The organism is Flavobacterium sp., from assembly GCF_040383245.1.
In the GTDB taxonomy this organism is placed as follows: domain Bacteria; phylum Bacteroidota; class Bacteroidia; order Flavobacteriales; family Flavobacteriaceae; genus Flavobacterium.
This window is the reverse complement of the sequence record NZ_JBEIDX010000020.1, coordinates 1-48641: the sequence shown is the minus strand read 5'-3', so window position 1 is coordinate 48641 and position 48641 is coordinate 1. Positions and strand designations below refer to the sequence as shown.

Genomic DNA, 48641 nt, shown 5'->3' with positions numbered 1-48641 from the left:
CGAAAACAAAGAAAATAGCAAATAAAACAAAGATACCTGTAATCTCTTTTCGCACTACTTTTTTCCAACTTAAGGACAAATCAGCCTTTATGAAATTTTTAAAATCAGGGACAAATGCTGGTACTTTATTAGACCAATCGGTATAAATACTTCCGAATTTATTTCTTAAAAATTGCTCCTCTGCGTACATTATTCTCTCATAATATACCCAATAGGAAAGGGTAAATGCAACAACAAACCAAAAATTTCCAGATAAAATTGCAGGTCCAAGCCACATGAAATAATTTCCCACATACAAAGGATGTCTTACTAAAGAATACATTCCTTTTGTATTCAAAGTATCCGCCACTTGATTTTTTACAGTTCTACCCGATGTGTTTTTAGGTGTAAACCCAATAACGCAAATCCTAATGAATAAGCCAAAAAGTCCAATTGCAAGACAAAACATCTCAAAATAAATCTCGTATGGTGAATTTTTCAGAAAAAAAGAATCAGGATTTAATTCTGTTTGAATAAAAAGTACAAAACCTATTACCAAAATAATGATAGGTAAAACACCTCTATATCTAAAGAGCCAAAGTCCTTGTTTTTCAAATTCTTCTTGTAATGCCATAGTTGAATTTATTTTATTAGTAAACTAGATATTACACATTAAATCTAAAGTGCATTACATCACCATCTTTTACAATGTATTCTTTTCCTTCTACTCTTAACTTTCCAGCTTCTTTTACTTTAGCTTCAGAACCAAAGTTAGAGAAATCTTCAAATGCAATCACTTCAGCACGGATGAATCCTTTTTCGAAATCGGTATGGATAACTCCTGCTGCTTTTGGTGCTGTATCTCCGATGTTAATAGTCCAAGCGCGAACTTCTTTAACACCAGCCGTAAAATACGTTTGCAATTTTAATAATTTATACGCTGCACGAATTAATACAGCCGAACCTGGCTCTGTTAATCCCATGTCTTCTAAAAACACTTGACGCTCTTCGTAGCTTTCTAATTCGGTAATATCTGCTTCTGCTCCTACTGAAAGAATAATCACTTCTGCATTTTCATCTTTTACTAACTCACGAACTTGGTCAACATATTTGTTTCCGTTTACAGCTGAAGCCTCGTCTACGTTACAAACATACAAAACAGGTTTTGTGGTGATTAATTGGAATTCTTCCATCATATCCACCTCATCTTGATTTTGAGGAACCACCGTACGAGCCGATTTTGCTTCCATCAAAGTCTCACGAATTCTATCTAACAATGCTTTTTCAGCTTGGGCTTCTTTATTTCCAGTTTTGGCAGCACGATTGGTTTTTTCCAAACGTTTTTCAACTGTTTCCAAATCTTTTAATTGCAATTCAATATCGATGGTTTCTTTATCGCGTATTGGATTTACATTACCATCAACGTGCACAATATTATCGTTATCAAAACAACGTAAAACGTGAATAATAGCATTACATTCTCTAATGTTTCCTAGGAATTGATTTCCTAAACCTTCTCCTTTACTTGCTCCTTTTACCAAACCTGCAATATCTACGATATCTACAGTTGCCATTTGAACACGCTCTGGCTTAACTAATTCTTCTAAACGAACAATTCTTGGATCGGGTACATTTACCACACCAATATTTGGTTCGATAGTACAAAAAGGAAAGTTTGCACTTTGCGCTTTTGCATTTGATAAACAATTAAATAAAGTTGATTTTCCTACATTAGGTAAGCCTACAATTCCTGCTTTCATTATGAATTTGTTTTAAAAGTGTGCAAATATACTTCTATTAATTGAAAGTTTAAAAGTTTTTGAAACACATTCTATTATAATAATTAGTGCAAAAAAAATCCCGAAGACAGCTTCAGGATTCGTTTCTATTTTATAAAAACTATTCGTTGTGTAAAAACGATTGTCTGTTTAATAAGGTTTCTTCGCTTTCCACATGATTATCATCAGGAACACAACAATCTACTGGACAAACCGCAGCACATTGTGGCTCTTCGTGAAACCCTTTACATTCGGTACATTTCCCTGGAACAATATAATAAATATCATCAGAAATTGGAGTTTGCGCTGCATCAGCATCAATTTCAGTTCCGTCTGGTAAAATAACTTTTCCTTTCAACTTGGTTCCATCTTTATAACGCCAATCATCAGCTCCTTCGTAAATAGCTGTATTTGGACATTCCGGCTCGCAAGCTCCGCAATTAATACATTCGTCTGTAATTATAATAGCCATAACATTATATTTAGGAATTGAGATACTACCATTTGGGATTTAAAAAAATATTCGTAAATCCATAATCGTAAATCCTCAATACTTTTGTTTAATTTTGTGCAAAATTACAATCAAAACCATTCATATACAAGTCACAAATGTTACAAATCGATAAAAAAAAGTGTTTTATTGCTTTAGGAGAGTTTTTAAGTCAATTTTCATTGGATAAATCTACCAAAAACGCTGCCGTAAAAAACAATGATTTGTTTTATGATGAATTTCTAAAATTGATTGAATTATCACAATCTCACAATGGCTGGTTTACTCATGAACAAGTATATTTTGCAATACAATCCTGGGCAGAAGCGTTAACAGAAGCTAATTTAAACGAGTGGTTATCCAACTATGATTTTAGCAATATAAAACCTAAAACGGTTGGATTAATATTGGCTGGAAATATTCCGTTGGTTGGATTTCATGATTTTTTATCGGTGGTGATTTCCGGACATAAAGTACAGGTTAAAACTTCGTCAAACGATCAAAAATTATTACCTTTTTTAGCCAATTATTTGATTTCTATCAATCCAGAAATTAAAAACTACATTACATTTACCGATGACAAATTGGAGCATTTTGATGCCGTTATTGCTACAGGAAGCAATAATACGTCGCGCTATTTTGAATATTATTTTAAAGACAAACCAAGTATTATTCGAAAAAATAGAAACTCCGTTGCCGTGTTAACAGGAAATGAAACTGCGGAAGATTTAGAGAATTTAGGCGAAGATATTTTCAGGTATTTTGGATTGGGATGCCGCAATGTTTCTAAATTATTTGTACCAAAGGGTTACAATTTTGATGCCTTTTTTCAAGCCATTTACAAGCAAAAAGAGGTGATTTATTATGAAAAATACGCTAATAATTACGATTACAATAAAGCGGTCTTCTTAATGAGTAATTTCAAATTATTGGATAACGAGTTTCTAACCATAAAAGAAGACACCAGTTACTCCTCTCCCATTTCGTCTTTGTTTTATGAATATTATGAGGATATTGAATTACTAAAAAATCGACTTGAAGCTGATGCCGATCAAATTCAGTGTATTGTTTGCAAGGATTATTTTGAAAACAGCATCCCATTTGGGGAAACCCAAAAACCAAAACTATGGGACTATGCAGACAATGTCAACACCATAGATTTCTTATTGCAACTTTCTTAAATTTACCCAATACATTATTGATATAATATGTTATGAACTATTACGATTTCGTTAATAACATACCCTGATTTTTGATAAAATATAACTACAATTCCGATTGGTATTTCCGAAATTTGCACTTTAAAAATTTGGAACTACTACCATGAAAAAACACAACTACAGCGCAGGACCTTGCATTTTACCACAAGAAGTATTTGAAAAATCGGCGCAAGCTATTTTAAATTTCAATAATTCAGATTTATCTTTATTAGAAATATCGCACAGAAGCAAAGATTTTGTTGCCGTTATGGACGAAGCAAGAGCCTTAGTTTTAGAACTATTAGGACTTGAAGGTAAAGGATACCAAGCACTATTTTTAGCAGGAGGCGCTAGTTTAGAGTTTTTAATGGTTCCTTATAATTTAATGCAAACCGATGGAAAAGCGGCTTATTTAGACTCAGGGACATGGGCAAACAACGCCATTAAAGAAGCAAAACATTTTGGTGAAACGGTAATTGTAGCTTCGTCTAAAGAGGAAAATTACAACCACATTCCAAAAGGATATAATATTCCTGCGGATGCTTCTTATTTTCACTGCACTAGCAACAACACAATTTTTGGAACCCAAATGAAATCGTTTCCAGAAACAAATGTTCCTGTGGTTTGCGATATGAGTTCGGATATTTTTTCTAGAACTTTAGATTTCTCTAAATTTGATTTGATTTATGCGGGAGCGCAAAAAAATATGGGACCTGCAGGTACAACTTTGGTGGTTGTGAAAGAAGAAATATTAGGAAAATCAGGTAGATACATTCCGAGTATGTTGGATTACGAAAAACACATCAAAGCAGAAAGCATGTACAATACACCGCCTGTTTTCCCGGTATATGCTTCGTTATTAACGCTTCAATGGTTGAAAAACTTGGGAGGAATTGCTGCAATTGAAAAAATTAATGAGGCTAAAGCAGCTTTGCTTTATGCTGAAATCGACAGAAATCCATTATTCAAAGGTGCGGCTGCCGTTGAAGACAGAAGTATCATGAATACTACTTTCTTATTGAACGACGAAAGCCACGCTCCTATATTTGACAAAATGTGGAAAGAAGCTGGAATTTCTGGATTACCAGGACACCGCTCTGTTGGTGGATACCGCGCATCAATGTACAATGCAATGCCTCTAGAAAGTGTACAAGCATTGGTTGATGTAATGCAAGCCCTAGAAAAACAAATTTAAATTATTAATATAATAGAGGCTCGAATATCTCGTCCCTCACAATTACAATAAAAATGAAAGTATTAGCAAACGACGGAATTTCAAAAAGCGGAATTGAAGCTTTAGAAAAAGGAGGTTTTGAAGTAATCACTACTAAAGTTGCACAAGAACAAGTCGCCAATTTTATAAATAATAATGATGTAACCGTTTTATTAGTAAGAAGTGCAACCAAAGTTCGTAAAGACATTATTGATGCTTGCCCTGGCTTAAAAGTTATTGGCCGTGGCGGTGTTGGAATGGATAACATCGATGTAGAATATGCGCGTGCCAACGGAAAGCAAGTAATTAATACACCAGCATCTTCTTCAGAAAGCGTTGCCGAATTGGTTTTCGCACATTTATTTTCGGGGGTTCGTTTCTTACACGATGCCAATAGAAACATGCCTCTTGAAGGAGATTCCAATTTTGATGGATTGAAAAAAGCATACGCAAACGGAATAGAATTGCGTGGTAAAACTATTGGAATTATTGGTTTTGGAAGAATCGGTCAAGCGGTTGCTAAAATGGCACTAGGACTTGGAATGAAAGTTATTGCTGCCGATAAATTTGTAAGTAAAGCCGAAATTAAAGTTGATTTTTATAATGGCCAATTTATTAATGTAGACATTATCACCGAACCATTGGAGGATGTATTCAAGCATTCTGATTTCATTACATTACACGTGCCTGCACAAGACGGTTATGTTATAGATGCAGCTGAATTGGCTCAAATGAAAGACAATGTAGGAATTGTAAACTGTGCGCGTGGCGGAGTTATTAATGAAGTAGCTTTAATTGAAGCTTTAGATAACAATAAAGTCTTATTTGCAGGATTGGATGTTTTTGAAAACGAACCAACTCCAGAGATTAAAATTTTAATGCATCCAAAAATTTCATTAACTCCACATATTGGGGCAGCAACTTTGGAAGCACAAGATCGAATCGGAACCGAATTAGCAGAACAAATAATAGGACTTTTGAAATAATATTTCCTAAACCCATTACATTAAAATCCAAATTTCACAATTTGGATTTTTTTATTTAAAATAGTTCAATTAATACAAATAGAATAATAATTAAGTAATTTTGTACTCTATCTAGTTAAGAATGGCAAATTTAAAACAGCGTTGGAATCTAAAAAATAATTGGCAAGTAGTTGTCATTATTTTGGTATTTGCCCTAACTGGATCTACCGCAGCAATGTTGTCTAAACCTATTCTAAACTGGTTGGGTATTTCAAAAGACACCCATCACCTTGCACTTTATATTCCGCTATATATTGTAATCATTTTTCCAATCTATCAAATTTTATTGGTTTCGATTGGATTTATTTTTGGGCAATTTGACTTCTTCTGGAGAATTGAAAAGAAGATGCTTCAAATGCTTAAACTTGGATTTATAGTCGATTTCTTAGAAAAGAAAAAAGGAACTAAATAGTTCCTTTAATTTTTATTTTTCTTTATTTATCAAACTAAAAAAGTCATTTCGATTTTCTTTCTCGTTAAACACTCCCCCATATTGAATCGTTGAAGTATAACTCGATTCGTCTTTGATACCACGGCTTGAAACACAAAGATGTGTTGCTTCCATAACTACAATTACATTATCAGTTTCTAAAACGGTTTTCAATTCGTTAAAAATCTGCATAATCAAACGCTCTTGCACTTGAGGACGACGCGAATAATAATCTACAATTCGATTTAATTTAGATAAACCAATTACTTTTCCGCTGGAAACATAACCAATATGTGCCTTACCTATTATAGGTAAAAAATGATGTTCGCAAGTAGAATTAAAACTAATATTGGCTTCAACCAACATTTTATCATAATGATAACTGTTATCAAAAACAGAAATTTTAGGCTTATTTGCAGGATTCAACCCCGAAAATATTTCTTGAATAAACATTTTGGCAACTCTGTGAGGTGTACCCTGAAGGCTATCATCAGTCATATCCAATCCCATTTCTTCCATAATGCTATGGAAATGATTTTCAATTGCAGCCATTTTATCAGCATCCGATTTAGCAAATGCATCGGCGCGTAATGGTGTTTCGGCAGAAGTCATTTGGTGATTGTCTCCAATTAAATCGTAAATCTCTTTATCTAATATTGTTTTCAAAAAAATGTAGTTTAAATTTTGTTTAACAAATGTACATAATAATTAAACAAAAAACAACATTAAATAAAAAATTAAATAATTATTGGGGTATAAATAATATCTATATGTGTTATAATTATCAAAATACTTTGTTACTTTGTGAAAAATTGAAGCATGATTAAAGCCCATAACATTCAAAAATACTACGATAGTTTACAAGTACTAAAAGGTGTGGATTTACATATTAAGAAAGGAGAAATCGTTTCAATTGTTGGTGCCTCGGGAGCAGGAAAAACTACACTTTTACAAATTTTAGGCACATTAGATAAACCATCAATTGAAAATGAAACTTCCTTATTTATAAATGGAGAAGATATTCTGAATAAAAATGATAAAATGTTATCAAAATTTAGGAATAATCATTTGGGATTTATATTTCAATTTCACCAATTATTGCCTGAATTTACTGCTCTAGAAAATGTTTGTATTCCAGCTTACATAGCCGGAAAAGATAAATCGGAAACTGAAAAAGAGGCCAAAAAACTGCTAGATTACTTAGGACTTTCGCATAGGATGGAACACAAACCCAATGCCCTTTCTGGCGGAGAACAACAACGTGTTGCCGTGGCTAGAGCTTTAATCAACAAGCCTTTGGTGATATTTGCCGATGAGCCTTCCGGGAATTTAGATACGGCTTCTGCCGAAAATTTACATCAATTGTTCTTCAAACTTAGAGAAGAATTTGGACAGACCTTTGTAATTGTTACCCACAACGAAGAACTTGCCAATATGGCCGACAGAAAACTGGTTATGGTTGATGGATTGATAAGCAGCTAGAAATTTTCGTATCAATGAATAAATTAGAATTAAAATCATTTCTTGACGAAAAAGTAGCACTTTACAATCGTCCTAATTTTATTGAAAGCGATCCTATTCAAATTCCGCATCGGTATACCTTAAAAGAAGATATTGAAATTGCTGGATTTCTTTCGGCTACAATTGCTTGGGGAAACCGTAAAATGATCATTCAGAATTCTAATAAAATGATGGATTTATTAGGGAACTCACCTTTTGATTTTATTCAAAACCACGAAAAACACCACCTTGAAAAACTAGAGAAATTTGTTCACCGAACCTTTAACGGCCACGATTTTATTTATTTCATAAAAAGTCTTCAAAACATTTATTCCAACCATGGCGGAATGGAAGCAATTTTCAACAAGTACCAAGAACCGGATTCTTTGCAAAATGCAATAAGTGAATTTAAAAAAATATTTTTCGAATTAGATCATTCTGTTCGTACAGAAAAGCATGTTTCTGATCCAAGCAAAAATTCCTCTAGTAAACGCATTAACATGTGGCTTCGTTGGAATTGCCGTCAAGATACAAATGGAGTTGATTTAGGAATTTGGAAAAACATATCTCCTTCTAAATTAAGTTGCCCGCTGGATGTACATTCGGGAAATGTAGCCCGAAAATTGGGTTTGTTAACAAGAACTCAAAATGACGGAAAAGCCCTTGCCGAACTGGATGCAAACCTTAGAATATTAGATCCTGAAGATCCCGTTAAGTATGATTTTGCTCTATTTGGATTGGGGGTATTCGAAAAATTTTAATAAATAGAAATCATTAGTTTAAATTCATAATTTCCAATTATTATTCTATTTTTGTACAAACCTAAACACTTCAAATATGCTAATAATAGGAATTGCTGGCGGAACAGGATCTGGAAAAACTACAGTAGTTCAACAGATCATGAACGAACTTCCTGAAACTGAAGTTGGAATCATTTCTCAAGATTCCTATTACAAGGAAACCAACGGCATGTCTTATGAGGAAAGATGCAACATCAATTTTGACCATCCTAGAGCGATTGATTTTGAGCTTTTAGTTCAGCATTTGAAGGAGTTAAAAAAAGGAAAAACAATTAACCAACCGGTATATTCATTTGTTACCCACAATAGAACCGATGATACCGTTACGACTCATCCAAGAAAAGTAATGATCGTAGAGGGTATTTTAATACTTACCAATCAAGAACTTAGAGAGATGTTTGACATTAAAGTTTTTGTACATGCCGATTCGGATGAACGATTGATTCGAAGATTAAAAAGAGATATTGCAGAGCGTGGAAGAGATATGGAAGAAGTGTTGAATCGCTACCAAACTACATTGAAACCTATGCACCAACAATTTATTGAACCTACTAAAGCCTTTGCCGATATTATCATTCCGAATGATAAATACAATACCGTTGCCATTGATGTAGTTCGTGCAGTAATAAACCAACGACTAACTTAATTCAAATGAAAAATTGGTATGAAAATTTATTGCTTCAGTATCCTTTCCTAAAGTTTTTAGGGAGTAGGTATACTTTGGTGTTTTTATTTTTTACCGTTTGGATGGTTTTTTTAGATAACCAATCGTATTTAGATCAAAGAATCTTAAACAAGCAAATTGACGAATTAGAGGACAATAAAACCTATTACAAAGAGGAAATTGCTAAAGACGAACAAAGCATAAAAAAACTTAAAAACCCTGGGCAAACCGAACGGTATGCAAGAGAAAAATACTACATGAAACGCGACAGCGAAGACATCTATATTATTGAATTTGAAAAGGACAAAATTAAAGATAGTATAGAAAAAGCGAAGCGTTAACTACTTTATTCTGCAAAGATTCGCAATTATCTCATTCAGGAATTACATTTTATTAAGTGTATATCTAATTAACAAAAAATCAAAATAATTTCATTTTTGATAGCTATTTTATCCTAAATTTGAAGTAATAATAAGCAAAATAATTTTGAGAACAAAAAACACACTTTTTTCAGAATTTGAAAGCGTTGGTTCCAAGCAATGGAAACAACAAATTCAATACGAATTAAAAGGAGCTGATTATAACGAAACCCTAGTTTGGGAAAGCCCTGAGGGAATTAAAGTTAAACCTTTTTACCATAATGACGAGGACGGTAAAACTATTGAAAATAACACTCTATTTAAACCTTTTGCAATTGTGCAAAACATCTTTGTTCATGATGTTAAACTCTCTAATCAAAGAGCATTAGACACTTTGAGTAGAGGTGCTGAAATTATTCGGTTTACTCTAGAAAATGAATCGATTGCAATTGAAGAATTAATGCATAATCTACCCGAAGAAAATGTAACGTATTACTTGAATATACCTTTTCTATCTAAAGAATATTGTGCATCAATTCAAGAGTATGCTCTCAAAAATAAATTCAATTTTGTTATTCTAATAGATCCTATTGGGCAATTGGCTAAAGATGGAAATTGGTTTGATTCTTTTGAAAAAGATTTTGAAAACCTACAAACTATAACATCCAATACCAGTTTTCCTGTTATTAAAATAGATGGTGGATTATACCAAAATGCTGGCGCTACGATTGTGCAACAATTGGCATACACTTTAGCGCATGTAAATGAATATTTTAATAGAATTCCAAACATAAACCAACCCATTTCAATTGAAGTATCCGTTGGAACAAACTATTTCTTTGAAATAGCAAAACTTCGTGCCTTGCGTATTCTATTCAATACATTGGCTAAAGAATACCAACACGATTTTGAGTGTAACCTTATTGCAACGCCTAGTAAACGTAACAAAACCATTTACGATTACAATGTAAATATGTTGCGCACCACTACCGAGTGCATGAGCGCTATTCTAGGTGGAGCTAATGCAGTGGCTAATTTACCTTATGATGCGTTGTACCATAAAGACAATGAATTTGGAGATCGAATTGCACGAAATCAGTTGTTGATTTTAAAACACGAAAGCTTTTTTGATAAAGTAAAAAACGCGGCAGATGGAGCTTATTATATAGAATCGCTAACCGAACAATTGGCCGAAAAAGCACTTTTATTGTTTAAAGAAATTGAAGAAAAAGGTGGGTTTTTAGCGTTATTAAAAGAAGGAGTTATCCAAAGAAAAATTAGCGAAAGCGCGCAAAAAGAACAAGATTTAATTGATAGCGGCAAAGAAGTTTTATTAGGAACCAATAAATATCCTAACAAAAACGACCGAATGAAAAACGACTTGGAATTGTATCCTTTCTTAAAACAAAATCCAAGAAAAACGTTGATCACCCCAATTATTGAAAAAAGATTGGCTGAAAAATTAGAACAAGAACGTTTATCTCAAGAAGCATAACATGAGAAAAAACATACAACATATTACAATTAGCGGAAACCAAAAATCTTCCGAAACTCAATTTCCAATCGCTAATAATTTTACAACTGCGGAGGGAATTGAAGTGAAGTCAACTTATACTAAAGAAGACATTTCTAATTTAGAACACCTTGGTTTTGGTGCTGGCTTTGCGCCAAATTTAAGAGGCCCTTATGCAACCATGTATGTGCGTCGCCCTTGGACGATTCGGCAGTATGCAGGATTTTCAACTGCTGAAGAAAGCAATGCTTTTTACAGAAGAAACCTTGCCGCAGGACAAAAAGGATTATCGGTTGCTTTCGATTTAGCAACGCATAGGGGTTATGATTCGGATCACGAACGCGTTTTTGGAGATGTAGGAAAAGCGGGCGTTGCCATCGATTCGGTTGAGGATATGAAAATATTATTCGACCAAATTCCACTTGGCGAAATGTCGGTTTCTATGACGATGAACGGTGCGGTTTTACCAATTATGGCCTTTTATATTGTAGCTGCCGAAGAGCAAGGTGTAGCACCCGAATTACTTTCGGGAACCATTCAAAACGACATTCTTAAAGAGTTTATGGTGCGAAATACCTATATCTATCCGCCTACTCCTTCTATGAAAATCATTGCGGATATATTTGAATATACCAGCAAAAACATGCCTAAATTTAATTCGATTTCTATTTCGGGTTACCACATGCAAGAAGCTGGAGCTACCGCAGATATTGAGTTGGCTTACACCCTAGCCGACGGATTAGAATACATCCGAACTGGTTTGGCCACCGGAATGAAAATTGACGAATTTGCTCCGCGACTGTCCTTTTTCTGGGCAATTGGAATGAATCATTTTATGGAAATTGCCAAAATGCGTGCCGGTAGAATGTTATGGGCAAAATTGCTAAAACAATTCAACCCAAAAGATGAAAAATCACTGGCATTACGAACACATTGCCAAACATCGGGATGGAGTTTAACCGAACAAGATCCCTTTAATAATGTAGCTCGAACTTGCATTGAAGCAGCCGCTGCCGCATTTGGGGGAACCCAATCCCTTCATACAAATGCATTGGATGAAGCAATTGCATTGCCAACCGATTTCTCTGCAAGAATTGCTAGAAATACCCAAATATTTTTACAAGAAGAAACCAAAATTTGTAAAACTGTAGATCCTTGGGCAGGAAGTTACTATGTTGAAACTTTGACCAAAGAAATTGCAGACAAAGCATGGACTTTAATTGAAGAAGTTGAAGAATTAGGCGGCATGACTAAAGCCATCGAATCGGGGATTCCTAAATTGCGTATAGAAGAAGCCGCTGCTAGAAAACAAGCGCGAATTGATAGTAGTCAAGATATTATTGTTGGAATCAATAAATTCCGTTTGGAAAAAGAGGATCCGCTACAAATTTTGGATGTAGATAATGACATGGTTCGCAACCAACAAATAGAGCGTTTACAACAAATAAAAGCCACTCGAAATTCAGAAAAAGTAAAAGAATGTTTGGCCAAATTAACGGAAGCTGCAAAAAATTCTAACGATAATTTATTATCTTTAGCCGTGGAAGCTGCAAGATATAGAGCAACTTTAGGAGAAATAAGTGATGCTCTTGAGGAAGTTTTTGGCAGATATAAAGCACAAATTAGATCTTTTAGTGGCGTGTATAGTAAAGAAATAAAAAACGACGAAAGCTTTGAAAAAGCAAAACAATTAGCCGATGCCTTCGCTAAAAAAGAAGGACGTCGCCCAAGAATTATGATTGCCAAAATGGGGCAAGACGGTCACGATCGTGGAGCCAAAGTTGTGGCAACCGGTTATGCTGATGTAGGATTTGATGTGGATATTGGTCCGTTGTTTCAAACTCCTGCAGAAGCTGCGAAACAAGCCGTTGAAAACGATGTACACATTCTTGGTGTATCTTCCTTAGCTGCTGGACATAAAACTCTTGTTCCTCAAGTGATTGAAGAACTAAAAAAATACGGTCGCGAAGATATTATGGTCATTGTAGGTGGTGTAATTCCGGCGCAAGATTATCAGTTTCTATTTGATGCAGGTGCCGTTGCCGTTTTTGGTCCTGGTACAAAAATTAGCGAAGCTGCAATAAGTATTTTAGAAGTTTTATTGAAGGATTAATTCCAATATTCGAATAAAATAACCTTAATAAATTATAAAAGCACTAACAATAAGTTGGTGCTTTTTTCATTATATTTGAAAAACAAATAATACGAAATATGGATTTTTCAGCAAAAATGCTTCGCGATGATGCCCTTAAAGGCAAAGTAATTGTAGTAACTGGTGGTGGAAGTGGATTGGGTAAAGCCATGACAAAATACTTTCTAGAATTGGGAGCCAATGTAGCCATTACTTCTCGAGATCTTGACAAATTAAAATCAACTGCATCAGAATTAGAAACTGCAAAAAGCGGAAAATGTTTGCCGTTGCAATGTGATGTTCGCCATTACGACCAAGTAGAAAATATGCTCGCGGAAGTATTAAAAGCTTTCGGAAAAGTAGATATTTTATTAAATAATGCAGCTGGAAATTTTATTTCCCCGACTGAACGCCTTTCGGCAAATGCTTTTGATACCATTATAGATATTGTATTAAAAGGTTCTAAAAATTGCACTTTAGCTTTTGGAAAACATTGGATTGCTCAAAAACAAACCAATTGCAATGTTTTAAATATAGTAACTACTTATGCTTGGACCGGTTCTGGATATGTGGTTCCGAGTGCTACTGCCAAGGCAGGAGTATTAGCAATGACAAGGAGTTTGGCTGTAGAATGGGCAAAATATGGTATTCGCATGAATGCCATTGCACCAGGACCGTTTCCTACTAAAGGTGCATGGGAGCGCTTACTACCTGGAGACATAGCGGATAAATTTGACATGTCAAAAAAAGTCCCTTTGCGACGTGTTGGAAACCATCAGGAGTTAGCCAATCTTGCGGCTTATTTAGTTTCTGATTTTTCTGCTTACATTAATGGAGAAGTTATTACTATTGATGGTGGCGAATGGTTGCAAGGTGCCGGACAATTTAATATTTTGGAGAAAATCCCGGCAGAAATGTGGGATATGCTTGAGGCAATGATTAAAAGCAAAGGCAGTAAATAATTATTTTTTGACCTGAAGGTTTCAGGTTCAAAACTTTACACTAATGTTAACAAATAACACTTTTATAAACCATAATTAATTGTATTTTTACGATTCAAAATTTGAATAAATAAATGGGTAAAATCATTGCAATTGCCAACCAAAAAGGTGGTGTCGGAAAAACTACAACTTCGGTTAATTTAGCCGCATCCCTTGGTGTGTTAGAAAAAAAAGTGTTACTAATTGATGCTGATCCACAAGCAAATGCGAGTTCGGGATTGGGTATTGAAGTTGAAAATGTTGAAATTGGAACCTATCAAATTTTAGAACATAGTAATACACCACAAGAGGCCATTGTAAAATCGACTTCTCCTAATGTAGATGTTATTCCTGCTCATATTGATCTTGTTGCCATCGAAATTGAATTGGTAGACAAGGAAAATAGAGAATACATGTTGAAACAAGCGTTGGCAAGTATTAAAGACGAATATGATTATATTTTAATTGACTGTGCTCCTTCTTTAGGATTACTAACTCTTAATGCATTAACTGCTGCTGATAGTGTAATTATTCCTATTCAATGCGAGTATTTCGCACTTGAAGGATTAGGGAAATTATTAAATACTATTAAAAGTGTTCAAAAAATTCACAATGCTGAATTAGATATTGAAGGATTATTACTAACTATGTATGATACCAGATTACGTTTATCTAACCAAGTTGTAGAAGAAGTTCAAAAGCATTTTAATGATATGGTTTTCAAAACCATTATCCAACGAAATGTAAAATTAAGTGAAGCACCAAGTTACGGAGAAAGCATCATTGCATTTGATGCAACCAGTAGAGGCGCTAGTAATTACCTTAGCCTTGCAGAAGAGGTAATTCAAAAAAACAGCATATAATTTATGGCAAAAGCAATAAAAAAACAAGCATTAGGACGCGGCTTATCCGCTTTATTAAAAGATCCAGACAACGATATTAAATCGGTTGAGGATAAAAATGCAGATAAAGTTGTAGGAAATATTTTGGAAGTGGAGATTGATTCAATTGAAATTAATCCATTTCAACCTAGAACAAATTTTAATGAAGAATCTATAAAAGAATTAGCGACCTCTATTAAGGAACTAGGCTTAATTCAGCCAATTACCGTTAGAAAATTAGCTTTTAATAAATACCAATTAATATCAGGAGAGCGTCGTTTAAGAGCTTCTAAATTAGTTGGATTGCAAACGGTTCCCGCTTATATTAGAATTGCAAATGATAACGAATCTTTGGTTATGGCATTGGTTGAAAACATTCAACGTCATGATTTAGATCCAATTGAAATTGCACTTTCCTATCAACGATTAATTGATGAAATTCAATTAACTCAAGAACAAATGAGCGAACGAGTTGGTAAAAAACGTTCTACAATTGCTAATTATTTGCGTTTATTAAAATTAGATCCGATTATTCAAACTGGTATTCGTGATGGATTCATCAGTATGGGTCATGGTCGTGCCATGATTACAATTGAAGATCAAAATGTTCAAACAGACATTTACCAAAAAATTGTGAGTCAAAACCTATCGGTACGTGACACCGAAGCATTGGTAAAAAAATACCAAGACGGACAAAAACCGGTAGCCAAAGCGAAACCGAATACTTCATTTGTAATTTCAGACACTCAAAAGAAAGCAATTACTAGCTTTTTTGGAGCTAAAATTGATGTGAAAGTTGCAGGAAATGGGAAAGGTAAAATTGCCATTCCGTTTCATTCTGAAGAGGATTTTAATAGAATTCTTAAACTAATCAACGGTTAGTGATTCGCTATTTCTACATACTACTTTTCTTTTTAGGAAACTTTACCCTATCGGCACAAACCGAAATGGAACCCGAAATCCGTGTAAAAGATACCATAAAAAAAAGTGGAATAAATATGCTAGCGCCTTCAAAAGCAGCATTTTATTCGGCTGTTTTACCAGGTCTTGGGCAAATTTACAATAAGAAATATTGGAAAGTTCCTTTGGTTTATGGAGCGCTTGGAACGACCATCTATTTTTACATAAGCAACAACAATAAATACCATGCTTATAGAGATGCTTACAAGCGAAGATTAGAAGGTTTCAATGATGATGAATTTACTTATCTTGATAATTCTCGATTAATTGCAGCTCAAAAATTTTACCAAAACAACAGAGATCTATCTGCCTTACTTACTGGTTTGTTTTATATATTAAATATTGTTGACGCCAATGTTGACGCTCATTTAATGCAATTTAATGTGAATGACAACCTTACAATTAAGCCCGATTTTTATAGAAATGAATTTTCTGCAAATCAAAATTTAGGAATTAGCTTGACTTTAAAATTATAAAGTTTTCTTAATTTGTAACAAATAAATTCAAAACCCTACTAATCTCAAATGAAAATAGCGCTTTTAGGATACGGCAAAATGGGAAAAGTAATTGAAGGAATTGCTTTAGAACGCGGACATGAAATTGTGCTAAGAAAATCTAGTAGCTCCAGTTATGCCGGACTTGAAAATGCGGATGTTGCTATTGATTTTAGTGTGCCTTCTTCTGCTGTTGCAAATATTTCAGAGTGTTTAAATAATGGAATTCCAGTAGTTTCTGGAACAACAGGTTGGTTAGAGGAATATTCTAATATGGTGGCACTTTGTGAGCAAAAAAATGGAAGTTTTATTTATGGATCCAATTTTAGTTTGGGTGTAAATTTATTTTTTGAACTGAATGTTTATTTGGCAAAAATGATGTCGAAATTCAAAAATTATTCAGCTTCTATGGAAGAAATTCACCACACACAAAAACTAGACGCCCCAAGTGGAACCGCAATTAGTTTGGCAAAAGGAATAATAGAAAACACCAATTATACCAATTGGACATTGGATGCAAATCCAAAAGAAAATGAAATTTCAATTGAAGCACTTCGAATAGAAAATGTTCCTGGAACTCATAGTATTTTTTACAATTCCGAAGTAGATACAATTGAAATTAAACATACAGCTCATAGCCGCGACGGATTTGCTTTAGGATCTATTATTGCTGCCGAATGGCTGGTTGGAAAAAAAGGAGTATTCTCAATGAAAGACGTATTAGAATTAAATTAATTATATAATTTTATTTAAAGTTTACGAAAACTATCTAAACTTTAAACCTTAAACTAAATTACTATGAACCTATATCAATGGATTATCTTTTTCCTAGCAGTTCAAGCAGTTCACTATTTTGGAACTTGGAAATTATACGTAAAAGCAGGTAGAAAATCTTGGGAGGCAGCTATCCCGGTTTACAATTCAATTGTATTAATGAAAATTATTAATCGACCTACTTGGTGGACTTTTTTACTTTTCATTCCTGTTATTAATTTAATCATGTTTCCGGTTATTTGGGTAGAGACTTTAAGAAGTTTTGGAAGAAAATCTTCATTAGACACCTTTTTAGTTATTGCAACTTTCGGACTTTATATCTATTATATCAATTTTACTCAAGATGTAAATTATATTTCTAATAGAGATACCAATGCTGCAACTAAAACTGGAGATACTGTAAGTTCACTATTGTTTGCAATCATTGTGGCGACTTTTGTACATACCTATTTCATTCAGCCTTTTACAATTCCTACTGCATCGTTAGAAAAATCATTACTTATAGGTGATTTTCTATTTGTAAGTAAAATGAATTACGGAGCAAGAACTCCAATGACTTCAGTTGCTGCACCTATGGTTCATGATACGTTGCCGCTAGTGCATATAAAATCGTATTGCAAATGGCCTCAATTACCTTATTTCAGATTTCCAGGTGTTGAAAAAATTAAAAACAATGATATTGTAGTTTTCAATTGGCCGGTGGATACCGTTGAAAAGTTCTTCGATACGTCTGGTAGAAAAGCAGATAAACCGGTAGATAAAAAATCAAATTATGTAAAAAGATGTGTTGGAATTCCAGGTGATTCATTAGCAATTAAAGACGGAATTATTTTCATTAACGGAAAAGAATTAATACTTCCAGAAAGAGCAAAACCTCAATATTCCTATAAAATGGCTATTGATCCAACAGCTACAATCGAATTTGAATCGTTGTTCAAAGAATTGGATATTACCGACAGATATGGTATCAATAATACAAAAGACACCATTTATTTTAGTGCATTACCGGCTTCTAGTGTTGAACGATTTAAAGGTGTTGCTGGAATAAAATCGGTAACGCGAATCATTCACAAAGAGGCAGATCGCTCAACTTTCCCTCATACTAAAGATTGGAACGTTGATAATTTTGGACCAATTTATATTCCGCAAGAAGGAAAATCAGTAGCTATAAACATGGAAACTTTACCGTTTTATAGTCGAATTATTACGGAGTATGAAAAAAATAAATTGGAGATCAAAGGATCCGATATTTACATTAATGGTAAAAAAACAAAATCATATACCTTCCAACAAGATTATTATTGGATGATGGGTGATAACCGTCACAACTCGGAAGACAGCCGTTTTTGGGGTTATGTTCCAGGTGATCATATTGTTGGTAAACCAATATTTATTTGGATGAGTTGGGATTCAAACGGTGAAGGAATTATGAATAAAATCCGTTGGAATAGATTGTTTACAACCGTTAGTGGTGAAGGCCAACCAGAATCATATTTCAAATATTTCTTAGGTTTATTGGCCTTATATTTTGTTGGCGAGTACTTCTGGAAAAAACGCAAAGCTGATAAAAAAATCTAGTTGCAATTTTAATTGAATGAAATCTATTTTAATTCATCCAAGTTACTTTCCTTCTATAAGTCACTATATCGCTATGATAAATGCTGAAGCTGTGACTTTAGAAATGGAAGATAATTTTCAGAAACAAACCAACCGAAATCGGATGTATATTTATAGTCCGAATGGAATCCAACTATTAAATATTCCTATTAAACACTCTAAAAATACACATCAAAAAATTCAAGATGTAAAATTGGAAACTGCATTTGATTGGCAAAAACAACATTTCAAATCATTGGAAGCTGCCTATAGAACTTCCCCATTTTTTGAATATTTTGAAGATGACTTAATGCCGATTTTCACTAAGAAACATACCTTTTTAATGGATTTAAATTTGCAAACCATGGAATTGGTTTCAAAATGTTTGGGCATGGATTTCAATCCACAAAAAACAACAGAATATTTTCATGAAGTTCCCGATCATGAAGATTTTAGGTACTTAATCAACGGAAAAAAAGACACTACTCAATTAGAATCGTATACTCAAGTTTTTGAAGAAAAACATGGATTCCTAAATAATCTTAGCATTTTGGATTTGTTGTTTAACGAAGGGCGTTACGCAAAGGATTATTTAAAGAGACAAACGCTTTAATTATTCCATCATCAATCTTGTTGTAATTGGATAATGATCGGAATTTTTAAATGAAGGGAAGTTATCAAAGCTTTTTACTATCATTTTTTTATCGGCAAAAATATAATCAATTCGTGCAGGATAGTATTTAAAATTATAGGTTTCCCCAAAACCATTTCCAGCTTCTTCAAAACAATCACTTAAATTTCCTTTTATACTTCGATACACATACGAAAAAGCACTGTTATTCATATCTCCACAGATTATCATTGGATAATGACAGTTCTTTTTGTGGTTTCTTAAAATTTCGGCTTGAAGTTGTTGTTTTTTAAAAGCGAGACTTATACGCTTCAACATCATTTGTGATTTATGCTGACTAATAGAATCTACATTGTCTTGTATTTCATTTACATCGGGAGAAATTTTTATTGACTGTAAGTGCATATTATAAACCCGAATCGTGTCTTTACCTTTTCTAAGATCTGCAAAAACAATCAAATTATTTGACTCCGGAAATTCAATATTTCCTTCATTTACAATTGGATATTTTGAGAAAATTGCCTGACCCGTTTTTATGTTATCGCCTTTCATAAAAATAAACTTGTGCTTATAAACCCGCAAATCTACTTTGGCTGTTTTTGAATATTCCTGAATACAAAGAATATCAGGATTTTGATCATTAATAAATTGACGTATGGTATCACCAATATGTTCTTGAGGTATCCAATTGAATAGATTAAACAAACGTACATTGTAACTCATTACAATAAAATCTTTATCCTCTTCGGGAGTTGGATTGGATGAAAATTTGTAAAACTTATTTATAAAAGTGATTCCGATAATTAATACGATACCCGAAATAATCATTTGGCGTTTTAATTGAAATAACCAATAAAGAAAAAACAATCCGTTTATAATTAAAAATAAAGGAAGTATTAATGTCAATACCGATAAAATTGGAAAAAAATTGGGAGCTAAAAAGGGTAAAACATAAGCAAGGAAAGTCAATACAGTAAGCACTATATTGAAGGAAAACATTACTTTATTTACCCACGATAGTTTATTCATATTTTTTAAGATACTAAGGTATTTAGTTTCTCAGTTTTTTTTGAAACAAATTAAACCTTAAACTTTAAAACTTCCCTCTATTTCCCTGCTTTAAAAAGAAATTCTTTTTCTTCGGCAGTTAAGGCATCGTAACCCGATTGGCTAATTTTATCTAAAATTTCGTCTATTTGCTGCTGGTGTTTGTCTTTTATTACAATCTTACTAGCAGATTTAGTAGAGGGCTTTTTAGGATTTACATGTACTTTTCTAAACGGTGTTTTTTTACTAGGTTGAAACAAATTAACAAAAAAATCCAATACCTTACTCACAAGAATACTTAAATCAGTTCCATTTATTAATAGTTTGATGTAAACAAATCCAAAAAAAGCACCAGCCAAATGTGCAATATGGCCACCTGTATTTTCTGTCATAACATGCATTGCATCAAGCAATAAAATTACAGCAGTTAAATGCCAAAGTTTAATAGTTCCAATTAACAACAACCGAATCTGCATTAGAGGTTGATAGGTAGTCGCAGCAACTAATATTGCCATCACTGCTGCAGAAGCACCAACTAAAGTGGAGCTTAAATTCAAGAAATAATATCCTAAAACAAATGCCAATCCAGCAAAAATTGCGCTTAGAACATACAATCCTAAAAATTGCTTTTGGGTGAAAAAGGTTAGAAATAGTCGGCTTGAAAAATTCAACACCGACATGTTAAAAAACAAATGCCAAAAACCACTATGCAAAAAAGCATAGGTTAATAAAGTGTTTGGAAAATAAACTAAATCGTTTGGATTGGAAGATAAAACTAACCATTTAGGATACGAAAAAGCACCAACTTTAAATTGATAGAAAAAAATCAGCGATACTAGAAACGCACCTACATTCCAATAGATAATTCTATTGGCCACGCCACCAATTTTATATTGCAATTTAATATCGTCAAATACGGTCATATTAATTCCAGCGATTGTGTTTAAACTGATTTTTCTTCCAATACCACATCATAATAAAGCCTGTTATTGCTCCGCCAATATGGGCAAAATGTGCAACACCAGTGCTTCCGGCACCAAATATTGATTGACCATTAAACCCTAAAAATAAATCGATTACTAATAAACCTGGCACAAAATACTTGGCTTTAATTGGAATGGGAATAAACATAATTCCCAATTCGGCCATTGGAAACATAAAAGCAAAAGCAACTAACAATCCGTAAATAGCTCCCGAAGCACCTACAACAGGAACTTTAGACAACATAGACGCTTGAATAATTGAATTAAATTGCTCTTGTGAACAATGTGCAGCTTCTAAAATGGTTTTCATTTTGCTCGGCAAAAGATGCCCATCTGTATCAAAAACCGATTGGAAATCGGCGTTAAGCAAAAGATGCATATCTGAATCTGACAAATTTAAATTGGCAACCTCCGAAAGTAAATTGTGAATTTGAATATAATTTACCGTTGAATGCAACAATGCAGCACCCAATCCACAAGAAATATAAAAAAATAAAAATTTGGTTCCTCCCCAAAAATGTTCCAATGCACTACCAAATGAAAATAAAGCAAACATATTAAAGAAAATATGCGTTATTCCTCCATGCATAAACATATGCGTTAAGGGCTGCCATAGCTTGAACTTATCACTTTCGGGATAATACATTGAAAATAAATCAAATGTACCAGGCACAACTTGTGTACCAATGAAAAAAATAATATTTATTATCAAAAGTTGTTTAACAACTGGCGTTATTCTCATCATAAGGTAAATCTTTTATCAATATCTTCTACACGCATCGTGATGAAAGTTGGTTTTTGAAATGGAGAAACATTAGGCTCCTTACAAGCAAATAAATTATTAACTAAATTTTCTTGTTCTTTTTCTGTTAAATACATTCCGGTTTTAACTGCTAAACTTTTTGCCATTGATTTAGCAATAGTATCATTTTGACTAAAGCTACTATCGGGAATTCCGTCTTGCAAATCGCTAACTAATTGTTCTAATACTAATTTCACTTCACTTTCGGTAGTATTTGATGGAATACCTAAAATATTTAATTCTTCAGATTCCCAACTAAATACAAATCCTATTGTTTCTAGAGCGGGTTGTAATTCGGATATTATCTTTAATTCATTTACAGAAAACGAAACCTGCAACGGAAATAACAATTGCTGGCTCGAAGCCTGCTGCACGGTCATGTTAGTTAATAACTGTTCGTACAAAACACGTTGGTGGGCACGGTTTTGGTTTATGATAACCATCCCCGATTTAATCGGACTAACAATGTATTTTTTTTGAATTTGATAGGTGTGTTTTGCAACTTGTTCTTCTTCTTTTTCGTCAAAAAAAGAGGCCGTTACTTCATCATTTTCAATTGAAAAATTATCAATTTCAAAAGTATCTTGCTTTAAACCTACATACAAACTTTCCCAATTTTGAGTAGTATCAACCTTTTTAAAAGAAGAGGATGTACTTCCACTTGAATTAGAATGGGTTGGCTTTTCATCTGAAAATGGATTAAAGGTACGATCCACTTGAACTGTTGGGTATTCTGCACTTTTATTTTGATAATCATAGGGCGTATCCAAATTTGGATCTCTATCAAAATCTAATATTGGAACGACATTAAATTGACCCAAACTATGTTTTATAGCCGATCTTAAAATAGCATACAGTGCTTGTTCATCATCAAACTTAATTTCAGTTTTGGTAGGATGAATATTGATATCAATAGTATGTGGCGGCACATTTAAATAAATAAAATAACTTGGTTGCGCGCCGTTAGGAAGTAGCCCTTCATAGGCATTCATCACAGCATGGTGCAAATAATTACTTCTAATGTATCTGTCGTTCACAAAGAAAAACTGCTCCGCTCTATTTTTCTTTGCAAATTCTGGTTTGCCAACAAATCCTTGAATGCTTAAAATATCGGTATGTTCTTGAATAGGAACTAATTTTTCATTAGTTTTTCCAGAAAATATTGTTACAATTCGTTGTCTTAAATTGGAATTTGGCAAATTAAACATCTCACTTCCATTGTGATACATTGTAAAATAAATGTTGGGATGTGCCAAAGCAACCCTTTGAAATTCATCTAATACATGTCGAAATTCTACCGTATCCGATTTTAGAAAATTTCTCCTTGCCGGAATATTATAAAATAAATTTTTTACTGCAAATGAAGTACCTTTTGGTAAAACGGCAGGCTCTTGAGAAACAAATTTACTACCTTCAATAATTATATGATTCCCTAATTCTTCTTGATCTTGCTTCGTTTTCATTTCCACATGCGCAATCGCAGCAATGGACGCTAATGCTTCACCACGAAATCCTTTGGTATGAATGGAAAATAAATCTTCGGCTTGTCTAATTTTGGAAGTAGCATGACGCTCAAAGCACAAGCGTGCATCAGTAACACTCATCCCTACTCCATTATCAATAACCTGAATTAATGCTTTACCCGCATCTTTAATTATCAATTTAATGTCGGTTGCTTTTGCATCTACCGCATTTTCAAGCAATTCTTTAACTACCGAAGCAGGTCGCTGAACTACTTCTCCAGCGGCAATCTGGTTGGCAACATGATCGGGAAGTAATTGAATTATGCTTGACATTTTTTATGGGGTTCTGGGTTTTGGGGTCCGAGGACTTAGAAAACAAAGTTAACAAATTTAAGTAAAATCTATAGGTAAATTTAGTTAAGAAGGTGTAAAAAAAGAAAAACCTATTCGTCAAGAACAGGTTTTATAATTATAGTAGTTTAAAACTTTATTCTTTTTCTGATATTCGACGTAATTCGGCCATTTTTATTGCGGCAATTGCAGCTTCGGTTCCTTTATTTCCATGAACTCCTCCACTTCTATCAATCGATTGTTGCTCATTATTATCGGTCAATAAACAAAAGATAACTGGAACATCAGTTTGTACATTTAAATCTTTAATTCCTTGGGTTACGCCTTCGCAAACAAATTCAAAGTGCATGGTTTCACCTTTAATAACGCATCCTATTGTAATTACAACATCAACATTTTGGGTAACAATCATACGTTGCGCTCCATAAACTAGTTCAAAACTACCGGGAACATTCCAACGAATGATATTTTCTTGTACCGCACCGCAATCTAAAAGCGCAGTTAAAGCGCCGTTATAAAGCCCTTCGGTAATGTGATCGTTCCACTCTGAAACAACAATCCCAAACCGAAAATCTTTCGCATTTGGGATTGTGTTTTTATCGTAATTTGATAAGTTCTTATTAGCTGTAGCCATTTTTATAGTTTTCAGTCCTCAGTTTACAGTGTTCAGAAAAGCATTAAACTGCAAACTGGACATTGAATACTGAATACTAATTACTGCGCCATTCCAATTAAAGCATCAATATTTTGAGCTTCAGGAGTTGCCTCGTATTTTTCTTTTATTTCAGTAAAATATTTTAAAGCCGATGCTTTGTTTCCTAATTCTAAAGCAGTTTGTCCTGCTTTAAATAAATATTTAGGTGTTGTAAATTCGTTAGTGTTTAAACGAGCGGCTTTTTCATAGTATTCTAATGCTTTGTTTGCATCATTTTTTTCTGACCACGCATCTCCAATAGCACCTAATGCAATTGAGCTTAAAAAATTATCTTTAGAAGAGAATTTCTCTAAATATTGAATTGCAGTATCGTATTTTTTCAAATATAAATTTGCAATACCTGCATAATAGTTGGCAATGTTACCAGAATCTGTTCCTGCATATTGCTCAGCAATTCCAACAGCACCTTGTTTTCCTTCAGATCCTTTTAAAACTAAATTGTATAATGAATCTTGTGATTTAGGATTCGTTGCATCTGCAGCCAATTGAAAGTTTTGTTGGGCTACAAATAAATCAGAAGTTGCTTCTTCTTCTTTAGGCTCTACAACAAATTTTTGATAAGATAAATATCCTACTGTAGCAATTACAACTACTAGTAAAGCATTTAAGATGTATTTTTGGTTTTTAGCAACCCAATCCTCAATTTTAGAAGCACCTTGATCAAGTGTATCAAAAGCTTTTGCTGTTGTACTATCTTTTTCGTCTACATTTGGTGTATCCTCGATAAAATTATTATCTAATTTTTCTTCTTTCTCTTTTGGAGTTTTGTAACCTCTTTTATTATAAGTTGCCATTTAATTTAAATTTAGTGTGTGCAAAAATAAAATATTTATTGATAATTAAAAGCGATTTTTATCGATATTTTTCAATAATTTGCAGGCACCTAAAAAAAGATTAAAATTAATACTGCTTTTTGTAGTATTTGCAAGCTGTAACACATGTTTTTAAAAAAGATATCTCTATTTAATTATAAAAATTTTTCGGAAGTTTCCTTCGAATTTGACGACAAAATAAACTGTTTTGTTGGTAAGAATGGTGTTGGAAAGACCAATGTGCTCGATGCAGTGTTTCACTTAGCAAATGGAAAAAGTTATTTTAATCCGCTTGCAGTTCAAAATATAAAGCACGATGAAGATTTTTTTGTAATTGATGGAACTTTTGAAAAAGCCAATCGCCAAGAACAGATTGTTTGCAGTTTTAAAAAAGGACAAAAGAAAATTTTAAAGCGAAATGGCAAAGCGTATGAAAAGTTTTCGGATCATATTGGATTTATTCCAGTGGTTATTATTTCTCCTGCCGACAACGATTTGATTATTGAAGGAAGTGAAACCCGAAGAAAATTTATGGACACGGTAATTTCACAACTGGACTCCTCCTATTTACAAACCTTAATTCAATATCATAAAATTGTAAGTCAGCGCAATGCCTTATTAAAATATTTTGCTCTTAATCATGTTTTTGAAAACGAAACTTTATCGATTTACAATGAACAACTAAATGACTTTGGAAATGTAATTTTTGAAAAAAGAAAAGAGTTTATTGCCGCATTTTTACCCATTTTTAATAAACACCATCAAGCCATTACTGGATCGGGAGAGTCGGTACAATTAGTTTACGAAAGTCATTTACTTGAAAAGGATACCTTAACGCTATTAGAGCAGAATTTAGCAAAAGACAGAGCTTTGCAATATACTTCGGTGGGAATTCATAAAGACGATTTGGTTTTTCAAATTGATTCCTACCCTATCAAAAAATTCGGATCACAAGGTCAGCAAAAGTCCTTTTTAATTGCATTAAAATTGGCTCAATTCGAATTTGTAAAAAAACAATCCGGGGAGAAACCCATTTTACTATTGGATGATATTTTCGATAAACTTGATGAAACTCGGGTTGGTAAAATTGTAGAAATGGTTAATCAAGAAGAATTTGGACAATTATTCATTTCTGATACGCATCCCGAACGAACAGAAAACATTGTAAAAACTACGCATCAGAGTTACAAAATATTTAACTTGTAACTATTTGAATTAAATCAAAAAAAGAGTATGATCACAAAAGAAGCTTTGCAATTTTTAAACGATTTGATTGCCAATAACAACACCGAGTGGATGCACGCAAATAAAAAGCGTTACGAAGGTTATAAAAAAGATTATCATCAATTTATTGGTTCCATTTTATCAGAGATGAAGCAGTTGGATCCGTTTTTAGAACCATTAGAAATTAAAAATTGCACTTTTAGAATCAATAGAGACATTCGTTTTTCAAAAGACAAATCGCCCTACAAAACCAATATTGGCGTTTGGATGTCACAGGATAGAAATCAAAAAAACGCACCCGGATACTATATTCATTACGAACCTGGAAATTGTTTTATTGCAGGTGGCGTATGGTGTCCGGAAGCCAATGAATTGAAAAAAATTAGAAAAGAAATTGAATTTTTTCATGATGATTTAGAAGAAATTGTTTCAAATAAAAATTTCAAAAAAGAGTTTGGCCAATTGGATCGAGGGGAAAATAATGTATTGAAAAAAGCACCGAAAGATTTTGATCCAAATCATCCTGCAATTGAATTTTTAAAATTAAAAAGTTTCACAACAACTCATAAAATTAATGAATCTGTATTTACCGATGCAAATTTCAGCAAAAAAATAGCAGGGCAATTAATTCTGTTAAAACCATTAAATGACTTTCTAAGAAGAGGCTTAGAAACCGATGAATAAATTCAATTAAAAATACAAATTAAGAAATTCTAATTTAGTTACTTTTGTAAATCACATTTCGAAATTACTTATGCAAATTCAAAATAACTTTTCCTTAAAAAAACACAACACCTTTGGCATTGAAGCGAAAGCAAAACAATTTGTTGCCGTTCATTCGATTGAAGAGTTGAAACAAATTTTAGCAACTTATAAAACGGAAGCCAAATTTATTTTGGGTGGAGGAAGCAACATGCTATTGACTCAGGATATTAATGCTTTAGTAATTCATGTTGATTTAAAAGGAAAGAAAATCATCAAGGAAGACGATGATTATGTTTGGGTTGAAAGTCAAGCAGGAGAAGTGTGGCATGAATTTGTTTTGTGGTCAATCGATCAAAATCTTGGTGGATTAGAAAATATGTCGCTTATACCAGGTAATGTTGGCACTACCCCGGTTCAAAATATTGGTGCTTACGGCACCGAGATAAAAGACACTTTTGTTTCTTGCACTGCCGTAAATATTGACTCGCAAGAACTGAGAACTTTCACTAAAGAGGAATGTAAATTTGGCTATCGTGAAAGCATTTTCAAGCAAGAAGCCAAAGATCAATATGTAATTACATCGGTGGTTTTCAAACTAACCAAAAGAAACCATAAAATAAACACCGCTTATGGTGACATTACCAAAGAATTAGAAAAAAACAACATAGTTACTCCAACTCTAAAAGAGGTTTCTAACGCGGTAATTGCCATTCGCCAAAGCAAACTACCCGATCCGAAAGAATTAGGAAATAGTGGAAGTTTTTTCAAGAATCCAATAATCCCAAAGGAATTGTATGAAAAAGCACATGCGCAGTTTCCAGAAATGCCACATTATGTAGTTTCTGAAACCGAGGTTAAAGTTCCTGCAGGATGGTTAATCGAACAAGCTGGATTTAAAGGGAAACGCTTTGGAGATGCCGGAATTCATAAAAATCAGGCCTTAGTTTTAGTAAATTATGGCAATGCAACAGGGCAAGAAATTCTTGCAGTTTCAAGAGACATTCAAGCTACAGTTTTAAATAAATTTGGGATTGCAATTGAAGCGGAAGTGAATGTGATTTAATTCGAAAATTTCACTTGTCATATTTCGTATTTCAAAATTGAATTTTGTACTTTTGCACTCGTTAAAAAAAAGACAATAAAGCCATTATGCTACTAATTTTACTTTGTTTATTTATTGCTGTTGTAGTTGTTCAATTTATATATTACATCGTGTTTTTTGGCAAATTTTCATTTGCTAAACCACAAGTCTCAACTCCAAAAAGAGTACCCATTTCTGTAATTGTATGCGCTAAAAACGAAGAAGAAAATGTAAAGAACTTTATTCCTTTATTAGCACAACAAAACTATCCCGATTACGAAATTGTATTAATTGATGATGCTTCAAGCGACGATACCTTAGAATTATTTGAAGCTTTTGAAAAACAATATTCCAATGTGAAATTGGTTAAAGTAGAAAATAACGAAGCTTTTTGGGGAAATAAAAAATTTGCACTTACCCTTGGAATTAAGGCGGCGAAAAACGAATATCTTTTATTTACAGACGCCGATTGCTATCCGGTTTCCACTGAATGGATTAAAGAAATGAGCTCACAATTTACCATCGAAAAAACAATCGTTTTAGGATATGGTGCTTATGAAAAAGTCAAAAATTCCTTTTTAAATAAGATCATTCGTTTTGAAACAATGCTTACTGCAACCCAATATTTTTCTTGGGCAAAATTAGGCAAACCTTATATGGGAGTTGGAAGAAATATGGCTTATAAAAGAGAAGAGTTTTTTAAAGTCCGTGGATTCATGGATCACATGAAAATTAGATCTGGAGATGATGATTTATTCATAAACCAAGCGGCAAACTCAAAAAACACAACAATTTGTTATTCTGCAGAAAGCTTTACATTCACAAAACCAAAAACTAGTTTTAAAGAATGGTTTGCACAAAAAAGAAAACATATTGCAACATCTGAACATTATAAAGGATTTGACAGAGCACAATTGAACCTGTTTTATATTTCCCAATTATTATTTATATTAATTCCTATTATATTACTTGCATTCCAATATCAATGGATTGTAGTGCTTAGTATTATTGGATTTCGCTATATTTTTGCATGGACAACAATGGGATTCGCAGCAGGAAAACTAAAAGAAAAAGATGTAATGTATTGGTTTCCAATAATTGAAGTAATTATTATATTTACTCAATTAAATATTTTCTTTTCTAATATGTTCTCAAAACCGGTGCAGTGGAAATAATTTCCTATATAGAAAAAGCTAAGAATGGTGACCAAGTGGCATTCACATTTATACTAGATCATTATTGGAATGAAGTGTATGGCTTTATGCTTAAACGCACCGAAAATGAAACCGATTCGGAAGATATTACTATAGAGACTTTCTCCAAGGCATTTGATAAATTAGCTACTTATAATCCAGAATATCAATTTAACACTTGGCTGATTGCTATTGCCAAAAATGTACACATTGATTTACTTCGCAAAAAAAAGTCAAGTTTATTTGTAGAAATCACAGAAGATCAAGACCAACAAGCACATAATGTAGCTGATAATTCCCCGTCTGCAGAAGACGAAATTATTACGGAGCAAAACCTAGCTCAACTTCTTCAGTTCATAAAAGAGCTAAAACCTCATTATCAAGAAGTAATACAATTGCGTTATTTTCAAGAGATGAGCTACCAGGAAATTTCAGAACAATTAAATGAGCCTTTAAGTAATGTTAAAATCAAATTACTTAGAGCCAAAAAACTACTTGCAGAGATTATCCAAAATAAGCATTAAGAATAATTCCTATTAGTAACAAATTTGAAGTTAAATCATAAAATTTAGATTTTTTTTCAGAATTGTTTTTCTTATTTCTAAATCCAATATACTTATCTTTGCTATCGAAAAATTAAGGCATGGAATCAATTTCTGAAAATACATTACCTGTAGGTAAACCAAAGTGGCTCAAGGTTAAATTGCCAATTGGACAAAAATACACCGAATTAAGAGGCTTAGTAGATAACTATAAGTTAAACACTATTTGTGCATCGGGCAGCTGTCCAAATATGGGCGAATGTTGGGGAGAAGGAACTGCAACTTTTATGATTCTTGGAAACATTTGCACCCGATCTTGTGGATTTTGCGGAGTAAAAACTGGCCGTCCAGAAACGGTTGATTGGGATGAACCCGAAAAAGTGGCTCGCTCTATAAAGATCATGAAAATTAAGCATGCCGTAATTACAAGTGTAGATCGAGACGATCTTAAAGATATGGGTTCTATCATTTGGCTTGAAACAGTTCAAGCGATTCGAAGAATGAATCCAAACACAACCTTAGAAACTTTAATCCCAGACTTTCAAGGAAACACTAGAAATATTGACCGAATTGTTGAAGCCAATCCAGAGGTGGTTTCTCACAACATGGAAACCGTTCGAAGATTAACAAGAGAAGTTCGTATTCAAGCAAAATACGATAAGAGCTTAGAAGTGTTGCGCTATTTGAAAGAAAAAGGAATCCGTAGAACCAAATCGGGAATCATGCTTGGACTTGGAGAAACCGAGGTAGAAGTTATTGAAACCATGCAAGATATTCGCAATCAAAATGTAGACATCATTACTATTGGACAGTATTTACAACCAAGTAAAAAACACCTTCCGGTAAAAGAATATATCACTCCAGAGCAATTTGAAAAGTATGAAAAAATAGGAAAAGAAATGGGGTTCCGTCATGTTGAAAGTGGCGCCTTAGTTCGTTCTTCTTATCATGCTGAAAAACACATCCTTTAATTCAACTAATTGAAAACAAGAATTGCCATAAACGGTTTTGGAAGAATTGGAAGAAATCTTTTTAGGTTGCTCCTTAATCATCCAAATATTGAAGTCGTTGCAATTAATGATATTGCAGACAACAAAACCATGGCACATCTTATCAAATATGACAGTATTCATGGTGTTTTGCCTTATGCTGTTTCCTATTCTGATAAAGCAATTATAGTAGACGGGAAAGCATATTCATTTTTTCATGAAAGTGAAATTTCAAATTTACAATGGAACGATATCGACTTTGTAATTGAAGCAACCGGAAAATATAAATCCTTTACTGAGATAAATGCCCATATTGCAGCTGGAGCAAAAAGAGTAATTCTTTCTGCACCATCAGAAGTTTCCGAAATAAAAACTGTGGTTCTTGGAGTTAACGAACATATCTTAGACGGAACAGAAATTATTGTTTCCAATGCAAGTTGCACAACGAATAATGCGGCACCCATGATGCAAGTGATTCATGATTTGTGTGGCATTGAACAAGCTTACATCACTACAGTTCACTCCTACACCACCGATCAAAGTTTGCACGATCAACCCCATCACGATTTACGAAGAGCACGAAGCGCAAGTCAATCGATTGTTCCTACTACCACTGGGGCGGCAAAAGCGCTGACTAAAATATTTCCAGAATTGGATGGTAAAATTGGAGGTTGTGGAATTCGAGTTCCTGTTGCAGATGGTTCCTTAACGGATATCACTTTTAATGTGAGCCGAAAAGTAGCTATTGAAGAAATTAATTTGGCATTTAAAAAAGCTGCAGAAACTAACTTAAAAGGCATCCTAGATTACACCGAAGATCCTATTGTATCTGTGGATATTATTGGCAATAAAAATTCCTGTGTTTTTGATGCACAACTTACCTCTGTCATCGATAAAATGGTCAAAGTGGTGGGTTGGTATGATAATGAAATTGGTTATTCGTCTCGAATAATAGACTTAATTCAATTTATCAATAAGTAATTAATACTGGGAAATCAATTCTTTTATTAATTTTCGAACAGAAGGTTCTGCTTTTTCTGCAGCCTTCAACACTTCGGCATGATTGACTTCTTCAATATTTTCCTCATCACCCATATCGGTAACTACAGACAATCCGAAAACTTCCATATCCATATGGCGCGCCACAATAACTTCGGGAACGGTAGACATCCCTACACAATCAGCACCAATATTTTTAACCATTCGGTATTCTGATAAAGTTTCAAATGTAGGTCCTTGCAATCCCATATAAACACCTTCCTGAACTTCAATATTTAGCGAGGCAGCAATTTGTTTTGCTTTAAACAACATGGCTTTACTATAGGGCTCGCTCATATTTACAAAACGGGGGCCAAATCGCTCGTCATTTTTTCCTCTTAACGGATGTTCGGGCATCATATTAATATGATCTTTTATCAAAATAATGGAACCGATTTTATAGTTAGGATTCACGCCACCTGAAGCATTTGAGACAACTAATTTAGAAACTCCTAACATTTTCATCACCCTTACCGGAAAAGTCACTTGCTTCATATCATAGCCTTCATAATAATGAAAACGACCTTGCATTGCCACAACTTTTTTGTTTCCTACAGTTCCAAAAACTAGAGCGCCTTTATGACCTTGAACTGTTGATATTGGAAAATTTGGGATTTCAGAATAAGAAATACTGTATTCAATTTGGATGTCTTCGGTGAAACCACCTAAACCAGATCCTAATATCACACCATATTCTGGAGTAAAACTGAATTTACTTTGAATAAAACTAACGGTTTCTTGAACTTGCTCCCACATAATTTTTTATTTTATTATCTAATTCTTCACTTTTTGAAAGAAAATTACTTTTAATTGGCAAATAATAAATTGGGGCATTTAAGTTTCGATTAGCTAATCGCACAAAATCTTTTTCAGTCGTAATTATGATTTTGTTTTTTGCTTTGTCTTCAATTTGTTGAATGTCTTTTTCGGTAAAAAAATGATGATCAGGAAATACCATGCATTCGTCATTTGCAGCATTTAGATGTTTAAAAAACGGCTCTGGTTTAGCAATACCTGCAACAACAAGTTTATCTAACGATATTACTTCACTTAGTTTTTTGCTTTCATTTTGATTATAAACCAAATCATCATAATCAATAAAGCTAAAAAAAACAGGGACCTTTGCTCCTATTTTTTCCTTTATATTTTGCTGTTCCATTTCTGATAAATCTCTAGGGCATTTGGTAATGATAATTAAATCGGCACGACTTGCTCCGCTTCTACTCTCTCGAAGATTTCCTGTTGGAAGCATGAAATCTTTATAAAATAAATCATCAAAAGCAGAAAGCATTATATAAAAACCAGCTTTCACTCGTCGGTGTTGAAATGCATCGTCTAACAAAATAACATCAGGCTTCTCTTTTAAAGAAAGTAATTTTTCAATTCCATTTTTTCTATCCGCATCCACAGCAACTTGAACTTGGGAAAATTTCTGATGTATTTGAAAAGGTTCATCTCCAAGAATTTCAGCAGAAGAATTAGAATCTGCTAAAATAAAACCAGTTGATTTTCGCTTGTAACCTCTGCTTAAAGTGGCCAATTTATAGTTTGGCGAAAGCAACCGAATTAAATATTCTATTTGAGGGGTTTTTCCTGTTCCACCCACACTAAGATTTCCAACAGCAATTACGGGAATGTCAAACGAAAATGACTTTAGAAATCCAACATCATAAAGGAAATTTCGCACAGAGGTTATCCATCCATAAAGAATGGCAAAAGGAAATAATAAATACCTTAAAATAATCATAGTACGAAAGTAACATTTTTTTATCTTTGGAATGTATTTTATTTTAAAAACACATAATGAAAATAAAAGAAATCATTACAATTCTAGAAGAAATGGCTCCTTTGGCTTACGCCGAAGATTTTGACAATGTAGGACTGTTAGTTGGGAATGAAGATGAAAATGCAACTGGAATATTAATTTGCCATGATGCATTAGAATCTGTTGTGGATGAAGCTATTGCTAAAAAATGCAATCTAATTGTATGTTTTCATCCAATAATTTTTTCGGGAATGAAAAAAATTACTGGAAAAAATTATGTAGAACGTGCTGTACTAAAAGCAATAAAAAATGATATTGCTATTTATGCTGTACATACTGCACTAGACAATCATAAAAACGGAGTGAACAAGATTTTTTGTGATGCGCTTGGACTAGTGAATACTAAAATATTGGTTCCAAAATCTAATTTTATTCAGAAACTTATTACTTACACAATCCCAGAAAATGCAGAACAAGTTAGAAATGCATTATTTGAAGCTGGCGCAGGAAAAATAGGAAATTATGAAGATTGCAGTTTTAATTCTCAAGGAATAGGAACTTATATGGGAAATGAAAATAGCAATCCTGAAATTGGAGAGCGACTTGAATTTGTTGAAGCCAAAGAAATTAAAATTGAAGTAACTTTTGAAAAACATTTGCAAAGTAAAATTCTGAAAGCATTATTTAAAAATCATGTTTATGAAGAAGTTGCTTATGAAATTTACGATTTGCAAAATCAACATCAAAACATTGGCCTAGGAATGGTGGGAGAATTAGAAAAGCCACTGTTTGAAGATGAATTTTTATCGTTTGTAAAATCAAAAATGCAATGTGGCGGAATTAGACATTCATCTCTATTAGGAAAATCAATAAAAAAGGTAGCCGTACTTGGAGGTTCTGGAAGTTTTGCTATAAAAAATGCAATTCAAGCTGGAGCAGATGTTTTTTTAACAGCCGATTTGAAATACCATAACTTTTATGAAGCTGAAAACAAGATACTTATAGCCGATATTGGTCACTATGAAAGTGAAAGATATACAAAAAATTATATTGTTGACTATCTTAAAGAAAAAATTACTAATTTTGCAATCGTTTTATCAGAAGAAAATACTAATCCTGTTAAGTACATATAGAAAATGGCTACTAAAAAAGAATTGAGCGTTGAAGAAAAATTAAGAGCGCTTTACGATTTACAAATTATCGATACAAGAATTGACGAAATTAGAAATGTAAGAGGTGAATTACCTCTTGAGGTGGAAGATCTTGAAGATGAAGTAGCGGGTTTAACTACTCGTTTAGAAAAATTAGAATCAGACTTAGTTACAATTGAAGATAGTATCAAAGCTAAAAAATTAGCTATTGAAAACCACCAATTAGCTATTAATAAATATACAGAACAACAAAAAGAAGTTCGTAATAATAGAGAATTTAATTCTTTAACAAAAGAAGTTGAGTTTCAAGAATTAGAAATTCAATTAGCTGAAAAACAAATCAAAGAATTGAAGGCTTCTACAGAACACAAAAAAGAAGTTATAGCTAATTCTAAAGAAAAATTAGAACAAAAATCGAATCACTTAATGCATAAAAAAGCTGAATTAAGTGAGATTATGGCTGAAACTGAAAAAGAAGAAGCCTTTTTAATTAAATCATCTAATGAATATGAAGGTGCTTTAGAAGAAAGACTATTAGGAGCTTACAAAAGAATTCGTTCAAGTGTAAGAAATGGCTTAGCTATAGTTTCTATTGAAAGAGGTGCTTCTGCAGGATCTTACTTCACTATTCCTCCACAAACACAAGTTGAAATTGCAGCTAGGAAAAAGATCATCACCGATGAGCATTCTGGTAGAATCTTAGTTGACGCAAGTTTAGCTGAGGAGGAAAGAGAAAAAATGGAGAAATTATTTGCAAAAATGTAATATCTTAAATCCCGATTAAATCGGGATTTTTTTATGAAAAAAAATATTCAGAATATTCTTGTTAAAAGTATTGGAGGTTCCATTAACCTTTTAAGCTATGTTGCTCCCAAGCAATCATTAGCTTTGGCGTATAAATTATTTAGCGAACCTAGAAAAGGTAAAATCAACAAAAACAAAATACCCAAAACTCTACAAAAATGCACCTTGCAAACACACCAACTGGGTGGTCAAGAATTTTGCACCTACCATTGGGAAGGAAATAACGAAGTGATTTTACTTGCGCACGGATGGGAAAGCAATGCCTCTAGATGGAAAAAAGCATTACCTTATCTTAAGAAAACCGGAAAAACTATCATTGCAATGGATGCTCCTGGACATGGATTTAATACAAATAAAGAATTCAATGTGCCATTATATTCTGAGTTTATTGAATTACTTGTAAAAAAATACAATCCTTCAATTGCTATTGGACATTCTATCGGAGGAAATGCTTTGGCGTATTTTCAAAAAAATTACACACATAATTTTGAAAAATTAATATTAATCGGTGCACCGAGTGATTTTAAGATAATTATGAATAATTATTTTAAAATGTTGGGATACAATAACAAATTGCAAATGCAGTTTCAAAATTATGTTTGGAATAGATTTAATATTAAAATCGATGATTTTAATGCCTCTGACTTTTTAAAAGACTGCACTATTAAAGGAATTGTAGCACACGATCAAAAAGATTACATGGTATTAGTTGACGAAGGAAAGAAAATTGCTAATTCCTGGAAAACTTCAGAATTTATAATTACAAATGGATTAGGCCATAGCATGCACGACGCTAATTTGTATAAAAAAATTGTGGATTTTATAGCGTCCTAATTTTTAAACTACCAAAAAACAAAAATATTTATTATTTCAAATTGATTACTTTTACCAAATGGAAGAGCAACTTGTACGCATTAATAAATTTTTATCTGAAACGGGCTTTTGCTCCCGTAGAGAAGCCGATAAACTAATTGAGCAAGGAAGAGTTACTATCAATGGAGTCGTACCTGAAATGGGTACAAAAATATCTTCAAATGATGAAGTTCGTGTAAACGGAAAATTAGTCCGTGAAAACAGAAAAAAGAGAATCTATTTAGCTTTTAATAAACCTGCCGGAATTGAGTGCACAACCAACCAAGATGTTAGAGATAATATTGTTGATTATATAAATTACAATGAGCGTATTTTTCCAATTGGAAGATTAGACAAAGCCAGTGAAGGTTTAATTTTTATGACAAACGATGGTGATATTGTAAATAAAATATTACGAGCTAGAAACAATCATGAGAAAGAATATATTGTTACGGTAAACCGACCAATAACTGATCGATTTATTGAGCGAATGGCAAATGGAATTCCGATTCTAGATACCGTTACCCGAAAATGTAAAGTTGAGCAGGTTAGTAAATTTGTTTTTAGAATAATTCTAACTCAAGGTTTAAATAGGCAAATTAGAAGAATGTGCGAATATCTAGATTATGAAGTTACCGCTCTAAAACGAACTCGAATAATCAATATTTCTCTGGATGTTCCGCTAGGAAGATTTCGTGAATTAACAGATAAAGAAATTGAAGAGCTTAATCAATTAATAGAACCATCAAGCAAGACAGAAGAAGCTAGTTTACCTAAAATTATTAAATATAAATAATTCATTTTCAATTATTTAAACTAAATTAATTAAACTATATATAGAATAAAAAATGAGCATCGATAAAAACATCAAAACCGAAATAGATCGTTACCTAAAATACAATTACTCCAAAAAAGATGTTGTTGCTTATTTAAAAAGAGATGGATTTAGCGACACCGAAATAAAAGAAAATATTAGTGTTTTCAACAAGGCAGATTCAAATTATTTTAGCAATGTCTTGCACTTTTTACCAGTCTTGCTATTCTTAATTTTAACTACTCTTTCCTTTATAGGGCTATTTTATTCTGAAGAACATTTGTTTAAAAAAGTTGGCTTTATCATAACAACATTAGCACTAATTTATACAACTATTGGATTTTGCAAAAACAGACCGGCTTTCATTATCACAACTGGTGTATTGATTTTGATTTCAACAATCTATTATAGTTACACCTTTTTAATTGTTTGAGGAGTGGATGAATTTGGATTTTCACTAAGCCTAACGTCAAAAATAATAGTATTAGCTTTACATCTATTAACTTTAAGAGGATGCTATAAAATATATAAAGCAGTTAATTAAATAGCTTATATGTTTTTCTTCATGATAAAATCATCCATTACATAGCCATTTCCAATTTCTACAACAACAGAATCTGCGATTTCAAATTGGTTATGTAAATAAAAATCTTTGGCTTTATTGTATTTGTTTACATTCAGAATTAATGCAGAATTGGAGTTCTTATTTGCATTTTCTTGAATATAATTAATCAATTCCTTCCCTACTCCCTTGCCCTGAATTTCAGGCAAAACATAAAGTTTGTGGATTTTTGTATAATTAGATTCATCATAATTTAACTCATACGAAGCAAAACCAATAAAATCAGTATCAATCTTAGCCAAAAGAAAAACATTTTTGTTTCTCAATTGATTACTTAACGAATTGTCGCTATACATCATATTCATCATGTAATCCAATTGCTCTTGAGACAAAATAGCACCATATGCTTCTGGCCAAATAGCTTTAGCCAGATTTTGTATGATTCCCAATTGAGATTCAGCAGCGACAGTAATGGTCATTTATTTTCTAGCTCGGTTTTGCTCTCTTGCTAAAAGAGTGTTTTTTAACAACATAGCAATTGTCATTGGACCAACGCCTCCTGGAACCGGAGTGATGAACGATGCTTTTTTGGAAACATTTTCAAAATCAACGTCACCAACAATTTTATATCCCTTTTCAGAAGTTTCATCAGCAACACGAGTGATACCCACATCAATTACAACTACATCATCTTTCACCATTTCAGCTTTTAAATAATTTGGAACTCCTAAAGCAGTAATAATAATATCGGCCTGAGAAGTAATTTGATTGATGTTTTTAGTGTGACTGTGCGTCAAAGTTACGGTTGAATTCCCTGGGAATTGATTTCTTCCCATCAAGATACTCATTGGCCTACCAACAATATGGCTGCGCCCAATTATTACAGTATGTTTACCGTCCGTTGGCACCTTATATCGCTCCAATAATTCTAATATACCAAACGGTGTAGCCGGAATAAAAGTACTCATATCTAATGCCATTTTACCAAAATTCTCTGGATGAAAACCATCCACGTCTTTACTCGGATCAATAGCATTAATTACGCTTTGTGTATCAATTTGCTTTGGCAAAGGCAACTGAACAATAAATCCATCAATATCTTCATTTTGATTTAGCTCCTCAATTTTCTTAAGCAATTCGGTTTCGGAAGTAGTACTTGGCATTTTCACCAAAGAAGACTCAAAACCTACTCTTTCGCATGCTTTCACTTTACTACCAACATAAGTCAAGCTAGCCCCATCATTACCAACAATTACCGCAGCTAAATGCGGAACTTTCTCTCCGTTATCTTTCATTTTCTGAACTTCGGCAGCAATTTCGTTTTTAATATCTTCTGATACTTTTTTTCCGTCTAAAATAGTCATTTCTAAATATTTGTGTGTTGTTGTTTGTATTTTTAATTTAATAAAAAAGACGTGATAATTCACGTCTTACTTTTACATTTTAGGCATACCTCCTGGCATTCCACCCATCATGCGCATCATGTTTTTTCCGCCTGGACCTTGCATCATTTTCATCATTTTGCTCATCTGTTCGAATTGCTTCATCAGTTGATTTACCTCTTCTATTTTTCTACCAGATCCTTTTGCAATTCTGGTTTTTCTTTTCATATCAATTATTGAAGGTCTACTTCTTTCAATTGGAGTCATTGAATAAATAATAGCTTCAACATATTTAAAAGCATCATCTTCAATTTCTACATCTTTCATTGCTTTTCCAGCACCAGGAATCATTCCTATTAAATCTTTCATGCTTCCCATTTTTTTGATTTGTTGAATTTGAGACAAGAAATCATCAAAACCGAATTCATTTTTAGCAATTTTCTTCTGTAATTTTCTAGCTTCTTCTTCGTTATATTGCTCTTGAGCTCTTTCCACTAAAGACACAACATCTCCCATTCCCAAGATACGATCAGCCATACGAGAAGGATAAAACACATCAATCGCGTCCATTTTCTCGCCAGTACCCACAAACTTAATTGGCTTGTTAACTACCGATTTAATGGTAATTGCAGCTCCACCTCTAGTATCTCCATCTAATTTTGTAAGAATTACTCCGTCAAAATTAAGTCTGTCATTAAATGCTTTTGCTGTATTAACCGCATCCTGACCAGTCATTGCATCAACAACAAACAAAGTTTCATGTGGCTGAATTGCTTTATGAACATTCGCAATTTCGGTCATCATTTCTTCATCAACCGCCAAACGACCTGCAGTATCGACAATTACTACATTAAAACCATTTGCTTTAGCATAAGCAATAGCTTTTAATGAAATATCAACTGGATTTTTATTTTCTGGCTCTGAATATACTTCTACACCTATTTGATCTCCAACAACATGCAATTGATTAATCGCCGCAGGACGATAAATATCACAAGCAACCAAAAGTGGTTTTTTATTCTTTTTTGTTTTAAGGTAATTAGCTAATTTACCAGAGAATGTAGTTTTCCCTGACCCTTGCAACCCCGACATTAAAATAACTGTTGGATTCCCAGATAAATTAACTCCAGCCGCATCACCACCCATTAATTCAGTCAATTCGTCTTTGACTAATTTAACCAATAATTGCCCTGGCTCAAGAGTTGTTAATACATTTTGACCCATTGCTTTTTCTTTTACTTTAGTAGTAAAATCTTTAGCAATTTTAAAGTTAACATCGGCATCTAGTAAAGCACGACGCACTTCTTTTAAAGTATCGGCAACATTTACTTCTGTAATTTTTCCATGTCCTTTTAAGATATGGAATGCTTTATCTAGTTTTTCGCTTAAATTATTAAACATATTTGGTGGGATTATCTAAAAATAAAATGCAAATTTAATCAATTAGACCGAAGTATAAAGTAATAAATAAAAAAAACCACTCGAAAATCGAATGGTTTTTTTTATGAAATTATTATTGTTATTTAATTTTTTTCGAAAGTTAAATAATCTGTTCCTCCATTACCTCCACTTACATCAATTAATTGAATTTTAGTAGATGTATATGTTACAATATCCCAATCATCTGTAAGATCAGCAAAATTCGCTGGTGTAGTGAATCCAATGTTAAAATCTAAATCATTATTTGGATTATCATCATTACTATTACTTGATGTTACCGACCAAGTTCCGTTGTATGTATTGGAACCATTTGTTGCTATTAAAGCACTACCTGAGCCAAAAGTAAAATTATAACCCGTAAAATTTGAAGTCTTAATTGTTCCTGAATCGTTATACAGTGTTATCTTCCATGTTCCTTGATTAACCGTATTTATTACCGGTGTAGGATCAGCTGCTGAATTTGAATTATTATCATCACTACTACACATTGAGGCAACGTTTAGCATAAATATGCAAATTAAAACTGGAATTAATTTTAAAATTTTCATAGATGTAAAAGTTTAAAAGTTAAATAATTATTTTCAAAAGTATGACATTTATAATAACTAACAAATTTTCAAAATATTGTACTAGCAAGTTAATTACATTCTTTCCGGAACTTCAATTCCTAATAACTGAAAAGCTAATTTTATAGTTTCAGCTACTTTATTAGACAACTGCACTCGGAATATTTTTTTAGCTTCATTTTCTTCCCCAAGAATTGAAACTGTTTGATAAAATGAATTGTATTCTTTTACTAATTCATAGGTGTAATTCGCAACTAATGCTGGACTATGATTGCTTGCAGCATCTTGAATTACTTGAGGAAACAACGCAATTTGCTTCAATAATTCTTTCTCCTTAGAATGAATTGTATCTAAAGCGACAGTAACACTTAAATCAAAATCTGCTTTACGTAAGATAGATTGAATACGAGCATAAGTATACTGAATAAAAGGACCTGTATTTCCTGCAAAATCAACTGATTCTTCAGGATTAAACATCATCGATTTTTTCGGATCTACTTTAAGCATATAATATTTTAAGGCTCCAAGCCCAATTGTTTTATATAAGTTATCTTTTTCTGCGTCTGAATATCCATCAAGCTTTCCTAATTCCTCAGAAATAGATTTTGCAGTGGCTGTCATTTCCTCCATCAAATCATCAGCATCTACAACAGTTCCTTCACGAGATTTCATTTTACCAGAAGGCAATTCAACCATTCCATAGGATAAATGATATAGATTTTCAGCCCATGCAAATCCTAATTTTTTCAAAATCAGGAACAGTACTTTGAAGTGATAATCTTGCTCGTTACCTACAGTATAAACCATTCCGCCTACATCTGAAAAATCTTTAACCCTCTGAATAGCAGTGCCAATATCTTGCGTCATATAAACTGCCGTTCCATCTGAACGAAGTACAATTTTTCTATCTAAACCATCAGGTGTTAGATCAATCCAAACAGAACCATCGGGATCTTTTTCGAATATTCCTTTTTCTAATCCAAATTGAACAACTTCTTTTCCTAAAAGATAGGTATTTGATTCGTAATAATAAGAATCGAAATCAACACCTAAATTAGTATAAGTTTTCTCAAATCCATCATATACCCATTGATTCATGGTTTTCCATAATTCAATTACCTCAGGCTTTCCAGCTTCCCAATCAAGCAACATTTGTTGTGCCTCGATCAAACTTGGAGCTAGTTTTTTTGCATCATCTTCTGATTTACCTTGAGCCATTAAAGCCGAAATTTCTGCTTTATAAACCTTATCAAATTGAACATAAAAATTACCAACTAGCTTGTCTCCTTTTAAACCCGTTGACTCTGGAGTTTGTCCTTCGCCATATTTTTTCCAGGCCAACATCGATTTACAAATATGAATTCCTCTATCGTTTATGATTTGGGTTTTGTATACTTTTTTTCCTGCAGCTTTTAATATTTCTGCCACTGAATAACCCAAAAGATTGTTCCGAATATGACCAAGATGCAGTGGCTTATTGGTGTTAGGGGAAGAATATTCTACCATTACCGCATTCGCATTTCCGTTATTTGCAGAAGCGGAAACAAAACCAAAAGTGGAATTTTCCTTTATTGAATTGAAAAAATCTAAATAATAAGCGTCTGAAATTACAATATTCAAGAAACCTGCTACAACATTAAATTTTTCAACTTCTTTGATATTTTCAACCAAATATGTTCCAATTTTAGTGCCAATATCAACTGGATTCCCTTTAATTGTTTTTAATAAGGGAAAAATAACTACAGTAATATCTCCTTCAAAATCTTTCCTAGTTGCCTGATATTCAATTTTTTCAATAGTAGCACTAAATTGCTTTTGAATTGCTTCAAAAATAGCTGGAGATAAAATTTCTTGTAATGACATTATATTGTTTTTTAAAGGTGCAAAGATAGAATTTTATTAACAAAATTAGGTGTTGCTATATAATCAAATATGATAAAAAAAACTCGAATTGCAATTCGAGTTTTAAATTATTATTACCATTTAATTATTGCACTTGCCCATGTAAATCCACTTCCAAAAGCAGCCAATACTATGTTGTCTCCTTCTTTTATTTTTCCTTGTTCCCATGCTTCTGTCAATGCAATCGGAATAGAAGCAGCTGTAGTATTACCGTATTTTTGAATATTATTAAAAACTTGGTCGTCATTTAAATCAAACTTTTTTTGAATGAATTGAGAAATTCTCAAATTAGCTTGGTGCGGAATTAGCAAATCAATATCTGAAACTTGAAGATTATTTGCTTGCAAAGCTTCAATAATAACTTCTGTAAATCTTACAACTGCATTTTTAAATACAAATTGACCATTCATATGTGGAAAATAACTTTCGTCATCTGGACTATTATCCTCTAAAATATCTGTTATCCAACGACCTCCCATGCCTGGAGCAAGTAAAGCCAACTCTTTTGCATGTTCCCCTTCTGAATGTAAATGTGTTGAAAGAATACCTTTTGATGGATTTTCCTCTCTACTCAATACAGCAGCTCCTGCTCCATCGCCAAAAATCACAGAAACACCTCGACCACGATCGGTCATATCCAATCCTAAAGACTGAAGTTCTGATGCAACAACTAAAATATTTTTATACATTCCGGTTTTAATAAATTGATCTGCTACCGAAAGTGCATAAACAAAACCAGAACACTGATTTCTGATATCTAACGCTCCAATGGTTTTTAGTCCAAGTTCATGTTGCAAAGCGACACCAGGACCAGGAAAATAATAATCTGGGGAAATTGTTGCAAAAACTATAAAATCAATATCTTGATAATCAACACCAGATCTTTCAATAGCAATCTTTGCTGCTTTTACTCCCATTGTCGTAGTAGTATCTTCACCTTTAACTATGTGTCGTCTTTCTTTTATACCGGTGCGCTCTTGAATCCACTCGTCTGTGGTATCCATTATTTTAGACAGATCATCATTTGTTATTATATTATCTGGAACATAATAACCTAAACCACTTATTTTAGATTGGAACATTGTAAATGAATTTAAAATATTGGCATAAAATTATAGAAAAGGGATGATGAAATCTAATTTTATTTTTAATTATTAAAAAAAGCAGCTATTATAGCTGCTTTTTTAATAAAATGTTATTGAAAAAATTATATTTTAGTCACAATGAATTCACTTCTTCTATTAGCTTGATGTTCCTCATCGCTACATTTCACACCATCTGTACAAGCATTCATTAATTGACTTTCTCCATAACCTTTATATGTTAGTCGATTTTTACTTATCCCATGATTAATTAACCATTTTTTAGTTGAATTTGCTCTATTCTGAGATAAAATTCTGTTATATTCTGAAGTATTTCTAGAATCAGTATGTGAACGAATATCAATTTCCATTTGCGGATATTGGTTCATAACTTCAACTATTTTAGACAATTCTATTTCTGCATCAGGACGGATATTATATTTATCTAAATTAAAATGTATTGGATTGATATTATATAATTTCATTAAATCATCTGATTTATGAATTATTTTGGTTCCAGTTACAGGGATCTCTAAATAAGTATTTTCCCCTTCCTTTATTTTCAATTCCTGAGTTAATAATATAGAAGTATCTTGCTTTTCAATTTTTAAATAACAAATCTTGTCGCATTCTTGCAATCCAAAATCAAACTTTCCGTCTTTACCAGTAATAAGCTCTTGAAGAACTTTATTGTCTGCATCCAAAAGCGAAACTTTAACATTAAACAATGGCAAACCTGAATCTTTATCTACTATAATACCGTCTAGATTTTGTTCACATTTAATGAATAATTTTTTTGTTTGCTTTATCTTATAAATATCATCACTACCTACTCCACCAATACGATTAGAAGTTACATAACCATAGCCAGAACTTTCATTTATCAAAAAACCAAAATCATCGTAAGAACTATTTACTGGCTCGCCAACATTTATTGGATTTCTAAAACTATTGTCTTTATTCATTTTTGAAACAAATATATCCAATCCTCCAAGACCTGGATGTCCATCTGTGGCAAAATACAATTCACCTGATTTAGTTAACATTGGAAAAGTTTCACGTCCTTCAGTATTAATTACAGGCCCTAAATTAGTTGGAGCTCCAAAAGTACCATCTTCATTAATTGCAACTTTATAAATATCAGATTGTCCATATGTTCCAGGCATATCCGAGGCGAAGTAAAGCGTATGCTCATCATCACTTAATGTTGGGTGCGCTACATTATAATTATCACTGTTAAAAGAAAGCTCTTTAATATTTGTCCACTTTTCACCATTTAAAGTTGCTCGATACAATTTTAACAATGTAGTTTTATCTGCATCAGCACCTAACTTTCCTTTTATATAATTATTTCTAGTGAAGTAAACTGTTTTTCCATCTTTTGTAAATACAGGAGAAGATTCATTTACTCTAGAATTTATTTTTGAACTAAATTTTTTAGGATTAGTCAATAATCCTTCCGAAATAATATCTGCTTTATACAGATTGGTAAAACCTTCACCCGTCCAAGAATGACGTCTATTAGAGAAACTTCCCGTATCTTTAGCAGAGGCAAAAACAATTTTATTATTATAAAAAGCACTGCCAAAATCAGAATATTTAGAATTTATTCCAGCATTTTCAAATTCATAACGGCCCGAATTGCTTTTTATTTCTTCCAAATAATCCAAATGAGATTTAGCTAATTTTGACCTTAAATCATTACTTTTTATTTTATTAAACTTAAGCATTATACTATCCGCTTTAGAATAATTTTTAATTGCTTTGAGAGATTGAGCATATCGATAATAGTATTCCGAATCAATATTTTGACTAAAGTTAAATAATTCAGAATACCATTTAGAAGCATTTTCTAAATCAGCTTTAAAATAATAGGCATTACCTAAATTTTGCAATAAATCTTGGGACTTATTTCCATTTGATATTAACTTTTCATAATTTTTAATAGCAGAAACATAATTAAAATTATTATATTCTTTATCTGCTTTGATATCTTTGTTATTTTGTGAATAGTTACTTATTGAAGCTAAACACAATAATGATAGAATTATATTATTACTATTTTTCACAATTATATTTTTTTTAGAAAATTTCAAAATGTTTGCTTTCATGATTTCAATATTTTTAGAAGAATCTTGGAGAAACAATTCTGTTTTGACGATTGAACAATTCAAATCTTAAAAATAATTCATGAGAACCCGAATTATAATGAGTTAGATTAGTAGTATCTAGATCGTATCCATATCCTATATAAAGTCCGTCATTAATTTGAAATCCAGCCATTAAGCTTGCTGCAGCACTCCATCTCCAAGCAGCACCTAGAGTAAACTTATCATTGAATAAAAAATTAGCCGATAAATCTAATTGCAATGGAGCTCCTTCAACCAATTTACTTAGAAAAGCTGGCTTAAATTTTAAATTAGAATTTAAGTCAAATACATATCCTCCGATTAAATAGTAGTTCATTTTTTCTTTATAAACTGCATAATCCGAATCACTGTACCTCTTGGTTTGAAAAAAATTTGGAATAGAAAACCCTAAATAAGATTTATCCGAATGCAAATAAATTCCTGCGCCAATATTAGGTGAAAATCTATTTGTATATGTCTGTAGAGAATTATCAGCAGTGTAAATATTTAATTTAGATGCATCAAAACTAAATAAATCAATAGAACCTTTAACACCAAATGACAATTTAAATGTTTCCGAAGTTTTTATAGTATGAGATACATCAGCTGAAATATTATTTTGATCAGTTGGGCCAAGCCTATCATTTACAAACGACAAGCCAACCCCTAAGTTAGTATTTTCAATAGGTGAATTAATAGTAATTGCATTTGTTACCGGAGCACCATCTAATCCTACCCATTGAGATCTATGTAGTCCAAATACACTTAATACACCTCGAGATCCAGCATATGCAGGGTTTATATTAATTGTATTATACATATATTGAGTATATTGTGAATCTTGTTGCGAAAAACTAACCAAACTCACTAACAATAAAGAAGTAATAATTATTTTTGTTTTCATAATTTTAATTTTAATCAAAGAAACTTAAAATTAAGTGTCTTTGACATTTTAATATTTTCTTATTTTGTTAAATAAAGGAAACCTGATTTAGACGAAATTATTCCATTAATATCTTTATATTTTAAAATATAATAATAGGTTCCATTAGGCAATGCATTAGATTGATTAATGGTAACTCTACCTTCAGAATATCCATTAAATACTCTCGTATTATTATCATAACCTTCTACATCATATACTTTGACGCCCCATCTATTATATATTTCAACTGAATTATCGGTAAAACAATCTAAACCTCTAATATAAAAATAATCATTATTTCCATCATTATTTGGTGTTACGGCATTAAAAACTTCAACTTCACAGCCTTTTATAACGGTAATTGTCGCTGAATTACCAGAATTACTTGTGCTATCAGATAAGTCATTTACAATTATTCCAGAAGGTGCAGTTCCAAATACAGTTGCTTGATTACTTACGCTTCCGTTAATTATATCTTGTACTGTAACAGTATAAGTAGCGTTAAAAGAAGTAGAGTCAACATTTCCAACTCCTAGAGAAATTGGACCGCCAGTAACTAAAACTCCAGGAAGTGGATCATTCAAGTTAATATTTGTTAACGGAACTAAACCGGTATTAGTAATCACAAAAGTATAAATTATATTTTCACCAACTTGAGCAATTCCATCTTGATTTATATCATCAAGTTGTGCAGTTTTAATTAATGCTATACTAGAACAATTAATATTATTAACTGGATTAATAACAACTGGTAAAGTTATCGGCGATAAACATCCATTAATAGCGGAAGAAATCGTATAACTTCCTGAAGGAGCTGTAACTGTACCTGCTAAAATTGTCACACCTGTTGATGGTGTTACGGTGTAGGTATAAGAAGCGTTATAATTCGTTATTGCAAAACTTCCTGTTGATACATTACATGTTG

General features: G+C 32.7%; 50 protein-coding genes. 29 read left to right on the top strand and 21 right to left on the bottom strand.

Annotation, left to right across the window (positions count from 1 at the left end; all coding sequences use genetic code 11):
* The 3 genes from ABWO08_RS08965 to ABWO08_RS08955 form a co-directional block, all read right to left on the bottom strand.
* Positions 1-613: methyltransferase family protein (locus ABWO08_RS08965; RefSeq protein ID WP_353085310.1), on the bottom strand; the 613-nt coding region annotated here is incomplete at its 3' end.
* Positions 614-644: 31 nt separating this feature from the next.
* The gene (gene ychF / locus ABWO08_RS08960; RefSeq protein ID WP_353085309.1) at positions 645-1739 is read right to left on the bottom strand and encodes a redox-regulated ATPase YchF; all 1095 of its coding nucleotides are present in this window, start codon (positions 1737-1739) and stop codon (positions 645-647) included.
* A 139-nt stretch (positions 1740-1878) separates the two neighbouring features.
* A complete protein-coding gene (locus ABWO08_RS08955) occupies positions 1879-2229 on the bottom strand; it encodes a 4Fe-4S dicluster domain-containing protein (protein WP_353085307.1) in 351 nt (116 codons plus the stop codon).
* A gap of 137 nt (positions 2230-2366) precedes the next feature.
* On the opposite strand from ABWO08_RS08955, the gene ABWO08_RS08950 reads away from it, so the two are divergent.
* The 4 genes from ABWO08_RS08950 (at position 2367) to ABWO08_RS08935 (ending at position 6096) form a co-directional block, all read left to right on the top strand.
* Positions 2367-3428 (top strand): acyl-CoA reductase, encoded by a 1062-nt coding sequence (locus tag ABWO08_RS08950; protein ID WP_353085305.1) that lies wholly within the window; start codon positions 2367-2369, stop codon positions 3426-3428.
* Between the two features lie 142 nt (positions 3429-3570).
* Positions 3571-4641 (top strand): 3-phosphoserine/phosphohydroxythreonine transaminase, encoded by a 1071-nt coding sequence (gene serC / locus ABWO08_RS08945; protein ID WP_353085303.1) that lies wholly within the window; start codon positions 3571-3573, stop codon positions 4639-4641.
* A gap of 53 nt (positions 4642-4694) precedes the next feature.
* Complete coding sequence (locus ABWO08_RS08940; RefSeq protein WP_353085302.1) at positions 4695-5645, top strand: D-2-hydroxyacid dehydrogenase; 951 nt, start codon at positions 4695-4697, stop codon at positions 5643-5645.
* 121 nt (positions 5646-5766) lie between these two features.
* Entirely contained in the window at positions 5767-6096 is a 330-nt protein-coding gene (locus ABWO08_RS08935) for a DUF6787 family protein (protein ID WP_353085300.1), read from the top strand.
* 12 nt (positions 6097-6108) lie between these two features.
* On the opposite strand, the gene folE is transcribed toward ABWO08_RS08935, so the two are convergent.
* The gene (gene folE, locus ABWO08_RS08930) at positions 6109-6726 is read right to left on the bottom strand and encodes a GTP cyclohydrolase I FolE (protein ID WP_353085313.1); all 618 of its coding nucleotides are present in this window, start codon (positions 6724-6726) and stop codon (positions 6109-6111) included.
* 207 nt (positions 6727-6933) lie between these two features.
* Between folE and ABWO08_RS08925 the strand changes: the two genes are divergently transcribed.
* From ABWO08_RS08925 to ABWO08_RS08865, 13 genes are all read left to right on the top strand, one after another.
* Positions 6934-7596: an ABC transporter ATP-binding protein gene (locus ABWO08_RS08925; protein WP_353085298.1), complete on the top strand. Its 663-nt coding sequence runs from the start codon at positions 6934-6936 to the stop codon at positions 7594-7596.
* Positions 7597-7610: 14 nt separating this feature from the next.
* Positions 7611-8375, top strand: a complete 765-nt coding sequence (locus ABWO08_RS08920) for a TIGR02757 family protein (protein WP_353085297.1) — start codon at positions 7611-7613, stop codon at positions 8373-8375.
* Positions 8376-8451: 76 nt separating this feature from the next.
* Positions 8452-9060 carry a uridine kinase gene (gene udk / locus ABWO08_RS08915; protein WP_353085295.1) on the top strand — a complete coding sequence of 203 codons (609 nt, stop codon included), beginning with the start codon at positions 8452-8454 and terminating at the stop codon, positions 9058-9060.
* 5 nt (positions 9061-9065) lie between these two features.
* Positions 9066-9419: an FtsB family cell division protein gene (locus ABWO08_RS08910; protein WP_353085294.1), complete on the top strand. Its 354-nt coding sequence runs from the start codon at positions 9066-9068 to the stop codon at positions 9417-9419.
* A 145-nt stretch (positions 9420-9564) separates the two neighbouring features.
* Complete coding sequence (locus ABWO08_RS08905; protein ID WP_353085292.1) at positions 9565-10932, top strand: methylmalonyl-CoA mutase subunit beta; 1368 nt, start codon at positions 9565-9567, stop codon at positions 10930-10932.
* A 1-nt stretch (position 10933) separates the two neighbouring features.
* Positions 10934-13063, top strand: coding sequence for a methylmalonyl-CoA mutase (gene scpA, locus ABWO08_RS08900; protein WP_353085290.1), 2130 nt, complete (start codon positions 10934-10936; stop codon positions 13061-13063).
* 98 nt (positions 13064-13161) lie between these two features.
* Positions 13162-14043 carry an SDR family oxidoreductase gene (locus tag ABWO08_RS08895; RefSeq protein ID WP_353085288.1) on the top strand — a complete coding sequence of 294 codons (882 nt, stop codon included), beginning with the start codon at positions 13162-13164 and terminating at the stop codon, positions 14041-14043.
* Between the two features lie 113 nt (positions 14044-14156).
* A complete protein-coding gene (locus tag ABWO08_RS08890) occupies positions 14157-14924 on the top strand; it encodes a ParA family protein (protein WP_353085286.1) in 768 nt (255 codons plus the stop codon).
* A gap of 3 nt (positions 14925-14927) precedes the next feature.
* Positions 14928-15824 (top strand): ParB/RepB/Spo0J family partition protein, encoded by an 897-nt coding sequence (locus ABWO08_RS08885; protein ID WP_353085285.1) that lies wholly within the window; start codon positions 14928-14930, stop codon positions 15822-15824.
* Positions 15824-16378 (top strand): DUF5683 domain-containing protein, encoded by a 555-nt coding sequence (locus ABWO08_RS08880; protein ID WP_502902967.1) that lies wholly within the window; start codon positions 15824-15826, stop codon positions 16376-16378. The genes ABWO08_RS08885 and ABWO08_RS08880 overlap by 1 nt, the downstream gene beginning before the upstream one ends.
* 48 nt (positions 16379-16426) lie before the next feature.
* Complete coding sequence (dapB, locus tag ABWO08_RS08875; RefSeq protein WP_353085283.1) at positions 16427-17131, top strand: 4-hydroxy-tetrahydrodipicolinate reductase; 705 nt, start codon at positions 16427-16429, stop codon at positions 17129-17131.
* A gap of 63 nt (positions 17132-17194) precedes the next feature.
* Positions 17195-18748, top strand: coding sequence for a signal peptidase I (lepB, locus tag ABWO08_RS08870; RefSeq protein WP_353085281.1), 1554 nt, complete (start codon positions 17195-17197; stop codon positions 18746-18748).
* Positions 18749-18764: 16 nt separating this feature from the next.
* The gene (locus tag ABWO08_RS08865; protein WP_353085279.1) at positions 18765-19379 is read left to right on the top strand and encodes a WbqC family protein; all 615 of its coding nucleotides are present in this window, start codon (positions 18765-18767) and stop codon (positions 19377-19379) included.
* Here the strand turns inward: ABWO08_RS08865 and ABWO08_RS08860 are convergent, their stop codons facing one another.
* The 6 genes from ABWO08_RS08860 to ABWO08_RS08835 form a co-directional block, all read right to left on the bottom strand.
* Complete coding sequence (locus ABWO08_RS08860; RefSeq protein ID WP_353085277.1) at positions 19380-20426, bottom strand: endonuclease/exonuclease/phosphatase family protein; 1047 nt, start codon at positions 20424-20426, stop codon at positions 19380-19382. It abuts the gene before it with no gap.
* Between the two features lie 77 nt (positions 20427-20503).
* Positions 20504-21367: a rhomboid family intramembrane serine protease gene (locus ABWO08_RS08855; RefSeq protein ID WP_353085275.1), complete on the bottom strand. Its 864-nt coding sequence runs from the start codon at positions 21365-21367 to the stop codon at positions 20504-20506.
* Between the two features lies 1 nt (position 21368).
* Positions 21369-22172, bottom strand: a complete 804-nt coding sequence (locus ABWO08_RS08850) for a rhomboid family intramembrane serine protease (protein ID WP_353085274.1) — start codon at positions 22170-22172, stop codon at positions 21369-21371.
* Positions 22169-24025 carry a DNA mismatch repair endonuclease MutL gene (gene mutL, locus ABWO08_RS08845; RefSeq protein WP_353085272.1) on the bottom strand — a complete coding sequence of 619 codons (1857 nt, stop codon included), beginning with the start codon at positions 24023-24025 and terminating at the stop codon, positions 22169-22171. Before mutL ends, ABWO08_RS08850 begins: the two co-directional genes overlap by 4 nt.
* A gap of 154 nt (positions 24026-24179) precedes the next feature.
* Complete coding sequence (gene ribH / locus ABWO08_RS08840; RefSeq protein WP_353085271.1) at positions 24180-24677, bottom strand: 6,7-dimethyl-8-ribityllumazine synthase; 498 nt, start codon at positions 24675-24677, stop codon at positions 24180-24182.
* Positions 24678-24757: 80 nt separating this feature from the next.
* On the bottom strand, positions 24758-25552 hold the full coding sequence (locus ABWO08_RS08835) for a tetratricopeptide repeat protein (protein ID WP_353085269.1): 795 nt from the start codon (positions 25550-25552) through the stop codon (positions 24758-24760).
* 144 nt (positions 25553-25696) lie between these two features.
* Between ABWO08_RS08835 and recF the strand changes: the two genes are divergently transcribed.
* The 7 genes from recF to gap all read left to right on the top strand — a co-directional run bounded on the left by recF (position 25697) and on the right by gap (position 32285).
* Complete coding sequence (gene recF, locus ABWO08_RS08830; protein WP_353085267.1) at positions 25697-26776, top strand: DNA replication/repair protein RecF; 1080 nt, start codon at positions 25697-25699, stop codon at positions 26774-26776.
* Positions 26777-26803: 27 nt separating this feature from the next.
* Positions 26804-27478, top strand: a complete 675-nt coding sequence (locus tag ABWO08_RS08825; RefSeq protein WP_353085265.1) for a DUF2461 domain-containing protein — start codon at positions 26804-26806, stop codon at positions 27476-27478.
* Positions 27479-27548: 70 nt separating this feature from the next.
* Positions 27549-28562, top strand: a complete 1014-nt coding sequence (gene murB / locus ABWO08_RS08820) for a UDP-N-acetylmuramate dehydrogenase (RefSeq protein ID WP_353085264.1) — start codon at positions 27549-27551, stop codon at positions 28560-28562.
* Between the two features lie 86 nt (positions 28563-28648).
* Positions 28649-29755, top strand: a complete 1107-nt coding sequence (locus ABWO08_RS08815) for a glycosyltransferase (protein WP_353085262.1) — start codon at positions 28649-28651, stop codon at positions 29753-29755.
* Positions 29746-30297: an RNA polymerase sigma factor gene (locus ABWO08_RS08810; protein ID WP_353085260.1), complete on the top strand. Its 552-nt coding sequence runs from the start codon at positions 29746-29748 to the stop codon at positions 30295-30297. The genes ABWO08_RS08815 and ABWO08_RS08810 overlap by 10 nt, the downstream gene beginning before the upstream one ends.
* A 119-nt stretch (positions 30298-30416) precedes the next feature.
* Complete coding sequence (gene lipA, locus ABWO08_RS08805; RefSeq protein ID WP_353085258.1) at positions 30417-31286, top strand: lipoyl synthase; 870 nt, start codon at positions 30417-30419, stop codon at positions 31284-31286.
* Positions 31287-31295: 9 nt separating this feature from the next.
* Entirely contained in the window at positions 31296-32285 is a 990-nt protein-coding gene (gap, locus tag ABWO08_RS08800; protein WP_353085256.1) for a type I glyceraldehyde-3-phosphate dehydrogenase, read from the top strand.
* Here gap and ABWO08_RS08795 read toward each other — a convergent pair whose 3' ends face one another.
* Positions 32286-33098 carry a purine-nucleoside phosphorylase gene (locus tag ABWO08_RS08795; protein WP_353085254.1) on the bottom strand — a complete coding sequence of 271 codons (813 nt, stop codon included), beginning with the start codon at positions 33096-33098 and terminating at the stop codon, positions 32286-32288.
* The gene (gene lpxK, locus ABWO08_RS08790; RefSeq protein WP_353085252.1) at positions 33070-34089 is read right to left on the bottom strand and encodes a tetraacyldisaccharide 4'-kinase; all 1020 of its coding nucleotides are present in this window, start codon (positions 34087-34089) and stop codon (positions 33070-33072) included. Before lpxK ends, ABWO08_RS08795 begins: the two co-directional genes overlap by 29 nt.
* A 56-nt stretch (positions 34090-34145) precedes the next feature.
* Between lpxK and ABWO08_RS08785 the strand changes: the two genes are divergently transcribed.
* Genes ABWO08_RS08785 through ABWO08_RS08765 form a run of 5 tightly spaced genes read left to right on the top strand, consistent with a single transcriptional unit; the run spans position 34146 to position 38161 of the window.
* The gene (locus ABWO08_RS08785; RefSeq protein WP_353085250.1) at positions 34146-35240 is read left to right on the top strand and encodes a Nif3-like dinuclear metal center hexameric protein; all 1095 of its coding nucleotides are present in this window, start codon (positions 34146-34148) and stop codon (positions 35238-35240) included.
* 3 nt (positions 35241-35243) lie between these two features.
* Complete coding sequence (locus tag ABWO08_RS08780; protein WP_353085248.1) at positions 35244-36023, top strand: zinc ribbon domain-containing protein; 780 nt, start codon at positions 35244-35246, stop codon at positions 36021-36023.
* Positions 36024-36056: 33 nt separating this feature from the next.
* The gene (locus ABWO08_RS08775) at positions 36057-36896 is read left to right on the top strand and encodes an alpha/beta fold hydrolase (protein WP_353085247.1); all 840 of its coding nucleotides are present in this window, start codon (positions 36057-36059) and stop codon (positions 36894-36896) included.
* 58 nt (positions 36897-36954) lie between these two features.
* Positions 36955-37710 (top strand): 23S rRNA pseudouridine(2604) synthase RluF, encoded by a 756-nt coding sequence (rluF, locus tag ABWO08_RS08770; RefSeq protein ID WP_353085245.1) that lies wholly within the window; start codon positions 36955-36957, stop codon positions 37708-37710.
* A gap of 52 nt (positions 37711-37762) precedes the next feature.
* Entirely contained in the window at positions 37763-38161 is a 399-nt protein-coding gene (locus ABWO08_RS08765) for a hypothetical protein (protein WP_353085243.1), read from the top strand.
* 116 nt (positions 38162-38277) lie between these two features.
* Here the strand turns inward: ABWO08_RS08765 and ABWO08_RS08760 are convergent, their stop codons facing one another.
* From ABWO08_RS08760 to ABWO08_RS08720, 9 genes are all read right to left on the bottom strand, one after another.
* On the bottom strand, positions 38278-38769 hold the full coding sequence (locus tag ABWO08_RS08760; protein WP_353085241.1) for a GNAT family N-acetyltransferase: 492 nt from the start codon (positions 38767-38769) through the stop codon (positions 38278-38280).
* Positions 38770-39654 carry a bifunctional 5,10-methylenetetrahydrofolate dehydrogenase/5,10-methenyltetrahydrofolate cyclohydrolase gene (locus ABWO08_RS08755; protein ID WP_353085240.1) on the bottom strand — a complete coding sequence of 295 codons (885 nt, stop codon included), beginning with the start codon at positions 39652-39654 and terminating at the stop codon, positions 38770-38772. It lies immediately after the preceding gene.
* Positions 39655-39726: 72 nt separating this feature from the next.
* Positions 39727-41073, bottom strand: a complete 1347-nt coding sequence (gene ffh, locus ABWO08_RS08750; protein ID WP_353085238.1) for a signal recognition particle protein — start codon at positions 41071-41073, stop codon at positions 39727-39729.
* 122 nt (positions 41074-41195) lie between these two features.
* A complete protein-coding gene (locus ABWO08_RS08745; protein WP_353085237.1) occupies positions 41196-41660 on the bottom strand; it encodes a hypothetical protein in 465 nt (154 codons plus the stop codon).
* A gap of 93 nt (positions 41661-41753) precedes the next feature.
* Positions 41754-43541, bottom strand: a complete 1788-nt coding sequence (gene argS / locus ABWO08_RS08740) for an arginine--tRNA ligase (protein ID WP_353085236.1) — start codon at positions 43539-43541, stop codon at positions 41754-41756.
* A gap of 113 nt (positions 43542-43654) precedes the next feature.
* On the bottom strand, positions 43655-44662 hold the full coding sequence (locus ABWO08_RS08735; protein ID WP_353085234.1) for a 3-oxoacyl-ACP synthase III family protein: 1008 nt from the start codon (positions 44660-44662) through the stop codon (positions 43655-43657).
* 125 nt (positions 44663-44787) lie between these two features.
* Entirely contained in the window at positions 44788-46731 is a 1944-nt protein-coding gene (locus tag ABWO08_RS08730) for an OmpA family protein (RefSeq protein WP_502902968.1), read from the bottom strand.
* Positions 46732-46786: 55 nt separating this feature from the next.
* The gene (locus ABWO08_RS08725; RefSeq protein ID WP_353085231.1) at positions 46787-47695 is read right to left on the bottom strand and encodes a PorP/SprF family type IX secretion system membrane protein; all 909 of its coding nucleotides are present in this window, start codon (positions 47693-47695) and stop codon (positions 46787-46789) included.
* Between the two features lie 59 nt (positions 47696-47754).
* Positions 47755-48641, bottom strand: an 887-nt coding sequence (locus ABWO08_RS08720; RefSeq protein ID WP_353085230.1) for a T9SS type B sorting domain-containing protein, incomplete at its 5' end; no start/stop codon positions are given.

Bases quoted from the DNA above. Each gene is read 5' to 3' on its own strand.
- ychF (WP_353085309.1), bottom strand. From the start codon at position 1,739: ATGAAAGCAGGAATTGTAGGCTTACCTAATGTAGGAAAATCAACTTTA.
- ABWO08_RS08955 (WP_353085307.1), bottom strand. From the start codon at position 2,229: ATGGCTATTATAATTACAGACGAATGTATTAATTGCGGAGCTTGCGAG.
- ABWO08_RS08950 (WP_353085305.1), top strand. From the start codon at position 2,367: ATGTTACAAATCGATAAAAAAAAGTGTTTTATTGCTTTAGGAGAGTTT.
- serC (WP_353085303.1), top strand. From the start codon at position 3,571: ATGAAAAAACACAACTACAGCGCAGGACCTTGCATTTTACCACAAGAA.
- ABWO08_RS08940 (WP_353085302.1), top strand. From the start codon at position 4,695: ATGAAAGTATTAGCAAACGACGGAATTTCAAAAAGCGGAATTGAAGCT.
- ABWO08_RS08935 (WP_353085300.1), top strand. From the start codon at position 5,767: ATGGCAAATTTAAAACAGCGTTGGAATCTAAAAAATAATTGGCAAGTA.
- folE (WP_353085313.1), bottom strand. From the start codon at position 6,726: ATGACTTCTGCCGAAACACCATTACGCGCCGATGCATTTGCTAAATCG.
- ABWO08_RS08925 (WP_353085298.1), top strand. From the start codon at position 6,934: ATGATTAAAGCCCATAACATTCAAAAATACTACGATAGTTTACAAGTA.
- ABWO08_RS08920 (WP_353085297.1), top strand. From the start codon at position 7,611: ATGAATAAATTAGAATTAAAATCATTTCTTGACGAAAAAGTAGCACTT.
- udk (WP_353085295.1), top strand. From the start codon at position 8,452: ATGCTAATAATAGGAATTGCTGGCGGAACAGGATCTGGAAAAACTACA.
- ABWO08_RS08910 (WP_353085294.1), top strand. From the start codon at position 9,066: ATGAAAAATTGGTATGAAAATTTATTGCTTCAGTATCCTTTCCTAAAG.
- scpA (WP_353085290.1), top strand. From the start codon at position 10,934: ATGAGAAAAAACATACAACATATTACAATTAGCGGAAACCAAAAATCT.
- ABWO08_RS08895 (WP_353085288.1), top strand. From the start codon at position 13,162: ATGGATTTTTCAGCAAAAATGCTTCGCGATGATGCCCTTAAAGGCAAA.
- ABWO08_RS08890 (WP_353085286.1), top strand. From the start codon at position 14,157: ATGGGTAAAATCATTGCAATTGCCAACCAAAAAGGTGGTGTCGGAAAA.
- ABWO08_RS08885 (WP_353085285.1), top strand. From the start codon at position 14,928: ATGGCAAAAGCAATAAAAAAACAAGCATTAGGACGCGGCTTATCCGCT.
- dapB (WP_353085283.1), top strand. From the start codon at position 16,427: ATGAAAATAGCGCTTTTAGGATACGGCAAAATGGGAAAAGTAATTGAA.
- lepB (WP_353085281.1), top strand. From the start codon at position 17,195: ATGAACCTATATCAATGGATTATCTTTTTCCTAGCAGTTCAAGCAGTT.
- ABWO08_RS08865 (WP_353085279.1), top strand. From the start codon at position 18,765: ATGAAATCTATTTTAATTCATCCAAGTTACTTTCCTTCTATAAGTCAC.
- ABWO08_RS08860 (WP_353085277.1), bottom strand. From the start codon at position 20,426: ATGAATAAACTATCGTGGGTAAATAAAGTAATGTTTTCCTTCAATATA.
- ABWO08_RS08855 (WP_353085275.1), bottom strand. From the start codon at position 21,367: ATGACCGTATTTGACGATATTAAATTGCAATATAAAATTGGTGGCGTG.
- ABWO08_RS08850 (WP_353085274.1), bottom strand. From the start codon at position 22,172: ATGATGAGAATAACGCCAGTTGTTAAACAACTTTTGATAATAAATATT.
- mutL (WP_353085272.1), bottom strand. From the start codon at position 24,025: ATGTCAAGCATAATTCAATTACTTCCCGATCATGTTGCCAACCAGATT.
- ribH (WP_353085271.1), bottom strand. From the start codon at position 24,677: ATGGCTACAGCTAATAAGAACTTATCAAATTACGATAAAAACACAATC.
- ABWO08_RS08835 (WP_353085269.1), bottom strand. From the start codon at position 25,552: ATGGCAACTTATAATAAAAGAGGTTACAAAACTCCAAAAGAGAAAGAA.
- recF (WP_353085267.1), top strand. From the start codon at position 25,697: ATGTTTTTAAAAAAGATATCTCTATTTAATTATAAAAATTTTTCGGAA.
- ABWO08_RS08825 (WP_353085265.1), top strand. From the start codon at position 26,804: ATGATCACAAAAGAAGCTTTGCAATTTTTAAACGATTTGATTGCCAAT.
- murB (WP_353085264.1), top strand. From the start codon at position 27,549: ATGCAAATTCAAAATAACTTTTCCTTAAAAAAACACAACACCTTTGGC.
- ABWO08_RS08815 (WP_353085262.1), top strand. From the start codon at position 28,649: ATGCTACTAATTTTACTTTGTTTATTTATTGCTGTTGTAGTTGTTCAA.
- lipA (WP_353085258.1), top strand. From the start codon at position 30,417: ATGGAATCAATTTCTGAAAATACATTACCTGTAGGTAAACCAAAGTGG.
- ABWO08_RS08795 (WP_353085254.1), bottom strand. From the start codon at position 33,098: ATGTGGGAGCAAGTTCAAGAAACCGTTAGTTTTATTCAAAGTAAATTC.
- lpxK (WP_353085252.1), bottom strand. From the start codon at position 34,089: ATGATTATTTTAAGGTATTTATTATTTCCTTTTGCCATTCTTTATGGA.
- ABWO08_RS08785 (WP_353085250.1), top strand. From the start codon at position 34,146: ATGAAAATAAAAGAAATCATTACAATTCTAGAAGAAATGGCTCCTTTG.
- ABWO08_RS08780 (WP_353085248.1), top strand. From the start codon at position 35,244: ATGGCTACTAAAAAAGAATTGAGCGTTGAAGAAAAATTAAGAGCGCTT.
- ABWO08_RS08775 (WP_353085247.1), top strand. From the start codon at position 36,057: ATGAAAAAAAATATTCAGAATATTCTTGTTAAAAGTATTGGAGGTTCC.
- rluF (WP_353085245.1), top strand. From the start codon at position 36,955: ATGGAAGAGCAACTTGTACGCATTAATAAATTTTTATCTGAAACGGGC.
- ABWO08_RS08765 (WP_353085243.1), top strand. From the start codon at position 37,763: ATGAGCATCGATAAAAACATCAAAACCGAAATAGATCGTTACCTAAAA.
- ABWO08_RS08760 (WP_353085241.1), bottom strand. From the start codon at position 38,769: ATGACCATTACTGTCGCTGCTGAATCTCAATTGGGAATCATACAAAAT.
- ABWO08_RS08755 (WP_353085240.1), bottom strand. From the start codon at position 39,654: ATGACTATTTTAGACGGAAAAAAAGTATCAGAAGATATTAAAAACGAA.
- ffh (WP_353085238.1), bottom strand. From the start codon at position 41,073: ATGTTTAATAATTTAAGCGAAAAACTAGATAAAGCATTCCATATCTTA.
- ABWO08_RS08745 (WP_353085237.1), bottom strand. From the start codon at position 41,660: ATGAAAATTTTAAAATTAATTCCAGTTTTAATTTGCATATTTATGCTA.
- argS (WP_353085236.1), bottom strand. From the start codon at position 43,541: ATGTCATTACAAGAAATTTTATCTCCAGCTATTTTTGAAGCAATTCAA.
- ABWO08_RS08735 (WP_353085234.1), bottom strand. From the start codon at position 44,662: ATGTTCCAATCTAAAATAAGTGGTTTAGGTTATTATGTTCCAGATAAT.
- ABWO08_RS08725 (WP_353085231.1), bottom strand. From the start codon at position 47,695: ATGAAAACAAAAATAATTATTACTTCTTTATTGTTAGTGAGTTTGGTT.